At 46.8% G+C, this 57,671-nt stretch carries 49 protein-coding genes; 40 read left to right on the top strand and 9 right to left on the bottom strand.

The window, feature by feature from the left end; genetic code table 11:
• The first annotated feature begins 12 nt into the window (after positions 1-12).
• The 15 genes from BUB13_RS13435 (at position 13) to BUB13_RS13365 (ending at position 13,380) form a co-directional block, all read left to right on the top strand.
• A complete protein-coding gene (locus tag BUB13_RS13435; RefSeq protein ID WP_072909280.1) occupies positions 13-501 on the top strand; it encodes a ribosome maturation factor RimP in 489 nt (162 codons plus the stop codon).
• Between the two features lie 67 nt (positions 502-568).
• Entirely contained in the window at positions 569-1,753 is a 1,185-nt protein-coding gene (gene nusA / locus BUB13_RS13430; RefSeq protein ID WP_072909279.1) for a transcription termination factor NusA, read from the top strand.
• 8 nt (positions 1,754-1,761) lie between these two features.
• Positions 1,762-2,355 (top strand): YlxR family protein, encoded by a 594-nt coding sequence (locus BUB13_RS13425; protein WP_072909278.1) that lies wholly within the window; start codon positions 1,762-1,764, stop codon positions 2,353-2,355.
• Positions 2,355-5,096 (top strand): translation initiation factor IF-2, encoded by a 2,742-nt coding sequence (infB, locus tag BUB13_RS13420; RefSeq protein ID WP_072909277.1) that lies wholly within the window; start codon positions 2,355-2,357, stop codon positions 5,094-5,096. The genes BUB13_RS13425 and infB overlap by 1 nt, the downstream gene beginning before the upstream one ends.
• 23 nt (positions 5,097-5,119) lie before the next feature.
• A complete protein-coding gene (locus BUB13_RS13415; protein ID WP_072909276.1) occupies positions 5,120-5,422 on the top strand; it encodes a DUF503 domain-containing protein in 303 nt (100 codons plus the stop codon).
• The gene (rbfA, locus tag BUB13_RS13410; protein ID WP_072909275.1) at positions 5,419-5,799 is read left to right on the top strand and encodes a 30S ribosome-binding factor RbfA; all 381 of its coding nucleotides are present in this window, start codon (positions 5,419-5,421) and stop codon (positions 5,797-5,799) included. The genes BUB13_RS13415 and rbfA overlap by 4 nt, the downstream gene beginning before the upstream one ends.
• The gene (locus BUB13_RS13405) at positions 5,780-6,724 is read left to right on the top strand and encodes a DHH family phosphoesterase (RefSeq protein WP_072909274.1); all 945 of its coding nucleotides are present in this window, start codon (positions 5,780-5,782) and stop codon (positions 6,722-6,724) included. Before rbfA ends, BUB13_RS13405 begins: the two co-directional genes overlap by 20 nt.
• A 24-nt stretch (positions 6,725-6,748) precedes the next feature.
• Entirely contained in the window at positions 6,749-7,639 is an 891-nt protein-coding gene (gene truB, locus BUB13_RS13400) for a tRNA pseudouridine(55) synthase TruB (protein ID WP_244151878.1), read from the top strand.
• 114 nt (positions 7,640-7,753) lie between these two features.
• Positions 7,754-8,020, top strand: a complete 267-nt coding sequence (gene rpsO / locus BUB13_RS13395) for a 30S ribosomal protein S15 (protein ID WP_072909272.1) — start codon at positions 7,754-7,756, stop codon at positions 8,018-8,020.
• A 182-nt stretch (positions 8,021-8,202) separates the two neighbouring features.
• Positions 8,203-10,302: a polyribonucleotide nucleotidyltransferase gene (pnp, locus tag BUB13_RS13390; protein ID WP_072909271.1), complete on the top strand. Its 2,100-nt coding sequence runs from the start codon at positions 8,203-8,205 to the stop codon at positions 10,300-10,302.
• 11 nt (positions 10,303-10,313) lie between these two features.
• Positions 10,314-11,384, top strand: a complete 1,071-nt coding sequence (locus BUB13_RS13385) for a M16 family metallopeptidase (protein WP_244151877.1) — start codon at positions 10,314-10,316, stop codon at positions 11,382-11,384.
• Between the two features lie 199 nt (positions 11,385-11,583).
• Entirely contained in the window at positions 11,584-12,036 is a 453-nt protein-coding gene (dut, locus tag BUB13_RS13380; protein WP_072909270.1) for a dUTP diphosphatase, read from the top strand.
• Position 12,037: 1 nt separating this feature from the next.
• Complete coding sequence (locus BUB13_RS13375) at positions 12,038-12,310, top strand: YbeD family protein (RefSeq protein ID WP_072909269.1); 273 nt, start codon at positions 12,038-12,040, stop codon at positions 12,308-12,310.
• Between the two features lie 59 nt (positions 12,311-12,369).
• The gene (locus BUB13_RS13370; protein ID WP_072909268.1) at positions 12,370-12,987 is read left to right on the top strand and encodes an L-threonylcarbamoyladenylate synthase; all 618 of its coding nucleotides are present in this window, start codon (positions 12,370-12,372) and stop codon (positions 12,985-12,987) included.
• Positions 12,988-12,990: 3 nt separating this feature from the next.
• Positions 12,991-13,380: a hypothetical protein gene (locus BUB13_RS13365; RefSeq protein ID WP_072909267.1), complete on the top strand. Its 390-nt coding sequence runs from the start codon at positions 12,991-12,993 to the stop codon at positions 13,378-13,380.
• An 84-nt stretch (positions 13,381-13,464) separates the two neighbouring features.
• Here BUB13_RS13365 and BUB13_RS13360 read toward each other — a convergent pair whose 3' ends face one another.
• Together BUB13_RS13360 and BUB13_RS13355 are read right to left on the bottom strand one after the other, a co-directional pair.
• Positions 13,465-14,532, bottom strand: a complete 1,068-nt coding sequence (locus BUB13_RS13360) for a type IV pilus twitching motility protein PilT (protein ID WP_072909266.1) — start codon at positions 14,530-14,532, stop codon at positions 13,465-13,467.
• Positions 14,533-14,550: 18 nt separating this feature from the next.
• Entirely contained in the window at positions 14,551-16,272 is a 1,722-nt protein-coding gene (locus BUB13_RS13355) for a DUF4388 domain-containing protein (protein ID WP_072909265.1), read from the bottom strand.
• Positions 16,273-17,062: 790 nt separating this feature from the next.
• On the opposite strand from BUB13_RS13355, the gene BUB13_RS13350 reads away from it, so the two are divergent.
• Positions 17,063-17,722: a PEP-CTERM/exosortase system-associated acyltransferase gene (locus tag BUB13_RS13350; RefSeq protein WP_072909264.1), complete on the top strand. Its 660-nt coding sequence runs from the start codon at positions 17,063-17,065 to the stop codon at positions 17,720-17,722.
• An 85-nt stretch (positions 17,723-17,807) separates the two neighbouring features.
• Here BUB13_RS13350 and BUB13_RS13345 read toward each other — a convergent pair whose 3' ends face one another.
• The 7 genes from BUB13_RS13345 to BUB13_RS13315 all read right to left on the bottom strand — a co-directional run bounded on the left by BUB13_RS13345 (position 17,808) and on the right by BUB13_RS13315 (position 27,094).
• Positions 17,808-18,503, bottom strand: a complete 696-nt coding sequence (locus BUB13_RS13345) for a PEP-CTERM/exosortase system-associated acyltransferase (RefSeq protein ID WP_072909263.1) — start codon at positions 18,501-18,503, stop codon at positions 17,808-17,810.
• A 382-nt stretch (positions 18,504-18,885) separates the two neighbouring features.
• On the bottom strand, positions 18,886-19,779 hold the full coding sequence (locus BUB13_RS13340; protein WP_072909262.1) for a PEP-CTERM sorting domain-containing protein: 894 nt from the start codon (positions 19,777-19,779) through the stop codon (positions 18,886-18,888).
• Between the two features lie 297 nt (positions 19,780-20,076).
• The gene (locus BUB13_RS13335) at positions 20,077-21,135 is read right to left on the bottom strand and encodes a hypothetical protein (RefSeq protein WP_072909261.1); all 1,059 of its coding nucleotides are present in this window, start codon (positions 21,133-21,135) and stop codon (positions 20,077-20,079) included.
• Between the two features lie 69 nt (positions 21,136-21,204).
• Complete coding sequence (locus BUB13_RS13330) at positions 21,205-23,490, bottom strand: efflux RND transporter permease subunit (protein ID WP_072909260.1); 2,286 nt, start codon at positions 23,488-23,490, stop codon at positions 21,205-21,207.
• Between the two features lie 20 nt (positions 23,491-23,510).
• Positions 23,511-25,433: a DUF1302 family protein gene (locus tag BUB13_RS13325; protein ID WP_072909259.1), complete on the bottom strand. Its 1,923-nt coding sequence runs from the start codon at positions 25,431-25,433 to the stop codon at positions 23,511-23,513.
• A gap of 12 nt (positions 25,434-25,445) precedes the next feature.
• Positions 25,446-26,222 (bottom strand): outer membrane lipoprotein-sorting protein, encoded by a 777-nt coding sequence (locus tag BUB13_RS13320; protein WP_084092108.1) that lies wholly within the window; start codon positions 26,220-26,222, stop codon positions 25,446-25,448.
• Positions 26,219-27,094, bottom strand: coding sequence for a ThiF family adenylyltransferase (locus BUB13_RS13315; RefSeq protein WP_072909258.1), 876 nt, complete (start codon positions 27,092-27,094; stop codon positions 26,219-26,221). The genes BUB13_RS13320 and BUB13_RS13315 overlap by 4 nt, the downstream gene beginning before the upstream one ends.
• Before the next feature lie 389 nt (positions 27,095-27,483).
• On the opposite strand from BUB13_RS13315, the gene prsT reads away from it, so the two are divergent.
• From prsT to BUB13_RS13195, 24 genes are all read left to right on the top strand, one after another.
• Positions 27,484-30,117 (top strand): XrtA/PEP-CTERM system TPR-repeat protein PrsT, encoded by a 2,634-nt coding sequence (prsT, locus tag BUB13_RS13310; RefSeq protein ID WP_072909257.1) that lies wholly within the window; start codon positions 27,484-27,486, stop codon positions 30,115-30,117.
• 16 nt (positions 30,118-30,133) lie between these two features.
• Entirely contained in the window at positions 30,134-31,495 is a 1,362-nt protein-coding gene (locus tag BUB13_RS13305) for a TIGR03013 family XrtA/PEP-CTERM system glycosyltransferase (RefSeq protein WP_072909256.1), read from the top strand.
• 5 nt (positions 31,496-31,500) lie between these two features.
• Positions 31,501-32,286, top strand: coding sequence for a polysaccharide biosynthesis/export family protein (locus BUB13_RS13300; RefSeq protein ID WP_072909255.1), 786 nt, complete (start codon positions 31,501-31,503; stop codon positions 32,284-32,286).
• A gap of 13 nt (positions 32,287-32,299) precedes the next feature.
• Positions 32,300-33,838, top strand: coding sequence for an XrtA system polysaccharide chain length determinant (locus BUB13_RS13295; RefSeq protein WP_072909254.1), 1,539 nt, complete (start codon positions 32,300-32,302; stop codon positions 33,836-33,838).
• Positions 33,839-33,872: 34 nt separating this feature from the next.
• On the top strand, positions 33,873-34,721 hold the full coding sequence (locus BUB13_RS13290) for a polysaccharide biosynthesis tyrosine autokinase (RefSeq protein WP_072909253.1): 849 nt from the start codon (positions 33,873-33,875) through the stop codon (positions 34,719-34,721).
• 26 nt (positions 34,722-34,747) lie between these two features.
• A complete protein-coding gene (locus BUB13_RS13285; protein WP_072909252.1) occupies positions 34,748-35,998 on the top strand; it encodes a transporter in 1,251 nt (416 codons plus the stop codon).
• Between the two features lie 6 nt (positions 35,999-36,004).
• A complete protein-coding gene (locus BUB13_RS13280; protein WP_072909251.1) occupies positions 36,005-37,156 on the top strand; it encodes an XrtA/PEP-CTERM system-associated ATPase in 1,152 nt (383 codons plus the stop codon).
• 51 nt (positions 37,157-37,207) lie between these two features.
• Positions 37,208-38,524 carry a nucleotide sugar dehydrogenase gene (locus BUB13_RS13275; RefSeq protein WP_084092104.1) on the top strand — a complete coding sequence of 439 codons (1,317 nt, stop codon included), beginning with the start codon at positions 37,208-37,210 and terminating at the stop codon, positions 38,522-38,524.
• A 7-nt stretch (positions 38,525-38,531) separates the two neighbouring features.
• Complete coding sequence (locus tag BUB13_RS13270) at positions 38,532-39,401, top strand: XrtA system polysaccharide deacetylase (protein WP_072909250.1); 870 nt, start codon at positions 38,532-38,534, stop codon at positions 39,399-39,401.
• Positions 39,402-39,410: 9 nt separating this feature from the next.
• Positions 39,411-40,439, top strand: coding sequence for a FemAB family XrtA/PEP-CTERM system-associated protein (locus BUB13_RS13265; protein ID WP_072909249.1), 1,029 nt, complete (start codon positions 39,411-39,413; stop codon positions 40,437-40,439).
• Entirely contained in the window at positions 40,436-41,656 is a 1,221-nt protein-coding gene (locus BUB13_RS13260) for a TIGR03087 family PEP-CTERM/XrtA system glycosyltransferase (protein WP_072909248.1), read from the top strand. Before BUB13_RS13265 ends, BUB13_RS13260 begins: the two co-directional genes overlap by 4 nt.
• 216 nt (positions 41,657-41,872) lie before the next feature.
• Positions 41,873-43,075 carry a TIGR04063 family PEP-CTERM/XrtA system glycosyltransferase gene (locus tag BUB13_RS13255; protein WP_072909247.1) on the top strand — a complete coding sequence of 401 codons (1,203 nt, stop codon included), beginning with the start codon at positions 41,873-41,875 and terminating at the stop codon, positions 43,073-43,075.
• Positions 43,076-43,103: 28 nt separating this feature from the next.
• A complete protein-coding gene (locus tag BUB13_RS13250) occupies positions 43,104-45,647 on the top strand; it encodes an AMP-binding protein (protein WP_072909246.1) in 2,544 nt (847 codons plus the stop codon).
• 14 nt (positions 45,648-45,661) lie between these two features.
• Positions 45,662-47,128, top strand: a complete 1,467-nt coding sequence (locus BUB13_RS13245; protein ID WP_341860478.1) for an MBOAT family O-acyltransferase — start codon at positions 45,662-45,664, stop codon at positions 47,126-47,128.
• A gap of 34 nt (positions 47,129-47,162) precedes the next feature.
• Positions 47,163-48,695 carry an oligosaccharide flippase family protein gene (locus BUB13_RS13240; protein WP_208610175.1) on the top strand — a complete coding sequence of 511 codons (1,533 nt, stop codon included), beginning with the start codon at positions 47,163-47,165 and terminating at the stop codon, positions 48,693-48,695.
• A 3-nt stretch (positions 48,696-48,698) separates the two neighbouring features.
• The gene (locus tag BUB13_RS13235) at positions 48,699-49,250 is read left to right on the top strand and encodes an acyltransferase (protein WP_072909244.1); all 552 of its coding nucleotides are present in this window, start codon (positions 48,699-48,701) and stop codon (positions 49,248-49,250) included.
• Entirely contained in the window at positions 49,226-50,716 is a 1,491-nt protein-coding gene (locus tag BUB13_RS13230; RefSeq protein WP_244151876.1) for a hypothetical protein, read from the top strand. The genes BUB13_RS13235 and BUB13_RS13230 overlap by 25 nt, the downstream gene beginning before the upstream one ends.
• Before the next feature lie 46 nt (positions 50,717-50,762).
• Complete coding sequence (locus tag BUB13_RS13225; RefSeq protein WP_072909243.1) at positions 50,763-51,455, top strand: GDSL-type esterase/lipase family protein; 693 nt, start codon at positions 50,763-50,765, stop codon at positions 51,453-51,455.
• Positions 51,455-52,480, top strand: a complete 1,026-nt coding sequence (locus BUB13_RS13220) for an acyltransferase family protein (RefSeq protein WP_072909242.1) — start codon at positions 51,455-51,457, stop codon at positions 52,478-52,480. Before BUB13_RS13225 ends, BUB13_RS13220 begins: the two co-directional genes overlap by 1 nt.
• Positions 52,480-53,778, top strand: a complete 1,299-nt coding sequence (locus BUB13_RS13215; protein ID WP_084092102.1) for an O-antigen ligase family protein — start codon at positions 52,480-52,482, stop codon at positions 53,776-53,778. The genes BUB13_RS13220 and BUB13_RS13215 overlap by 1 nt, the downstream gene beginning before the upstream one ends.
• Positions 53,775-54,908 (top strand): glycosyltransferase, encoded by a 1,134-nt coding sequence (locus BUB13_RS13210; RefSeq protein ID WP_072909240.1) that lies wholly within the window; start codon positions 53,775-53,777, stop codon positions 54,906-54,908. Before BUB13_RS13215 ends, BUB13_RS13210 begins: the two co-directional genes overlap by 4 nt.
• A 450-nt stretch (positions 54,909-55,358) precedes the next feature.
• Entirely contained in the window at positions 55,359-55,640 is a 282-nt protein-coding gene (locus tag BUB13_RS13205) for a type II toxin-antitoxin system RelE/ParE family toxin (RefSeq protein WP_072909239.1), read from the top strand.
• Between the two features lie 21 nt (positions 55,641-55,661).
• Positions 55,662-55,961 (top strand): HigA family addiction module antitoxin, encoded by a 300-nt coding sequence (locus BUB13_RS13200; RefSeq protein ID WP_072909238.1) that lies wholly within the window; start codon positions 55,662-55,664, stop codon positions 55,959-55,961.
• 38 nt (positions 55,962-55,999) lie between these two features.
• A complete protein-coding gene (locus BUB13_RS13195; protein ID WP_072909237.1) occupies positions 56,000-57,583 on the top strand; it encodes a right-handed parallel beta-helix repeat-containing protein in 1,584 nt (527 codons plus the stop codon).
• Positions 57,584-57,671 lie beyond the last annotated feature (88 nt).

Raw genomic sequence — 57,671 nt, 5'->3', positions numbered from 1 at the left:
GTTATTACGAGGCTGAAATTGGCGCAAATTGTTGAACAGGTAGAGCTGTTGGTACAACCGATTCTGGATGATCTGGGCCTGGAATTGGTTGATCTTGAGTACCAGCGGGAAGGGCGCGGCTGGGTGCTGCGTTTTTACCTGGATAAAGAAGGTGGTATCACGCTCGATCAGTGTGCTGAGGCCAGCCGTGAGATCAGCGCTATTCTTGATGTTGAGGATGTGATCGGAACGGCGTACAACCTTGAAGTGTCCTCGCCTGGTCTCGATCGGCCTTTGAAGAAGGCAAAAGATTTTGACCGTTTCGCCGGGCAAAACGTAAAGATCAAAACCGTTGTCGCTTGTGACCCGGATGGGCGTGGGCGCAACCGTAAGTCTTTTACTGGGACTCTGGACGGAATGGCCGGGGCCGATGTTGTTGTGACATTGAAAGAAAAAAACGCTGTGCAGGTCAAGATCCCGTTGGATCAGATCGAAAGAGCGAATCTGGAATATGAGTTTTAACTGCGCTAACGGCAGTAGAGTTTAAACAAAAAACGGCTGTTACAGACAGCAAAAGGGGTATGACAAGATGGTGGGCAACCTTAATCACATCATCGATCAGGTGGTCAAGGACAAGGGGATCGATCGCGAAATTCTGGTCGAAGCTCTCGAATCCGCAGTCCTTTCCGCGGCGAACAAGAAGTTTCGCAACACGCGTGATCTTGAAGCTCACTTCAACGATGAGATCGGTGAGGTCGAGGTGTTCGAATTCGTCACCGTTGTTGAAGAAGTGGTCGACTCCTACAAGGAGATCGATATCGAGGAGGCTCGCGAGGTTGACCCGGATGTCGAGGTTGGTGACTCCCTCGGCATGATGATGGAAGCTGGCAGCTTCAGTCGGATTGCCGCTCAGACAGCCAAGCAGGTGATTATCCAGAAAGTACGCGAGGCTGAGCGTGAAGGTGTTTTCAACGAGTTCAAGGACCGTGTTGGTGAAGTTGTTAACGGTATCGTGCGCCGCTACGAGCGTGGCGACCTGATCGTCGACCTCGGTCGTGCTGAGGCCCTGTTGCCGAACCGCGAACAGGTGCCGCGGGAAAACTATCGCCAGTCTGACCGCGTTCGCGCTTACATCTCTGAAGTGAAAATGTCGGCCAAGGGGCCGCAGATCATTCTTTCGCGCACCCATCCTGGCCTGCTGATTTCGCTGTTCAAATCGGAAGTGCCGGAGATTGCTGAAGGCATCGTCGAAATCAAAAATGCTGTCCGTGAGCCGGGCAGTCGGGCGAAGATTGCTGTTGAGTCGCATGACATCGATGTCGATCCGGTTGGTGCCTGCGTTGGTATGCGTGGCTCCCGGGTACAGAATGTTGTGACCGAGTTGCGCGGAGAGCGCATCGATATTATCCCCTGGACTCCCGATCCGGCCCGTTTTGCTTGTGCGGCACTGGCTCCGGCTGAAGTGTCCCGGGTTTATATCGATGATGAAGCTGAATCGATGGAAATTATCGTGCCGGATGATCAGCTCTCGCTGGCGATCGGCAAAAAAGGCCAGAATGTCCGCCTCGCCGCCAAGCTGATCAACTGGAAGATCGACATCAAGAGCGAGACCCACGCACAGGAAGAAGAACAGCAGGCGGCTTCTGCTGAAGAAGCGCCCGAGGAGACTGTTGACGCAGCTGAGGTAGACGCTGTCGCCGAGGTTGAAGAAACTCCTGTCGTGGAAGCCGAAGAGGCTGTAGAAGATGCGACCAAGGATGACGATCAGGTTTAGGAGTAAGCTTGTCTGCTGATAAAGGCCCGCATCGCTCCTGTGTTGCTTGCCGTGAGACAAAACCACAGGGGCAACTTGTCCGCTATGTCGTTGCGCCGGACGGTGCACTTGTGGTTGACTACCGGAATCGCTTGCCGGGTCGGGGCGCTTACACCTGTATCGATCTGGAGTGTTTGCATACTGCCGTTGAGCGAAAGCAGTTTCAGCGCAGTTTCAAAGGGAAGTGTAAAAATGCCGAATTGTCAGATCTGACGAACCAGTTGACTTCGGCACTGGAACAGAAAATAGTAAGCCTGCTCGGAATGGGCAGGAAATCGGGGCAGGTGGTCTCTGGGACGAACGCCATCATGACCGGCCTGCGCCAGGCGAGTGATTTCGCCTTGGTTATTGTGACGAATGACATTTCGACTGCAATTGCCGAGAAGCTTCAGTCTTTGGCGGCACACCACAAGGTAGAATGCAGTCAGATGTTAACCAAGGATCTGCTTGGGCAGATTTTAGGTAAAGGGGAACGGAGTGCTGTTGCCGTGCAAAAAGGCACTCTGGCAGATGCAATTTTGATTGAATTGCAAAGATATAAGCAACTGGTAAGGGAGAATTGATGGGCAAGAGGGTATACGAACTGGCGAAAGAACTTGGGCTTGAAAACAAGGAGATGCTGGCCAAGCTTGCCGATGCCGGGGTTGAAGTGGCATCCCACGCCAGTTCTCTCACTGATGAAGATCTGCAGAAGCTCAAGGCGCTGGACACTCCGCAAGAAGAGAAGATCGAGGAAGCTCGCATCAAGCCGGGCCTGATCCGTCGGCGGAAAACTGTCGTGCGTAAAAAGGCTGAAGAGCCTGCTCCGACTCCCGAGCCGGAACCGGAAGTGGCCGAAGAGCCTGCTCCGACTCCCGAGCCGGAACCGGAGGTTGCCGAAGAGCCTGCTCCGACTCCTGAGCCGGAACCGGAAGTGGCCGAAGAGCCTGCTCCGACTTCTGAGCCGGAACCGGAAGTGGCCGAAGAGCCTGCTCCGACTCCCGAGCCGGAACCGGAAGTGGCCGAAGAGCCTGCTCCGACTCCCGAGCCGGAACCGGAAGTGGCCAAAGAGCCTGCCCCGACTCCTAAGCCGGAACCGGAAACCAAACCGGTTGAAGAGCCGAAGCCGAAGAAGACAGTTAAAGCGACCGCAGATAAGGCCAAGATCCTCGGTCGGGTCGAGTTGCCCAAGCCTGCACCTGCAGGACAGGATCGCCAGGACCGTTCCCGTGGTCGTAACGGGGAGCGTCCGGCACGACAGGATCGGCCGCAACGGCCGGGTGCCAGACCCGATGCAGGTGCTCCCGCACGTGGTCGCAAACGGGTTGATGTTGCTCCTGCGGCCCCCATGGAACAACCTCTGCCGGAAAAAGAAGGCCGCAATAAGAAGCGCAAGAAGGGACGTCGTAACGACCATGACAATGGTGAGGACGGACGGGTTTCCAGGCGCGGCAGAAGGGTTGAGGTGTTTGAGCCGAGCCGCATGGGCGGGAAGAAAAAGCGCGGTGGTAAGCAGGCGAAACAGACCAAGCAGACTGAAGTCACCATCAGTAAAGCGATCAAGCGGATTATCCGCATCAGTGACTCGATCACTGTTGGTGAACTCGCTAAACGGATGGGCGTCAAAGCGAACGAACTGATTGCTGAATTGATGCGCCAGGGGTCGATGGTGACTATCAACCATCCCCTCGATTACGAGTCCGCAGCGATCCTTGCGTCCGAATTCAACTACGAAGTTGAAAACGTTGCCTTCGACGAAGAGACCATTCTTGAAGTCGAAGCGAAAAAAGAGGCAGAAGATAATGCCGAGGATCTGAAGACTCGTCCGCCGGTGGTGACCATTATGGGTCACGTTGACCACGGTAAAACCAGCTTGCTCGATGCCATTCGTGAAGCCAATGTTACCGAGGGTGAGGCCGGTGGTATCACCCAGCATATCGGTGCTTACGACGTCGAATTGGACGGTCGCAAGATCACCTTCCTCGATACCCCGGGTCACGAAGCCTTTACCGCCATGCGTGCCCGTGGTGCTGGTGTGACCGATATCGTTATTCTCGTGGTTGCTGCTGATGACGGCGTCATGCCGCAGACCAAGGAAGCGATCAACCACTCCAAGGCTGCCGGTGTCCCGCTGATCGTTGCTGTCAACAAGATCGATAAACCGGAAGCCAACCCGGAGCGGGTCAAGCAGGAACTGACCGAGTTCGAACTGGTGCCGGAAGAGTGGGGTGGTGATACTATTTTTGTCGAGGTCTCTGCTAAACAGCAGACCAACCTTGATACTCTGCTGGAAATGATTCTGCTGCAGGCCGAAGTTCTCGAACTGCAGGCAAATCCGAACAAGCGTGCCAAGGGCTCCATCGTCGAGGCCCGTCTCGACAAAGGCCGCGGTCCGGTTGCTACTGTTCTGGTTCAGGACGGTACCCTCAAACAGGGTGATGCGATCGTTGCCGGTCTGCATTTCGGCCGCGTTCGTTCAATGACGACCGCAACCGGTAAACAGGTTAAGGAAGCTGGCCCATCCTTCCCGGTCGAGGTGACCGGTCTTGGTGGGGTGCCGGATGCCGGTGAGACATTCCATGCCGTTGAAAGTGAAAAAGCTGCCAAGGATGTTTCCCAGCACCGTCAGCAGAAGCAACGCGAGATCGATCTGGCCAAGAGCAGTAAGGTGTCTCTCGATCAGTTGTTCGCTAAAATGCAGGAAGGCGAAGTTGAAGAGTTGGCCGTCATTATCAAGGCCGACGTGCAGGGTTCTGTCGAAGCGGTCCGCGATACACTGGAAAAACTGTCGACAGATTCTTGCCGCCTGAATGTCATCCACACCGGTGTTGGCGGTATCTCCGAGAGTGATGTCACCCTCGCTACGGCATCGAACGCAATCGTCCTCGGTTTCAACGTACGCCCGGAAACCAAGGCGAAAACCATGGCCGAAACCGAGAAGGTCGATATCCGGCTGTACAGTGTCATCTATGATGCCGTCAACGATATCCGTGACGCGATGGAAGGCCTGCTGGCACCGACCCTGCGCGAGAAGGACTTGGGTCGTGTCGAAGTGCGCGAAACTTTCCATGTTTCCCGCATCGGAACCATCGCCGGTTGTTACGTCCTCGATGGCAAGGTTGTGCGTAATGCCCAGGTTCGCCTGGTACGTGATAATGTTGTTATCTGGGAAGGCAAGCTCAGCTCCCTCAAACGCTTCAAGGATGACGTCAAGGAAGTTGCCAGCGGTTACGAATGTGGTATCGGTCTGGAGAACTACAACGACATCAAGGTTGGCGACATTGTCGAAGCCTTCGAGATGGAAGAGATCAAAACGACGCTTTAATGGTACGGTGAAAGGCTCTGATTATGGTTGTCGGTGTATTGAGACTGGACATCCGTCTGTACGACACCCAGAGTCTGAAACAGAAGCGTTCGCAGGTTAATAAAATAACGGCGCGACTGCGTTCCCGTTATCCGGTTTCGGTTGCCGAAGTCGGCTGTCAGGATCTGTTGCAACGTGCCGTGATTGGATTAAGTATGACAGCCGGCTCCGAGTCACAATTGGAGTCGGTTTTCCATAAGGTCGAAAGCGAAATCGAAAGCTGTGGTTTCGCCGAGTTGCTCGACACCGATGTCGAGTTTCTGCATTACGGAGAAGATTTTTCTTGAGTGGTTATCGTCCAGAACGGGTCGCAGAACAGATCCATAAAGAAGTCGCCCTGTTGATGATGCATGGCATCAAGGACCCGCGCGTTGCCCCGGTCTCAATTACTGGTGTGACCGTGTCGAAAGACCTGAGCATCGCAAAGGTTTTTTTTACCGTACTCGATGAAGCGACTGAGCGTAAGGACGCAGAACGTGGTCTGAAAAGCGTTGCTCCTTATTTGCGCCGACAATTGGGACAGGTTATCCGTATGCGTTTTATCCCGGAGCTGCGTTTCGAATATGATAAGTCGATCGGTTACGGACGTAAAATCGACGACCTGCTGCGTCAGGTTCAGGACGATTTAAAGGATGATGATACGGATGATTCAGCAGATAGTTGACCTGATTGAGGCGAACACAAGTTTCCTCGTTGTTGCGCACGAAAACCCGGACGGCGACGCCATCGGCTCGACCCTTGGTTTGGCCAACGCCCTGCGCGAAATGGGTAAAGACGTGGTGGCACTCAATGTTGACGGTGTTCCGCAGATCATGCAGTTCCTGCCCGGGTTCGATCAGCTGGTCACCACTCTGCCGGAAAATAAACAGTTCGATGTTGCTTTTGTCCTCGATTCGGGTGATCTGGTACGTGCCGGAGTGCCTGTGCAGGAGTGCTGTAAAGCTCTGGTGAACATCGATCATCATCCTCATTCCGAATTCGGTGATATCTGCTATGTCGACACCACTGCCAGTGCTACGGCGGTCTTGATTGACCGGGTACTGCAGCAGTGTGATTACCGGATGAGTTTGGATGTCGCCAAGCCGCTCTACCTCGGTATTCTTTCTGATACCGGTTCGTTCCGTTATTCAAGTGCCAATCCTGAAGCCTTTAGTGTTGCCGGTCGTCTGGTCGGTATGGGTATTGACCCCTGGGAAATTGCCAGTTGCCTGTATGAAAGTCTGGCGCCGGAGCGGATGAAATTGCTCGGCTTGGTGCTGCCAACGCTGGAAATCTCTGACTGTGGTCGTTATGCATCGGTTGCCATGACCGAAGACATTCTTAAGCAGTCCGGAGCGTCTGAAGAGCACACCGATGGTTTTGTCAACTATCCTCGCGCTATCCGCGGTGTTGAGGTTGCTCTCTTCTTTCGCCAGATCGGAGCTGACGCCTATAAGATCAGCATGCGCTCGCGGGGCACCATTGATGTCGGCGCCATGGCCCGTGAACTGGGCGGTGGTGGTCATCACAATGCTGCAGGAGCCAAGGTCAACGGTTCTCTCGAAGAAGCCAGGGCGACTGTTTCCCGTCTGCTCGATCGTCTCATCTGATTTATTCACGTGCACGGACTTCTGTTGATAGATAAACCCGCCGGGTTAAGCTCGCATGACGTCGTGCGTCACGTGCGCCGCATTTGCAAGACCCGAAAAGTCGGACACGCCGGGACCCTTGATCCCCTGGCAACGGGAGTCTTGCCGGTTGCGGTCAACGATGGCACCAAGGTCCTGCAGTTCCTGTTTGCCGATAACAAGAGTTACCGGGCAACGCTGAAACTGGGGGTTGCGACCGACACCCTCGATTCGGAAGGGGAGGTGTTGGCCGTGAAAGATGTGCCGGAACTTTCCCCCGCCCAACTGGACGCCGTCTGCGAAAAATTCCGTGGTGACATCATGCAGGTGCCGCCGATGTACTCGGCACTGAAAAAAAACGGTGTGCCGCTTTACAAACTGGCTCGCGAGGGGAAAGAGGTTGAGCGTGAAGCGCGCCCGGTAACTATCAGCAAGCTGGAGATTATCGCTGTCGATTTCCCCTTTGTCACCATCGATGTCGATTGTTCGAAAGGAACATACATCCGTACCCTGATTGATGACATCGGAGCTGAGCTTGGCTGCGGGGCGCACATGACGGCGTTGCGCAGAACCCGAAGTGGTCTCTTTCATATCGATGAGTGCGTGACTCTCGATCAGCTGAAAACTGCCGAGGGTGAGCTGCCTGGACTGTTGTCGATGGACGCTGCGCTGGCCGAGCATCCCGCTGTAAATGTGCGAAACGAAGCCGTTTCGTCCTTGCGCTGCGGTGTGCCGCCGACACGTGAGCAAACGATGTGCGAAACAGAAATTACCGATGGGCAGATGGTGCGCTTGCAGATCAAGGGTAGCCTTGCGGCCATGGCCCGATTTGCACCGCAGCGCAAGAAGGAAAAACGTGGAGATTTTGAGCTGATACGGGTTTTTGTCGGTCAATAAAATCGTTCAAATATTCTTTACATATGAACCAGAGTTATGGTAGATAGCGTAGGTTCAAACGAAGAAAACAAGCCACCGCCACTGGCTTTATTTGTAAACTAAAAGGAGACCACAGTGCTGGGCACAGAACGTAAACAGGAAATTATCAACGAATTCAAGCGCCATGAAGGCGACACGGGTTCCCCGGAAGTCCAAATTGCTCTTTTGACTGAGCGGATCACTTACCTGACTGATCACTTCAAGACACACAAGAAGGATCACCATTCCCGCCGTGGATTGCTGAAGATGGTTGGTCAGCGCCGACGCTTGCTTGACTACCTGATCAAGCAGGACATCGAGCGCTACAGGACGATCATCAAAGCTCTCGGGATTCGCCGCTAAATCAAAAGGCAGCATGTCGAAAAGGGCATGCTGCCTTTTCCTTTCACACCGTTGTAGCTCTGGAGGCTGTCCGGAGAGAGTCTCTGTTCCTATGAACAGGGTTGTCTCAGGCCAACCTCCAACAGCTATTTTTTTAAGCTGATTGTTCTTCAGATGGCTGAAGAACGCAAAAAGGAGAAAATATGGCCTTTCATAAGGTAGAAGTTGAATTTAATGGTCAGCCGTTGACCATCGAAACTGGTAAAGTCGCCCGTCAGGCTGACGGCGCCGTCATTGTCACTTACGGTGACACCAAAGTCCTCTGTACTGTCGTTTCCGCAAGAAAAATGCGCGAAGGGCAGGATTTCTTCCCCCTGACAGTCAACTACGCTGAAAAATTCTACGCAGCTGGCAAGATTCCCGGTTCCTTCTTTCGCCGCGAGCGTGGTGCGACTGAGCGCGAGACCCTGATCTGCCGCCTGATCGACCGTCCGATGCGTCCGCTGTTCCCGAAGGGCTACATGTTCGAGACTCAGATCATGCCTTCGGTCATTTCCGCCGACATGGTCAACGATCCGGATACCCTGGCGATGGTTGCCGCTTCAGCATCTGTTGCAGTCTCCGACATTCCTTTCGAAGGGCCGATCGCTGCGGTGCGTGTTTGCCGCGTTGATGGCGAGTTCGTTGCCAATCCGACCAATGAGCAGATTGCCGAGAGCGACGTTGAAATTGTTATCTCCGGTTCTAAAGATGCCGTCATGATGGTTGAGGGTGAGTCCAACTTCCTCAGCGAGCAGGAGATGCTCGATGCTATCTTCTTCGGCCACGAAGCGCTGCAACCGCTGATCAAGCTGCAGGAAGAACTGGCTGCGCTGGTCGGTAAAGAAAAGCGTGAGTTCGTCGTTCCGCAGGCCGATGAAGAGTTGGTCGCTAAAGTGACCGAACTGGCTGAAGCGAAGGTTGCCGAAGCCTTCAATATCCGCGTCAAGCAGGATCGCTATGCGGCCCTGTCTGACATCCGCGCTGACGTCAAAGAGCAACTGGCCGAAACGTTTGAGGGTCGTGAAGAGGAAATCTCCGCAGCTCTCGGCAAAGTTGAAAAGACCGTTGTTCGTCGCATGGTCACCAAGGAACGCGTTCGTATTGATGGCCGCGACATGACCACCATTCGTCCGATCAGTTGCGAAGTCGGTGTCCTGCCGCGCGCTCATGGTAGCGCCCTGTTTACCCGCGGCGAGACCCAAGCGCTGGTGACCACCACTCTCGGCACCGGTACCGACGAGCAGCGTGTCGATAATGTGCAGGGGATGGAATTCAAGAAGTTCATGCTGCACTACAATTTCCCGCCGTTCTGCGTTGGTGAAACCAGCATGCGCCTTTTCCCGGGCCGCCGCGAAATCGGTCACGGTTTCCTCGCCGAGCGCAGCGCTGCCCAGATCCTGCCGCAGCACGAGGACTTTCCGTACACCATCCGTATCGTCTCCGATGTCCTCGAATCGAACGGTTCCTCCTCGATGGCTTCGGTTTGTGGCGCGTCTCTGTCGCTGATGGACGCTGGTGTGCCGGTGACCACGCCGATCGCTGGTATCGCCATGGGTCTGATCAAGGAAGGCGATGACATCGCAGTTCTGTCCGACATTCTCGGTGACGAGGATCACCTCGGCGACATGGACTTCAAAGTCACCGGTTCTGCTGATGGCATCACTGCTTTGCAGATGGACATCAAGATTACCGGTGTCACCAAGGAGATCATGCAGCAGGCGCTGGAGCAGGCAAAAGAAGGCCGTATCCACATCCTCGGCGAGATGGCCAAGGCGATCGACACGCCGCGCGCTGAACTGTCCGAGCATGCACCGCAGATCACCAGCATCAAGGTCAAGCCGGATCAGGTCCGCACCGTTATCGGTTCCGGTGGCAAGAACGTTCGTGGCATCATCGATGCGACCGGTTGTGCCATCGACATCGAAGATGACGGCACCATCAAGATTGCATCCAGCGACGGCGCTGCCGCCAAGGCTGCGATCAAGATGATCCGCGACCTGACCCAGGAAGCTGAAGTCGATAAACTTTACATGGGCAAGGTCAAGAAGATCATGGAGTTTGGTGCTTTCGTCGAGATCTTCCCCGGCACCGACGGCCTGGTTCATGTCTCCGAACTGGCCAACGAGCGTGTCCGTAACGTCACCGACGTTCTCAATGAAGGTGACGAAGTTCTGGTGAAATGCATCGGCATCGACCGTCAGGGCAAAATCAAGCTCTCCCGCAAGGCTGCCCTCGGTCAGGAATTGCCGGAAGAAGATTAATCCGGTTTGCCATGTTGCAGCAGTCGACGCTGAATAACGGCATCCGCGTCATTACCGAGCGGATGCCGGAGCTTCACTCTGCATCTATCGGTTTCTGGGTGCAGAACGGTTCGCGCCACGAAACCGAAGGCCACAACGGTATATCTCATTTTGTCGAGCATATGCTGTTTAGAGGGACGACCAATCGGTTCGCCCTCGATATTGCAAAAGAGATCGACTCGGTCGGTGGAGTGCTTAACGCCTTCACCGGCCGGGAGTTCAGCTGCTATTACGCCAAGGTCCTTGGCGATAAACTCCCCCAAGCCATAGATCTGCTCTCCGACCTTGTCCTTAACTCGATTTTTTCTGAAAAGGACATTGAGAAAGAGCGCCGCGTTATTCTGCAGGAACTCGCGATGGTCGAAGATACGCCGGACGATCAGGTGCATGATCTGTTCTGCGAGTCGATCTGGCATTTACATCCGCTCGGACGGCCAGTCCTTGGGACCCGCGACACGGTGCGACGCATTTCTCGCGAAGACCTGTTGCAGATGATGCAAAAACGTTATGTAGGTCGAAATATATTGATCGCAGTTGCTGGGGATCTTGAGCATCACCAGGTTCGTGCCCAGATTGAGCAGGCGTTTCAGGGCGTTAATTCAGGAGAGGCAAACAATCGCTGCACCTTGCCCGCTTATCGCCCGGGTTTGCAGGTCGTACATAAAGAGTTGGAACAGGTTCATTTCTGCCTCGGTTGTAAAGCGCTGCCACAGAACCATGAAGATCGTTTTGTCCAGCAACTGCTCAACAGCATCCTCGGTGGCAGCATGAGCTCTCGCCTGTTCCAGAAAGTGCGTGAAGAACACGGCCTGGCTTATTCTGTCTACAGCTACCTGAATGTGCACTCAGATGCAGGTGCTCTGGTTGTTTATGGTGGCACCAGTCGCGATGAATTGTGGGAAACCGTGCAGGTGACGCTGGAACAGTTTGCTTTGCTGAAGGCCGGGCAAGTCAGCGAAGAAGAATTGCAGATGGCAAAAGAACAACTCAAAGGAACGCTGTTGATGTCGCTGGAAAGTTCCGATAACCGGATGACACGATAGGCGAAGAACGAGATTTTCCTTGGCCGTCAGCCGGATATCGAAGAGATTGTTGCTTCTATTGATAAAGTCACGACCTCTGAAATTCAGCTTCTGGCAAACCGGATCTTGGCGGATGATTCACTGAACCTCAATATTATCGGACCGGTCAGTGATGCTGACCTTAAACTCGATAATCTCACCATTGCGTAAAGTTGTAAAAATGCAGAAACCGACTGTAGAATTTAAAAAACTGCACCCTGACGCTCAGGTGCCGCGCTACATGACCGAACTTGCTGCCGGGCTCGACATTCAGGCTCTGCCGGAGAATATGATTGAACTGGCTCCTGGTGAGCGCTGCCTGGTCCCGACCGGTTTGGCCGTTGCGATTCCGCCTGGTTTTGAGATTCAGGTGCGGCCGCGCTCTGGGCTGGCGATCAAGCATGGTATCGCCCTGGTGAATTCGCCTGGTACGATTGATGCTGATTATCGTGGTGAAATCGGTATCATTCTGATCAATCATGGGCAGGACATTTTTACAATTAATCGTGGTGATCGGATCGCCCAATTGGTTATTGCTCCGGTGTGCCAGGCTGAACTGGTTAACGTGGCAGAGTTGTCGGAAACTGAACGTGGGGCAGGGGGCTTTGGCCACACAGGTCATAAAGAGGGATAGGATGTCGGAAAAAAAGAACCCGGAAGATTTACTTGAATTTCCTTGTCACTACGAGTTCAAGGCGGTTGGTATGGCGGGCGACCTGTTCAAGCAAGCGGTTATGGCCGCGGCGGATAAGCATGTTGCTGTCTCAGCAGATGCTGTTCGTAGTAAACCGAGCGGAAAAGGAACCTACCAGTCGGTCTCGGTGCTGGTGATATTGCAGAATTATCAACAACTAACCAGTATTTACGCAGAAATGCGCAAGGTTGATGGCCTGAAAATGTTGCTTTAAAGGAACTCTTTACGTAAAATTCCTGTTTATTTCCTTATGTTATTTTTCTGGAGAAGCTGATGATACTGTCGATAAATCCTGACAATCCTCATGGTCGTCATATCAATCAAGTCGTGGACTGTTTGCGGCAGGGTGGGGTGATTATCTACCCGACCGATACCACCTACGGCATCGGTTGCGATATTTTCAACAAAAAGGGTGTGAAGAAGATCTTCCAGATCAAGCAGCGAGACAGCCGCAAGCCATTCTCTTTCATCTGCAGTGATTTGGCCGAAGTTTCCAACTATGCCCAGGTCAGTAATTTCGCGTTTAAAATCATGAAGCGCCATCTGCCCGGGCCTTACACCTTTGTTCTCGAAGCGACCAAAATTGTCCCTGATTCTTTGAGTACGAAGCAGAAAACCGTTGGTGTGCGCATCCCTGAAAATAAAATCTGCCAGGAGATCGTTCGTGAACTCGGTCATCCTCTGGTGACGACCAGCGCCAATATTTCCGGCGAAGAAACCCCTCAGGATCCCCAGGAAATCCATGATCTCATGGGGCGGATGGTCGATATGGTTGTCGACGGCGGCATTTCTCTTGGCGAAGCGTCATCCGTGATCAGTCTGGTCGATGACGAGATTGAAGTGTTACGTGAAGGTTCTGGCGATATCTCCTGGATAGAACAGGGGTCTTGATTGATGAAGCCTCTCGATGTTGTTTTCTTCAAGCGCATTCCGGTCGACAGCTGGAGATACGAAAAGTATCCGGATGTTACCGCCGCGTTGGCGCCGATGCTTGCCGCTATGAAGGCCGAGCTGGAAAAATTCGACATCGAGCTGCGTTGTGTCGACGAAGAATTTACCTCTGTGATTAAAGGCTACGGCGAACTGCTAAACAGTATGCGGATCAGTTTTCCTTCTGCCGGTGTCGGTAGCTATTGCCTCGGCCATATCATCAGCGCCAGTCAGAATCTCGATATCGTCGAAGACCTGAAGCGTGGTATCAACCGCGTTGCTTTTGCTCCTGAAACAGTGGAGCCATCGGGAAGCGATAAGGTTGTTTGTCATAATTGCGGTTGCGGTTGCTGATGTCGATATTCTTTACAATTTAAGTTCAAACGAAAAAGCCTGTCGGAATGACAGGCTTTTTCGTTTGAATCTGTTCAACAAATCTTAAGTGAAGTTCAACTTTCGCTCCAGGTCCATGGAATTGGACACCCGTTTCGCTTCCTTCATCGAGATAATCCCTTTTTTGCACAAAGCGATCAGGTGTTGGTCCATCGACTGCATCTGGTACTGGGCATTACCTTTTTCGATGTGGTTTTCGATCTCGTCCAGATTGCCTTCGCGGATACAGGCCTGAATGGTTGTTGTTGAGCGCATGATCTCGACGACCGGCAGGACGTTCTCCCCGCTTTTGTCTTCAACCAGGCGCAAGGAGATCGTTGCCACCAGGATGTCGGCTAAACGCTGCCGAACAATTTCCTGGGCATCCGGAGGGAAGTGACCGATCAGGCGGTTGATGGTCGAGGTTGCATTTTGCGTGTGCAGGGTCGAGAAAACCAGGTGTCCGGTTTCTGAGGCCTTGATACAGGCATCAATGGTTTCCAGGTCACGCATCTCACCAACCATAATGACGTCCGGATCCATCCGCAAGGCAGCTTTGAGAGCCGGGTTGAAGCCTTCTGTGTCGATACCGACTTCACGCTGGATGATGCAGCTTTTTTTCGACTGGAACAGGAACTCGATCGGGTCTTCGATGGTGATGATGTTGTAACCATACTTCTCGTTGATATGGTTGATCATCGATGCGAGGGTGGTCGATTTGCCGTTACCTGTCGGGCCGGTCACCAGAACCAACCCATTTGGAGCTTTGACGATCTCTGACAAAACGGCTGGCAGTTTCAGGTCTTGAAAGTTGCCTATCTCAGGTGGGATAACCCGCATGACGATACCGATATTGCCACGCTGGCGGAACATGCTGACACGAAAACGACCACTGTTCTCCAGTGCATAAGACGCATCAAACTCCTTAAAATCTTCCGGCAGATCACGTTTGTTCTGCTCCATGATTCGGGCAGCAATAAACTCTGTGTCCGCTGGACTCAAGGGCGGAAGCTTTGAGCGCAACAATTGCCCGTGAGCCCGAAAGAAAGGTGGGTTGTCCACCTCGAAATGAATATCCGAGACGCGTTTGGCAAAGGCAATCTCAAGAATCTGGTTCAGTGTTTTGATGTCCATATGATCCCTTTTTACAACTTAGGCCTTGGTTGTTTTCGCGGCGAGAGCTTTTTGCATAAACGGCCCAGCCTGATTAAAAAAGAATTCTACCAGATCAATCGGTACCGGGCATGCTGTTTCGTTTCCAAAATCAGCATAAGTCAGCGTGACGGTACGATTGTTGACAATCAGGGGCGCGAGGAAAAGTTTCGAATCGAGAGGAGCGCCTATTTCGTGGAATAAGTGCTCTTCGATTGTGCTGTCACGGCATGAATCAAAGAATATTTTCCCGGAGGTTCTAACTTTTTGCAGGATCGAATTCTCCACCAGCGGGACTTTGATTTTTTGCGCTGCGCAAACTCCATCAGCTTTATCTCTGGTAATGCCAATGCTGCGTTCTGAAATCAGCTCGCCCTTGCTGATAATCAACGTTTGGCTGCGTTCAAAAAAATCACCTACGAACTGCAACGCCTGTAAAGATATATCCTGCGCCTTGGAACAGTTTTTAAGTTGATAAAGGCTGTTCTGTAGGTTGATGAACTGTTGCCTGCGGGGTGCATTGCAGAACTGCTGTAAATGATTCTGAGCGGTGTTAATAAATTCTGTCAGTTCGTTGATGTAGGAGGCTGACTCGCTGTTAGCTTGCGGTTTGTAGATTGTATGCAGATGAGTCGAGTTGAAATCTATCTCACCCTGTATGTCCGCACCCTGTGATTCGGCTGACAGGGTCATCATTTGAAGAATTTCGCCATATTTTTGCTGGACTGAACTTTTCAGATCCTCTGGGATTTCGTTGCTGTCGAAAAGCAGAAGAGGTTCAATGTCTTTTTCCCAAGCCCGATCGACCAGGGGAAGAAACATATCATTGTCCGAAGCTGAGAAAAACAGGACACCATGTTTTTGGCAAACTGTCATGACAACATGCTGGGCAAAGGAATCATCGCCGAACATGACAATCGCTTGAGATCTGGACCCGGTGCTCTCTGTCTCTGCTGAGGATTTTGACAGCTCGCTCAGAAGTTCGATGATTTTAAATTTGTCAGGGTCAGACAGGTGAGAAAGTTCAGTCTCAACGATCTGGCGGTGCAACTCTGAATAATCGAAAGCGGGAAGGCTTTTAAAAACATGCGGTTTTTTTCGTTCGACCTTGTCCAGATCTGCTAGCCCGAGAATATCTTCGGAGATCTCAATATCCTCTGTGGGTTCCTCACAGGCCTCTTCTTCTTCGGCAAGGTTGATCTCGCCGGCATGAACTTTTTCATCAAAGATCCGCAGTGCATCCATCAACACCATTTGCGTATCGAGGTTTAGATCCTGTAAATGGTCTGGCAGGTAGCGATATTCGTCGAAAATATGGATCTTTTCCATCTCCAGGGAAAAAATCCCCTTGGTCCAGCCGATCATCTCAACGATGGTCATTTCGATCAGGGTCTCAAGGGCTTTAAAGGCCGTTTCCTTTGACATGCCACAGTATTCGATCAGGGTGGCGATCAAAGGTTTTTTGCTGTCGCCGGCTTCTCGCTGCATTTCCAGTGCTTTGTCGAGATCGTCCGTTGTGACAATTCCCGCTTCGCTGAGGATCTGGCCAATGCGCAACTCCTCGTTTGAGTGGGTCGCACCTACAATATAGCCTTGGTTGAACAGCAGTTGCCCTTCACCTTTGCGACTATACACATTTAGAGTGCCAGATTTTCGGGATGTGTAAATCAGCTGTATGACATCAACAATCGGCAGGTGCTCGAGTTCGCCGGTTAGAGGCATATTAGATCCCTTTCCTCAGTAAGTCACAATTAGCATTTGAAGGTTAGAGTATATTAAACTATGGAGTAATGGATATTCAAGTGGTTTGAGTTGATACTTTACTAAAAATAGACAAACGAATAATTTGATTGATATCAAACTCGAAAAATCTTCATTATATAAAAAGCATCATTAATTAATATTATTGTTATGTAAGTTGTATAAATCATTACTTTTCTAGGGTTTAGGCGTTTTCGATTAGAGAAAAGCACCTAAAATCATAAAATACCTACTGACCTCAAGCTAAGTTTATGTTAAAAAATTTCATCTTTTAAAGTTGTGAATCGATATTTTGGAAGTATGGATGGGCTAAGTGAAATGTGGTAAAAATGTATGTTTTTAGTATAAGCATGAGTGTGAAGATATAGATTTCAATTTCAAAATAAAAGCCTTTTTGCCTTAGTGGTGCTTTGAAGAATTAGTCAGAAAGGTGCTAAATTCAAAATTTTTTTGCTCTTTGATAATTTGTTTGTCTTTATTTGTTTTGATATATGCGTTTCGATTATCTTTTTAGACACTAATTTAAATAAGTTCATTTCTTAAAACAGCTAGATTATCTAGCTGTAATGGGCAGGAGATATATTTACGAAGCAAGACCTATGTTTGTTAAATGAGAAGAATTTAGATGTTTTCCATTCTATAGATGTTCTGTTTAGGGAAAAGCTTTACAAGGTATAACTTTTAAAGGTCTTCAGTGCTAAAAATTGGAGGGGGAACGCTGTTGATCATACACTTCCTAAGGGAGCCATAAATGACTAAGTGCAAATTTGAAAAAATTGAAAAAAACCATCCATTATTTACTGATGTTCTAGCATTAAGGTATCGAATTTATTGTGAGCAGAGGGGGTTTGAAAATCCTGAAGATTATCCAGATGGCTTAGAGAGGGATGTTTCTGACGAGCATGCAGTTCATTTTGCTGCCATCCATAATGAAACGAACGAGGTTCTTGGCACAATTCGTCTTATCCTCAAATCTCCTGATGGATTTCCAATTGAAAATCATTTTAAGTTTGATAAAGACACTTCTTACATAAAAAAAGACAATATCGGCGAAGTTTCAAGACTTGCCGTTAACAGTGAAGCTTGTCGTGAGTTATGGCGAAAAGTAACATCAAAACGAGATGGCATGACTCAGGCTAAAGGAAACCCTGAAGCAGATATGATCGCCGGATTGATTCGCTGTATAGTGATTGAATGCAGAGATAGAGGGATAACCCACTTGTATGCTGTTATGGCAAGAGCTCTGTTTGTAATTTTGAAACGGCGAAAGATTGTTTTTCCACGTATCGGCCCAGAGATTGATTATCATGGGATGCGCGCCCCTTATTTTGGTCTTCTTGAGAACATCATCATGGGAAATGATGATCTTTATCGGGCGTTCAGTGCTGGCAGGGCAGTTGCTGCAGCTTAATTTTTATATTAGCAATACGGATGCTTCAAGCTTTTAAGGATGAAGGGATATTGCTAAAAGCTTATCCCTTCATCCTTAAATGAAATCATAAAGAGTTTTCGTCATACGGAAAGTCAGTTTTTCCTGTATAGATGTCGAGAAAGAGTTTGCTCTTTGCTAAAATTTTCTCGATCGGACCAAAATATGGTCTGCGAAGACCGTGATAATCAATCTCAGGCCCTGCCTCCTCAAAATTTATCCCTCTTCTTTTCAATAGGACGTTTAGGCCTCTGGCCATGCCTACATACCAGTGGGTGATTCCATGAATACGACTCTCTTTGGCAATGCACTTGAATATGCCCGTAACAATATCATTTTCTTCTCTTCTTTGGTTGACTAGCTTAGGATCTTCCTTTGCCGACCCAGTAGAGTCATCACCATTTAAAGCTTTGTCGTCTCGTCTTCGAGAATAGTCTCCTCTGACACATAATCTAGAAATCTCGCAAATTTTATTTCTAGGTATATTGGAAGTATCCGCTGTTATTTCCATATTTTCTTCAATAGGAAATCCGTGGGGTGAATCAAGAACCAACCTGCTGGTTCCGATGACGCTAGGTTCTTTATTGAGGATTGCTGCAAGGTGAACAGCGTGGTCGTCATAAATATTTCGTTCAATGCCACCAGGGTGATCTTCTGGCTTTTCGAATTTCCACTCCTCTATATATACCCTATAACGGAGTTTAAATAACTCTGGGAAAAGGCTGTCTTCAGGGGTCAGTTTTCTAAAGGTAAAATAAGACATTACATGCTCCTGTGATTTATGTAGCCCCTATGGACATAAAGCTGTTTTTTAAGTGCGGATATATATGTTGCTTAATTGAAATTCGAGATCATCTATATTCTAGCTTAATTTCTATCAAATTAAACATTTCCATGGCCGGTGGGATGTTTTTTTATAATCAATTCTTGTTTCAAGGAAGACTTTATTGAGTCAGGCCCTGGCTAGGTCTTTATATGTTTGGCTTCGTTGAGTGGCCTTTTGGTAGCTTAGTAACTGCCTTTAGCTTTTGCGAAAATTTGATGAGATATCAAATGCACAAAACAAAAAACCCCGCCAACTAGCGGGGTTTTTTGTTTTGTGCAGGGCGGATCAGTTTGATTCGCCCTTTCTATATATTAATAGTTTACTTTTTTTTGCGGCGTGCATAGAAACCCAGGCCAACCAAACCACCACCCAAGAGAAGGAATGTAGAGGGTTCTGGTACAGCGCTTACGACGAGGCTGCCTTCGTTCACAACGTCAAATATAATGTTGGTGCCATCAGTCGTGAAAGAGTCCAGGTCTGCAGTTGCACCGAGGTTGAATGAGGAAAGCAGGATCTTATCCAATCCAAGTGGAAAATCTTCAAAATCAAATCCTAAATCTTTCAGCGTCCAGAAATCTGGGAGAACAGATACAAATTCAGCCGTCAGACCAAACTGACCCTCAGGGCTACCCAAAATAGGAATCGGGGATGTGCCGAAGCCTGCAGTAAGTTCAAGCTCAGCCAGTTCCAATGCGCCATCGTTTGGATTTGTGTTGTCATCAAGATATACGAAGATGTCACCAACGCCAGCATCAAAAGCTATTTTATAGCTGTCATCCAGAAGGGCCGTTCCAAAATTTGCGATGCTAGTTGCTGTACCACCATCATTATAATCAAAGATATAACCAGACAGGCCAGAAAACACAACGTACGCGTATGCATCACCGAAGGTAGCCGTCGTCGTATCGTCAATCAGCAGAGGATGGTCAGTTCCGTCAACATTAGACCCTATGATGTTCAGTGCGCCGAATTCCGTAAAGGTATCGTAATTATCTAAAATAGTGTCATCAGCTCCGCCAGTAAGAGACTGGGTAACAGTTGCGCCTCCAGAAACGGTCACGTCGTCAAAAGTTACAATGTCACCTAAGACAACATCAGTGCTGTTGCTATAAGCAGCGTAGTCAACCAAAGACATGTCCCAAGTGAAAGTCGTTGCTAGCGCAGGACTTGCGAGCAACAATAAGGCAGAAACAGTTAAAACAAATTTTTTCATTTTTTTCTCCTTTTTGATGTGAAGTTCAACTAATTGATAAATGAATTTATCTTTTATTAAACTGTAAGCAAATGCCGTGCCTATTTATAAGTCACTGATATTGTGGTTTTTTTTCAGGTCTGATTTCTTGTTTGAGGAGGTTGTTAAATTGTTCGACAAAATGTGGATTCTAGAACTCTAGAACGAATACAAGTATGCGTTAAAAATTTTAGCAATGGGAGATAGCAACCATTTAAGCAGAAAACCCTGTTAAGTAGGTTTTGTTCAGTTTCAATTGGGGGTCATGTGGTGAATACGTTAGTGATTGACAATAAAGCATTCAACAGGTTTTCTGAGAGCACGCGTCACCTCTGCCCCTTGCCCAATTCGAAACATTGAAAGGAGGGTGCTATCATTTGAGTTAGTCATTTGTTGCAAATCGTTCAGAATGGCATTGAGACGTTGAAGTTGGGAGTTGTTCAAATGATTTTTCAGTGATCCCTCTTTCACAGATTGCAGCAAAAAAGCCAGGCCGGCCACTGGATGTGCTGTTAACCCTTCTTTAGCCAGGTGCAAAAGGAATCTCTGCCATAATTGTCCGCCTTGTACATAGTCCTTTGGTTCTGAACCTGTAATGCTGAGAATGGCCACTGAGGATGCCGTATTTAAGAGTTGCCTTCCTTTGAATTCAATGATTTTAGAGAAGCCTACTTTGTTCAGCAAATTAACAAACTGCCAGTTTTTTAAAAAATTAAAGGCGTATTTATCAATCGAATTTAAGCCTAAAGTTTTGATGTCCAGACCATCTCCAGTTTTTATCGCTTCCTCATCGGTCCAACGAAGATGTTCAAAAAGGAATTGGTGCAATTCGTGGATTTCAAAAACAAGTCGCTCGTTATATGAGAGCAGCTTGGCTAGGCTTTTTCTTTCGGCTGTGGTTTGACTCAACCAAACCTCTTGGCCGTCTTGAGTTCCCAAGGTCATCAATTTTTTTCTCTGTGTGTTAGATATTTCGACAGAACTGTATGCTTCTCTGTTGGTGTGGCGTTTTGAGATGGTATCTAATAGCTCATGGTTTTTCGTTGGACATTCTGTAAGCAGTGCTGTTGCGATGAGATTTGGGTCCGTCTGGTCCGGTAATAATCTGATGTCTGCAGTTAACCCGAATGAAGGGGCACAGATTTCGATATTTTCAAGCACTGCTCCATGAGAAACTAGAGACGCACGCTGATGAAGATTATATAGTGATGTGTCTCGCTCCGGTATGTTGTACAGATTGATTTGCTTGCCCGTGACACTAAAGCGCCAGGGTTGGCAATTGTCACCCGAGGGGGCCATGATGGCATATTCAATAATTTTTATTATGCGTGAATCCATGGTGCCTCCAACATTTTAGATAGTAGTAAATATTAAAAGCTCTGAGGTTGATTGATACATGAAAGATTTTTAGTTGGCATCAAACTTCAGTAAAAGTGCAGGCAACACAAGTAAGTCACTAATGACGGCAAACAGCATAATCAAGGCACTTAAGATACCGAACTGGATGGTCGGGACAAAACTCCCAAAAAGCAAGATACCAAAACCGCCTGTCATAATGAGGGAGGTCATGATAATTGGTGTGCCTTTGGTGACGATAGCATTTTGTACAGCATTTGCAGCCATTTTTCCCTTTTGCCTATTTTGTTGATACTGACAGATAAAATGAATCGTATCGTCAACGGCAATGCCTATAGCAACAGCTGCAATAATCGCAGTAGCACTGTTCAGTGGAACGCCGAATAGGCCCATAACAGCGAAATTTAAAAGTATAGGCAGCATGTTGGGAATTGATGAAATAATTCCGAGTTTCCAGGACTTGAAAATTCTTAGCATCAATAAAAAAATCAATAGGAATGCCAGTGAAAGACTTTGTACTTGGCTGTTGACAATAAAATCGATGAGCTTGTTTGCGATCAGTGTTTTTCCTGTGACTTGGGCTTCTATTTTTTTCTCCTCTGTTGCATCTTGGAGAAATCCTGCCAACTCATCGATGTAAACAGCGACCTTACTGGAATTGTGTTCGGTTATACGGGCCGATATGCGTGTCCATTGTCTTGCATTATCTAGAAGGTAGTCGAGGTCGTCTCCATCATATAGCAGCAGATACTGAGCAGCCATTTCGCGGCTGTCGGGGAGCTTGTACCAATTTTGATTTTCATTATGGAAAGCTTTATTCATCTCCCGGAATAAATCATTGATCGACATAACATCTGTGACAATGCCTTGTTTTTCTAGATAATTTTCTATTTTCTCAACGAGTTGAAGGTTCTCGGGGAGCAGGAAGAAATCCTCTCGTTCAGCATTGAGGGAGATTTCAAACGTTTCCACACCACCAAGTTGCTGATCGATAAAATCTGATGCTTGCCGAACCGGACTGGAGTGTTTGAAATATTCAAGCAGGTTGGTTTCGACTTTGATTTGTGTTGTCAGATAGAGCGATATGACGATAAGTGCAGCGCTGCCCCAGAGGAGCTGTCTTCTATAGTTTGGAAGAGCCTGGGCGAATCTGGAGAGCCGGTTGTGAAAAAAAGATGTGTCGGTGACTGATGGTTGCTGCAGAGCGCTTTTGTTTCTCAAAAAATACAAACCGAGCGGAATGATGGTCATTGACAAGGCAAACTCTGCCATCATGCCGCCCGCTGCTGCGATACCAAAGTTGCGGATCGGCGGAACATCACTCACTGCAAGTGAGATAAAACCGATTGCCGTGGTAAAGCTAGTTAGGAAGCAAGGCATGGCAAGATTTTTTACTGTTGTCCGTATGGCATCATATATGGTGTTTTTTTGCCTGTCCTGCTTAAGAAATTCGACAAAAATATGAATACTGTCTGATACGGCCAGTGCCATCATCAATGGTGGGAGAATCGATGTGATGGGGCTCATGGCACCACCAATCATGTTCAATAAGGCCAAGGTCCAGATGAGACAGATACTGACATTAGTTATTGCAAGGATGACCGCCCAGCGATTTTTCAGGGCAAGGCTGATCAGAACAACCAGAAGGAGATAGGTCAGAGGCATGAAGACCATCATGTCTCGGGTCATTGAGCGGCTCAGGTTGACATCGGTGGCCAGCCAGCCTGCGATGTGGTGTTCATAGCCTGGCCACGGTGGTGTGGAAAATTCGAATATCTGTTCGACTTTGCTGACTAATCGTTCGTCGTATTGAGGGTCGTCTGGACGACTATCGGGGCGGATGAAAATCAGTGTTGCCGACGAGCTTGTATTAAGCAGGTTTTCGCCGATCAGCGAATTAGCGAGAGCACGCTTGCGCAGATGTTCTTTTTCTTGTCTTGTTTTCGGTATCGATTCGAGTAAGGGTTGGACAATGAAGTCACTGTCGGAACCGATAAAGTCATCCACGTTGCTCAGGCTGACAACTTCCTTGACTTCATCCAGAGTTTCCAGCTTTTCTGTCTGGGCTGAAATGAACTTGAGAATTTCTTGGTCAAAAACATCATCCGCCGGAATACCGACGACCAGGAACTCATCTTCACCAAACTGCTCTTTAAATTTTTCGTAGAAAACCAGGTCTTCATCATTTTCTATGATTAAGGACTCGACAGAGGTTTCTGTTGGAAGGGTGGCATAATAGTAGCTTGCAATCCCTGTCAAGATGAGAAGAATTGAGAGATAGACTGCCGGGTATTTAAAGATCGCTTGGCAGTTGCGTTCAACAAGCTTCTGAATCATAAACACCTAAAGTGAATAAATTAAAAAGAAATTTTCACGATACCGTATATTTGATCAGCCTTATCATAGGACCCAAGCAGTGTTTCTCCATCTCCACTGTAGACCATTACTCCAATTTCGAGTTCGGTATTGCGGAAGTATTTCAGTGTTGCTGATGGTTGCACGAAACTGCTTTTATCGGTCATGACATAATTGTATTTGGCCGATAACTCAAGGTTGCCGCGCCAGACCGGTTTGCTGATCTCACCTAGGAGAGCAACGGTATCTTTATCAAAATAGAGAATGTCATTATCGTAGCTGTGAATGTGTTGCCATGAGCCCTGAATATTGAAGTACCACTCTGATTCTGTTGTGTAGTCGACTCCCGTCACCAAATGGGTCACCTGGCTCCTTGTGGACGTCAGGGTGCTGTTAAGAAAGGTGACTTCGTCTTTGTAAGCGATTTCCCCCCGGAATCCAAATGGGTCGAGACTCGATGTCTCCCATTCAAAGCCGATGGTTTGCTGCCTTTTGTATGTCGCCTCGATTCGGTTGGTCACTGGTGGGAATGGTGTAATTGAAGCAACCGTTTCTGTCAGGTCACTGTCAGGATCGCCGTTGTAGTTGATCCCACCGACCGAGAACTGTTCGATTGTCGGCAGCGTCTCCCAGCCGTAGTGATAGCTGACAGCAAAATCTGTCTGTTCTGTCTGCAGTTTCAATCTGAGTCCGGCTGATATGTTTTCTAGGTTTTTTGTCGGTTTGTTGTCATCGACATAAAGGGTTGATGCATAATTCTGCAACAATGGGTTTATAGATGGGTTGTCATTGATCGCTTGACGCAGGTTGCGGAAAAGGGCCCAGTCAGAATCAAAATAGTCTATTTCCGATTGTTCAAACCATGGCTGGACAACCGTCTCAAGCCCAAATGAATCCCCATGCCAACGTGAGCGCAGCATCCAGCTAGGAATCGCTCTTTCTTCCAGATCGACAGCCAGAGATTGCCGGAAGTCTTGCGGGTTGATGGTGTCGACTGGTGAGAGTTGATCGCTTTTGCCCCAGCGAACCCGCTGTTTACCGAACGATATATCCCAGTTTCGTCCGTTTAGCTGGAGGTAGGCTTCGTGTAGCTTGAATTCCGTTTCGTCATCGGCTTCGTTGGCATCATAAAATAATCTGTCAACATCGATCGAGCCTTTAGCCAGGAGGGTCTGATCGTTTGAAAGAGACCTTTGCCAGTCCGCCCCAAGTCTTCCTCGTGCTCTTGAGAGGTGATGATCTTCGGCATCATCTTCATTTGTGTCTTGAGCAGCAAAAAACTTAACCCAGCCCCAGATGTCAGGTTTGTTGCTTTTCAGCGACTCGTCTCCAGCAAAAAAGAAAACGGGCTCTTCTTCACTATCTGCAGCAAGATTGGGCAATGTGGTAGGGGCTTCAATTTCACTGTCATTCGGTTCCTGAGCTGGAACCGAATGATTTGCAGGGATGTCTTGTGCTTCGCTGTTTTCAGTCGATTCAAGGAGCTTTTCTGAGGTCGCCTCTAGTGGAGATGAGAAACTGACCTTGATTGTGAATGGTTCCTCGGAGGTTGTGACCGTGCAAGGGTGCGGTTGCTTGAGATCGAAAACAATGCGCAATTTTGTTGCGTGATCTCCGGTTCTAATCCTTTCGACATGTTGACTGGAAATCGTTGGTGTCGATTGCAGAGACGGGCTTCTGCTTGTGCTGAACAAGTCGATGTAGCAGCGATCGGGATAACGACCTTTGGCTGCAAGTGTGTGCTGTGTGAAGCGAACGTTTTCATCGAGGATGAGAATTATTTCAGTCGTTGTAGGGTCTGTTTCAAGCTTTATATCTTCAAGCTGTGCTGCATGGCAAACCCCTGGCAGGAAAAATAGCGAAAAAACCAAGTAACCAAAAAGGACTCTGAAGTGTCGATAAACTTTTATTAAATTAAATTTCATTTTCACAACCAGTTATTTTTCCATGGCTCTTTTAGTAAAGAGTGAATCATCCAAGCCTGAATTGTAAACTATTTTTTGCGTTGTGAGACGGGTTTGGTGGCTTGACTGAAGATCCGTCATAAGCACGTTCGTTTCCGTGGCGATCCCATCGACAATCTCAAACGTGTTGACCCTGTAGTTTTTTGACTGGCGGTTTTTGTCATCCCAGAAAAGCGTTTTCAGCACAATCAGGTGCTCTTTGTCGATCCATGAAGTGACCTTGCTGTACTGGGTGTCCGTCTCTGGTTTCGGGATGCTGGTCAGAATATAGCAGGTCCGCCCCAAGATGTTCTCTTCCCCCTCGATCTGGTAGGTCCAGTCATCCACCGGGTGGCGCTGCATGTCTTCATAGGTGAAATCAGAGTTGACGAAGCTGCGTCCTTGCTGGCTGGCGACGATGCGGCGTGTTCTTTTCAGCGCTGGAAGGTAGAGGTGCTGCTCTGTCTTGCTGCTGCCTTCTTGCTCGATCGTCAGGAAAGCAGTCCCTCTGATGTCTGCGGGAGAGGTAAAGCGGATCAGTTGCATCCTTTCTTCGCCCTTGTCTTTGCGTGCAGAAATGAAATCACGGCTACGGAAATGCCCCTTTTTGCTGATGAGCTCCATCGTGCCTTTCACCTGCATGTCATCACCAACGTAGCGATCATAAACCTTTTGAGCGAGCTGCTCAGGAGTGATCGTGGCAGAGCCGTAGCCGTTGGGAATGAAGAACAGGAAGATCAGTAAGGCTGATAAAGGTCTGAGCATATTCATTTGCCCTTCATGCTTTCTTTAAGCTTTTCATAAATAAGATAGGTTTTTAACATCTGTATCGGGTTTTTACCGCCGAACAGAAGAAAACCTTTTTTGAGTTTGCGGCGGTACATATCTATCTGGATGTAGTGTGGTACTGGATAGATTGGTTGGCTACCGGTGATGATTTTAACAGCTTCAGTTGTTAGTAGTGACGCCGCCAGGGTACAGGCCGGAGCAACGGCAGGGCCTTTCTGTGCTGCCATGTCGACCTTGGAAAGGTCGAGATATTTAAGATGATAAGGGTAGGGGGCTAAGCCAGAAGCGAATGCTGCCAGTTTTTTCTCGTCAGGGTCGTTTTCCCTGATGCCGAAATAGGTATCGAAATCCATCCCTTGCGGTGAAAAAACCTGCAGAGTGCTGCCAAAGCCGAGAGGAGCACAGGTGATTGCGTAAATTCCTTTTTCTCTCGCTCGTATAAAGAGCTTACGTCTCATCTCAAACTGGAAAAAATCAATTCCATCAACCAGGGCCGTTGAGCCATCGAGGAATTCATCAAGGTTGTCGTCAGTGACGCCTTCAGTGTAAGCCCTGATCTCTGCCTGTGGATTGATGTCACGTACCATTTCAGCCAAGACTTCAGCCTTGTTTTTTCCGTAGCTTCGTTTCGAGGCACCAAATTGGCGACTGACATTGGCAGCCTCAAAGGTGTCCGGATCTGCTATATGAAATTTGCCGACTCCGAGACGGGCAAGAGTGAGAATGTGAAGGCCACCAACACCACCGGCGCCGACAGCAGACACTTGAGAAGAAAGAAGTTTTTTTTGTTCTTCCTCGCTGAGCAAGCCAATGTTGCGTGAAAACTCGTCATCAATCAGATCTTGATAATTCATTTATAGAGTCCTGCTTTCAATGTCCAGAGAGGAAATCTTTTACCTTGGCATAAAAGATTTGAAACTCTGTGTCTTTAAGGATTTCCTCACAATTTTTTAAGCTTAAGGTTAGCATATCATAAGTATTGTTTCATCTGGTAAAGAGAGCTCTTTTTGCTAATACAGATTAAATAATAATCGAATATTCTTATCTTTCCTCTTTTTAGGATCTTGATTTCGGCACTGTACATTCGAATATGACAAAATCTAGCGCTTGCAATTTACTCTGTTTTCGTCAATACTTCTATTCACATTTTCTGATGAGCGTTTGGGGGACAAGCAGTTTTCTAGCCATATCTCTTTAAAAAATATAGAAATTTTCAGTAGGCCGTAATGATTTGGGGGTAATTGTGCGCGTAATTTTTTTATTCATCTGTTTTTTGTTGGTCGCTTGTAGCAGTCAGACGAAAGAAGAGTTGTTGCAAGAGGGTAATCGGCTTCGGGATCAGGGCAATTTCCGCGGGGCCATCGTTTTGTACAAAAGCTCGTTGGAAAAAGATGCAAATTATGTTGACGCACGTTTTGAATTGGCTGATGCCTATTTGAATAGTGGCAACTTTTCACGTGCCGAAAAAGAGTTTCAAAAAGTTCTACACCAAAACCCCTCCAATACAGGTGCACAGCTTAAATTGGCGACTGTTTATATTCAGCAGCGACAGCCTGAAAAAGCTCTCCTTGAACTTGATAAATATCACACTGCTAATTCAGAAACCGCTGAGTCCGCAGTTCTTTATGGATTGGCGCATGGCGCTTCAGGCGATCTTGGCTCGGCCAAATCATTTTTCAGTAAAGCGCTACAGCTGGATGGAAAATCAACTGATGCCCGTATAAATCTTGCCAAGGTTGCTTTGCAGGAAAAGGATCTCGATAGGGCTCGTAGCTATCTTCAGGAGGTCCTTTCTATCGACAGCGGAAACATTGCAGCTTATTACCTGCTGGCGAATATTGAAAACAGGGCTGGCCAGCGTGAGGAAGCTCTCAAAGTTTATCAGGACTTGTTGACTGTCGATGGCAAGCAGCTTGAGGCTCTATATATGAGCGGTATTCTGCAGATGGATCTTGGTGACATGGTAGCTGCAGAAGCGACTGTCGGAAAACTTGCCACATCATTTCCCAAGCAGGCAGCGTCCAACCGTCTGAAGGGGATGTTGCTTTATCGACAAAGCAAATTTGAAGAAGCTGTTATTCCTCTGCAGGAAGCGTTAAAGACCGAACAGCATCCACTCAGCTTTTTTTTCCTCGGTATGGCCTATTTCTCTTTAGAGCAGTATGAGCAAGCTCTCAGCCAATTCCAGAAATCCCTTGATATCAGTGCTGATTTTGATCGCGCCCGCTTGCTGGTTGCAATGACACTGCTCAAGCAGAAGCGTATCGACGATGCCATCATCGAAGTCAAACGGGTTCTCGACAAAGACCCTGAGAATGCCTATGCGCGCAACATTCTTGGCAGCGCTTATCTGGCTACCGGCCAGTATGACCAGGGCATGGAGGAGCTTGAGGCTGCCACAGAGCTCGACCCCTCTATGGCTGACGCTCACTTGAAGCAGGGTCTTTTTCATCTCGCGAAAGGTGAGGGGGAACTTGGAGAGGCCGGTTTGGTCAATGCGGTTAACGCCGCACCCGAGGTACTGAACAGCCGCTTGATGCTGGTTACACACTATTTGCGGCAGAAAAATTACTCTTCTGCTATCGAAACTCTCCAGACCGGGTTGAATGGCTCTGCGACGGATGCATTACTGAACAACTATCTCGCTGCTGCATATTTTTCTCAGAAAAAACCGAATGAGGCGATCGCAGCTTTAAATAAGGCCAAAGAGGTGAAGCCGGACTATCTCACGCCTTACTTCAACTTGGCTTCTTACTATGTTTCACAGGCGGAATATCCAAAAGCTGAAACTGAATATAATCAAATCTTAGAACAGCAGAACGATAATCTTAAAGCGTATCTCGGATTGGCATCCCTATATGCTGTGCAGGGGCAGAGCGACAAGGTTGATCAGGTTTTTGGCCGGATCGAGGCTGTCGGTGATGAACAATCTTCTCTCGCAGCAGCCCAATATAAAGTAAAGAAGCGTGATTTCAATGGTGCTCTGGAAACGGTTGATAATGCCCTCCAGCAGCATACTGCTTCGGCTCCCTTGCTGGCGCTGAAAGGAGCACTGCACAAGCAGGAGAAAAACGTTGAGGCGGCAGAGTCGGCTTTTATTTCATTGTCGGGCTTATCACCGGAGCAGGGCACTGCTCAACTTGTAGCCCTCTATCTGGCCAATAATCAGTTGGCTAAAGCGGAGAGCCTGGTCGCCGAAAGTTTGCAGAAATCTCCTGAGCTTGAGTATCCCTACCTGCTTTCATCAACTGTCAGTCTGTCGAAAAAGGATGGGAAGGGCGCTGTCGAGACTTTGCAGGAAGGAATCTCCAAAGCGAAGAACCCATTACGCTTGTTGATGCGTCTTGCACAGATTTTCGATGCAGCAGGTCGTATACAGCAGGCGGAGCAGATTTATCAGGGGATTATCGACAAAGCGCCGCGCTTCCCAGATGCGTATGCTTCTCTTGCGACTATCAAGGAAAGAGTTGGCGATAAAGGGGAGGCTTTGGAGTTGTATCGCAAGACTCTGAGGTATGATCGGAATAATGCTCTGGCTTTGAATAATCTTGCCTATCTTCTGGTTACAAACTTTGGTGAGCCAAAAGAGGCACTGACTCATGCAATGGCAGTTTACCGTTTACAGCCTGGCGATCCGCGGGTCATGGATACTCTCGGCTATGTTCTTCTGAAAAACGAACGTTACAAGGACGCGGCAAATCTGCTGACAAAAGCACATGAGCTTTTGCCGCAGGTTTCGACGATCACTCTTCATCTGGCAATGGCTAAGCAGGCATTGGGAGAAAAGGCTGAGGCGAAAGAACTGCTGCAACAGATCGTTGATGCTGAAAACAAAGACGATGCTGCACAAGCGAAGCAGTTGTTAAAGGCGCTGTAGGCCGCGGGGTTTACGAATGAATATTCGACCCAAATATCTGATTATTACTGCAGATATCGTCATTGCCTACTTAGCTTTGTTTTCAGCTTATGCTATTCGCTTCAGCGGCAACGGCTACGACTTGCTTTGGGATGAAGGTGGCTGGCGAATTGCCAGTTATGTGACCCTTTGTACTTTCGCAGCATATTTTTTCGAGTTGCAGGAGGTTCGGTCATTTAAGGACCCTGTGATTATTGTACGCCGGGTTATTGCGGCACTCCTTGTCGCCTTTGTTTCTCTGTCTGCGTACTATTTTCTGTTTCCATCTCAGCAGCTTGGCCGAGGATTGCTTTTTCTGTCCTTGTTCTTTTTCGGCATCGGGCTAGTCCTGTTAAGGCTTATTATCCGTCGTTTTTCCGGCAACGCGCGTTTTGCCAGCAGGGTGTTAATCCTTGGTACAGGCGAGTACGCTGAGAAAATTGCGAATATCATTCCGTCCGATGTCAATCCGCATAGTTATGTTCGCTTTGTCCGCTGCGGCAAAGATGAAAGCTCTGTTTCCGAAGATAAAATTATCGGTCACGTCGATGAGCTTTCCGACCTTATTTATGATTATCGTCCACACAAGATCATTGTTTCGTTGACAGACAGACGAGGAGCGCTTCCTCTGAAAGATATTATGCACTGCAAACTGCGTGGTGTGGAAGTGCTTGACGCAGCTACGTTCTACGAACAGGAGACCGGTTGCCTGTTGATCGAAAACGTTCAGCCGAGCGCTTTCATCTACACCCATGGCTTTCGCATGACCAACCTGATGCGTAGCTATAAACGCATCTTTGATATCATCTTTTCCGTCATTGGTTTATCGATCACCCTGCCGTTTTTTCCTATTGTCGCTTTAATCATCAAGCTCGATTCACCTGGCCCTGTTTTTTACAAGCAACTTCGGGTCGGTGAGCGCGAAGTTGAGTTTTTTGTTTATAAGTTTCGCACGATGGGGCAGGACGCAGAGAAGGAAACTGGCGCTGTCTGGGCGCAAAAGGATGATCCGCGGGTGACAAAAGTTGGAGCCTTTATGCGGAAAACTCGGATTGATGAGATACCGCAGTTGTTCAATGTCCTGAAGGGGGACATGAGTTTCGTCGGCCCACGTCCTGAGCGACTGGCTTTTGTCGAACGCTTGAAGCTGAACATCCCCTTTTATTCAACGCGCCACTTTGTTAAACCGGGTGTGACTGGGTGGGCTCAAGTCTGTTATCCATACGGGGCTTCTGAAGAAGATGCGCTGGAGAAACTCCGCTATGACCTGTTCTACATCAAGAACTACTCAATCTTTCTCGATTTTAAAATTATCATGGATACGGTCCGGGTCGTTTTATCCGGTTTTGGTGGGAGATAAAGTTTATGAAATGGTTGTTGGCTTTTCTCGCAAGTTTACTTTTTGTCGTTCCGGTTCTGGCCGAAGATTATCAGATCGGACGAGGTGATTCTCTTGAAATTGCTGTTTGGGGCGTGCCGGAAATGAGTCGTGCCGTCGTTGTCCGTCCTGACGGCAAGATAACCCTGCCTGCGATCGGTGATGTCAAGGCCGATCAGGTCTCTCCTGAAGAGTTAAGCAAGATTCTTACAGAGAAAATGGCCGAATACATTAAGCAGCCGATTGTCACTGTTTCCGTTTCAGGCATCCAGAATAGCCGGGTTTATCTGACCGGCGGGGGAAAATCTCAAGTTTTCAACCTGTCGAAAAAGACCACCTTGATGAAGATGATGAGTGAGTTGGGTGATTTCGCTGAAACCGATCTGCGTCGGGCTTATGTCTCTCGTGATGGCAAGAAAATAGACACTGATTTCTATGCTCTTTATTACGAAGGGGATATGTCTCAGGATGTCGAGTTGAAGGCTGAAGATATTGTCTTTATCCCGAGTAACAAGCGTAATCTGGTTTATGTTCTTGGAGCGGTGGGAACACCGCAACAGCTTCAGCATTATGAGGGTATGACCATTTTGGATGCTATTCTTGCCGCGGGCAACTTTACTGAATTTGCCAAAGAGAGTTCTGTTTTTGTTATCGATAAAAACAAAAAGAAAAAGAAAATTGATTTGAAAAAGGTCAAGCAGGGAAAAGACCTTACTGGAAATGTTCAGCTCAATCCAGGTGACTATGTCATCGTTGAAGAGAGCCTTTTTTAGGGAAGTCTGCTAAATGAACCAGAATTTAAAAGAAGTCTATCGTTATCTCCAGGCGCTAATCCGTTATCGCTATCTGGCAACGATTCTCGCATTGCTGGTGATGACTGTCGTTGGTGTTTACGGTTTTACCCGGCCCAAGATGTATCAGGCTGATAGTACTGTTTTTATTGAGCAGAGTGTTATTGATAGTCTTGTAAAGGGAATTGCTGTCACTCCCAATATTAATAGCCGCATCAGAGTTTTACAGTTTGCTTTGTCCAGCCGTGATTTAATTGTAAAGACTCTAGAAGAAATTGAGTCAGATATTTTCATTAAGTCGAACGCTGAACAGCAAAATTATATTGCAGGACTTAAAGAACAAACACAAATTCGTGTGCGAGGAAACGACCTTTTTACTGTTTCTCTAACTGGTAAAGACCCATCTTTTATCGCTAAGTATATTAATACGTTGGTTGGAAAATATGTGGAAGAGAACATCTCATCAAAGCGTGAAGAGGCTTATGGTGCTAACCGCTTTCTGGACGAACAAATTGAACTGTTTAAAGGAAAATTAGAAAAAGCGGAAGATGACATAATCGAGTTTCGAAAAAAGCAGGGACTTTATTTTAATGTCGATGAGAGATCGACTGTCGAAGAAATAAAAAGCTACATGGGGGAAATTGAAAAAATAGAGCTCGCTCTGGAAACATTAAAAGCTCAGAAAAAGCAACTTCAGACCCAGCTCTCAACAATGAGCCCCAAAATGGAAAGTTTTTTCGGTGACGATTTTGCTTTCGATTCCGTTGAAAGCGATCCACAACTTGCCGCCATGGAGAAAAAATTAAGCGACCTGCGTTTGAGATACACCGATAACTATCCAGAAATTGTCCGTTTGAAATTCGAAATTGAAAATTTGCGCAAGCGTTTAGAAGAAGAGCCAGTCGATCAACAGGTTCCTTTGCCAGAAATTGAAGGCTCGGAGATGGCCTCGATGAACCCTCTCTACCTGGATGTTCAGCAGAGGCTTCTGGCTATAGAGAGTGATATGACATCTGCACAGTCTCAAAAACAGAATCTGCAGCGGTTAATCGCAAAGCGTGAGAAGGCTCTTCACGAAGTGCCAGAAAAACGTAAGGCGTTAAAAGTGCTTATTGAAGAGCGGGATTCCTATCAGAAAGTTTATCAGGATTTGCTTTCTCGCATGGGACAGTCAGAAGTTTCCAAGCAGATGGAGATCGGTAACAAAACAGCAACTTTCAGGGTTGTCGACCCTGCCGTTTATCCAGAAGTGCCGATCTCGCCTAATATGATGAAGTTTTTCCTGATGGCGGTTGTTGGCGGTTTGGCTAGCGTTGCAGCCTTAGTATTTCTTTTGGAAAACCTGGACAGTAAGGTCAGAAACACTGATGTGTTTAAAGATCTAGGTATAGAAGTCTTAGCGGTTGTTCCCAATATTGCAGAGCCAGATGTGAAGCAAAAAAGACGAAAGAAAGACTTTATCTTTTTTGGTGTGACAAGTTGCTATTGGCTTTGCTTTGTCGGGCTTTTTGCGTATGAGATATTCCTTCGCTAAATTTTTGTAGCGAGATTAGAGTCAGGTTGTCGATATGAGTCGTATTGAAGAAGCATTAAAAAAAGCAGCAAGCCAGAGAAGCACCCCCTCTGGAGAAGAAGAGGGAAATGCCACCTCCTCTGCTTTGAAAAAGGTAGATTCGAAAATTTCTCCATCACCAGATGCTGGCGAAGGGTTCAGCAGTCTGCTGGAAGTGCCTCCAATCAAGGTCGATAATTTATTATTGGCAACTGCCTACGATGCCAAGTCGGATGTCGTCGAGGAGTACAACAAACTGCGTTCAACGGTCATCGCCTTGACCAAGGGCGAGAAGTTTTCCAATACGCTGCTGGTGACCAGCACCATCAGCGAAGAGGGAAAATCGATGACTGCCTTGAACTTGGCCATTTCATTGGCAAAAGAGCATGATCACACTGTGCTGCTGGTAGATACCGATCTTCGAAGACCTTCTGTTCATCGTTTCCTTGGCTTGAAACCAGACGTCGGTTTGGTTCATTGTCTGCGCGATGGCCTGCCAATCGAAAAAGCCTTGATAAAAACAGGTATAGGGAAATTGGTTGTTCTCCCGGCTGGCGAGGCAATCAAAGACCCGTTAGATATGCTGTCTTCAAATCGAATGAAAGAAATCATTCTCGAGTTGAAGCAGCGCTATGCTGAACGCTATGTCATTTTTGATACGCCTCCTTCAATGCCTTTTGCTGATGCCAGCGTTCTTGCTGCAAACATAGATGCTACACTTTTTGTCGCGAGGGAAGGTCGGGCAAGGAAGCAGGACCTGCTTAGTACCATTGAGGAATTCAAGAAACATAATCTCCTTGGTGTTATTTATAACGATGCTCATGCGTTTACAAAAAAGAACAACTACTATTATTACTATCGCTAAGTAGTCTTTTAAAAGGGGACTCTAAAATGAAATTGCGTTTTTCTTTAATCCTATTACTTTGTTTTTCTTTTTGTACTGTGGCTACTTACGATGCTCAAGCTAAAATAAAATTATCACCAAAGATCACTTTTGAAGAGGAGTATACAGATAATCTTTTTCTTGATCATGAAGATGAAAAAGATGAGTGGATAACAACTGTTTCTCCTGGAGTTGCAATTAAAGTAGAGAGTCGATGGATCGATTTGTCTCTCGATTATTCGTTCCGCTACGAACACTATTTGATTCACGATGAGTTGACCGATTTTGATTTTGAGGGTGGGCAGCGCGCTGATCTCGGTACCACTCTTTTTGAGGGGCGTCCTTTTTCTGTAGGAATAAATGGCACTATCCGCCGTGAAACTCTCGACGAGAGTGAAAATAACAGTGATGCGAACGAATTGATCAACAAGTCAACAGTTTACGATCTCACTGTGTACCCGAGGTATCGTATCCGCCTCGGTGGGCAATCCTCGCTGGTGTTCGGATATCTTTATGATCAGACCTACCACGAAGATTCACGGGGAGATGATTACCAAGGGCACAGCGGGCGCGTTTCTCTTATCAAAGAGCTATCGACAAATACTGAGCTCTCGGCAAATTACACCTACAAAATTAACAAGTCTGACGACGAAGATGATTATGATCGGCAATCCACCAGCTTGGGTATCAAACAGCAGCTTGGTCCTCGCACAACCGTAGAGCTTGAAGGCGGCTATAGCACGATTGAGTATTCGGATATCGATTATGAAACTGAGGGTGTGACCTGGAATGCAGATATTACGTACCGTCTTTCAGCTTCGTTAACTCTTGAACTGATGTTCTCTCAGGATTTTGACGACTCTTCTACAAACGGTTTGACCGAATCCCGCGATGCCTCATTTGCCGTTGATTACGTCAAGGATTCTTTTGGAGCAAGCCTGCAAGCATACTGGGAGGACACGGATTATGTTCGCTTAAACCGTGAAGATGAATCGTACGGTGGGTTGTTTAGCCTTTCTATTCCCCTCTACAGTAACTTGAAAACTGGCTTGACTGCGGAATATGAGACTTCTGAATATCGCGGTGATATCGATAAGACGGTTGATGAGTATGTTCTCGGTGTTTCCTTCGATTATGAGATCAGCAGGTTCCTGACGTCACTTGAATACAAACATCGAGTCAATGATTCAGATATTGAAACAGATGTAGATGATTATACTGAAAACACAGTAACTCTGAGCGTCAGAGTAAGGTTTTAGGACATTATGTACACAGAGTTTTTCGGCCTCAGTGCCAAGCCGTTCGAATTGCTTCCGAACCCCAAGTTTCTCTACTTGAGTAAAGGACACCGCAAGGCATTAAGTTACCTGCAATACGGTGTTCAGGAACATGCCGGTTTTACTTTGATGACGGGCGAGGTTGGTTCCGGCAAGACAACCTTGGTGCGTGACATCATCAACCGGATCAGTTCCGATACAACTCTTGCCATGGTGTTCAACACTCGGGTCGACTCACATCAGCTTGTGAGCATGATTAACGAAGATTTCGGCTTGGATGTTGTCGGCAAAGACAAGGTGCAGCTGCTGCGTGAGCTGAATGATTTTCTGCTCGATGAGTGCAGCGAAGGTCGCCAGCCGATTATCATCGTCGATGAAGCGCAGAACCTTTCGGCCGACTCTCTCGAGGAAATTCGTTTGCTCTCCAACCTGGAGGCGGATAGCTTTAAACTGGTGCAGATTATCCTCGTTGGTCAACCCGAGTTAAAGCAGATCATTGCCAAGCCATCTCTGCGCCAGCTGCGCCAGCGCATTAGCATCAGCTGTCACCTCAACCCGCTAAATCGGGAAGAAACCGAAGAATACATTTTCCATCGAATCGGAACCGTCGGTAGCCGGGATTGCGTTTCTTTCAAAGAGGGCGTGTTCGACATGATTTACCGCTTCAGTGGCGGCATTCCCAGATTGATCAATTTGATCTGTGATTTTCTGCTGTTGTCTGCATTTGTCGAAGAAACTAAGGAGATCGACGTTGAGCTGGTAAAAGATGCTGTCAACGAACTCTCCTTTGAGGATGTTCAGCTGCCCTTGGATATCGGCAATGAAAGGGTGCGCGGTGATCGGCCAGTTGTTTCTGGAACAGTTGATGATCGTTTGGCGCAGATTGAAGAAAACTATGCCAAGCTGAATGCGCAGCGTTCTGAAAAAGAGGCGATTTTAGAGCGGCTGTCGAGCCAGGGCAGTATCCTTGAGTATCTCATCAATCAGCAACAAAACCAGTTTAACCAGTTCGAAGACCAGTTGAAGAAAATTTCATCACAGATAGATCGTTTGCGGCAGATGCTGCTTGTCGATGGCAAAAGAGTTGAGCATCAGGAACCTTTGCTGCTTGAAGGCAGAGCCAAAAACGGTCGGTTCTAATTTGTCCAGCCCAGCATTTGCTGAAAGTTCATAGAAAATCAGGAGAATATTTTGGTCACAGTTGAAAAAATCCTTTCGAAAGAAGCACGTATTGCAGTTGTGGGGTTGGGTTATGTCGGATTGCCCCTTGCCGCAGCTTTCGGCCGCAAGGTCGACGTGCTTGGTTTTGATATCCACGCTGAAAAAGTTGAGCAACTCAAGGGTGGTTTTGACGCAACTGGCGAGTTGACCTCAGAAGAGCTTGCATCAACAGAGATTGCCTACACAACTAATCCAGAAGAACTCAAAACGGGTGATTTTATTATTGTCACCGTTCCGACGCCGATTGATGAAAACAACAATCCCGATCTCTACCCGATGGAAGCTGCATCGAAAACCATCGGCCAGAATTTGAAAAAAGGCGCCATCGTTGTTTATGAGTCGACCGTATACCCTGGCGTAACAGAGGATATCTGCGTACCGATTCTGGAAGAAGAGTCCGGCTTGAAGTGTGGTGTTGATTTTAAAGTTGGATACTCTCCGGAACGGATCAATCCCGGCGATAAGGTGCATACCGTCGATAAAATCGTCAAAGTGGTTTCCGGCCAGGATGACGAAACACTTGAGACCGTTGCCAAAGTTTATGAACTGGTCGTCACTGCAGGCGTACACCGTGCCTCCAGCATCAAAGTTGCTGAAGCTGCTAAAGTTATCGAGAACACCCAGCGTGACCTGAATATTGCCCTGATCAACGAACTGGCACTGATTTTCAACAAGCTCGATATCCCGACGATGGATGTCCTCGCCGCTGCTGGCACCAAGTGGAATTTCTTGAAATTTACCCCCGGTCTGGTTGGTGGCCACTGTATCGGTGTTGATCCCTACTACCTGACCCATAAAGCAGAACAGATCGGTTATCTGCCGCAGGTCATCCTTGCCGGTCGTCGCATCAATGATGGCATGGGCAAGTATGTCGCGGAAAATACCGTCAAGCAGATGATCAAGGCGGGCAAGGTCATCAAAGGCTCCAAGGTCCTGATGCTCGGTTTGACGTTCAAGGAGGATGTGCCGGATATCCGTAACACCAAGGTTGTCGACATTGTTTCTGAACTGGAAGATTACGGTGTTGAGGTGCTGATCCACGACCCTCTGGCAGATGCTAATGAAACCAAACATGAATACGGTTTGGAGCTGACAGCTTTAGCCCAGGTTGGAAAAGTTGACGCGGTTATTCTTGCCGTCGGCCACAAAGAATTTGCCGATATGACTCCTGCCACTCTGAAGGAGATTTGTGGTAATGGCAACGGTTCCGGTGTTGTCATAGACGTTAAGTGTCTTTTGAATAAGAGTGAGGTTGAGACGGCCGGGCTCGGTTACTGGTCACTCTGATCGACTTATGCAGATCAAAAACTACCTCACAATCGATGTTGAAGACTACTTCCACGTCTCCGCATTCGAGAAGATCTCGCCACCATCAACCTGGTCTGAGCGACAAAGTCGGGTGGAACGAAACACCGAGGTGGTTTTAACCCTGCTCGAAGAGGCCTCAGTAAAAGCGACTTTCTTTGTCCTCGGTTGGGTGGCAGAGAAATACCCGCAGCTGGTGCCGCGAATCGCTGCCGCCGGTCACGAAATCGCCAGTCACGGCTTTTTGCACCAACGGGTAGCGCTGCAGGATCGGGATACCTATCGAGAGGATATCCGCCGCAGCAAGCAACTGCTGGAAGATCAGAGTGGTGAGGCCGTTGCAGGTTACCGGGCCCCAAGCTATTCGATTACTCGTGAGACCGATTGGGCGTTTGAAGAACTGCTGGAGGCTGGTTACCAGTATGACTCCAGCATCTTCCCCATGCAGCACGATTTTTACGGCATTCCTGATTGGCCGCGGTTTTCCGGTTATGCCGTTAAAAATGGACAAAGCTGGCAGGACAGAGAACAACCGGAAGAAGGTCAGCTGGCGATCAAAGAACTACCGATCACCACTCTTCGTTTGGGAAACAGAAATCTGCCGATCGCTGGTGGTGGATACTTTCGCTTGCTGCCGTATTCCGTCACCCGTTGGGGCTTAAAACGAATCAACTGTAAAGAAAAGCAGCCGTTCGTGTTTTACCTCCATCCGTGGGAATTTGATCCTGAACAGCCACGCATGGAAGGTTGCAGCGCTAAAAGTCGCTTTCGTCATTATCTTAATTTGAGCAGAACCGAGGCACGGTTCAAACAATTGATCAGAGATTTTGACTTTGGCCCGATTGCTGGCGAGGCTTGATTTCTTCAAATGCAGATACGTATCGCGACAACTGCAGATCAGCCTGCATGGGATGAATATGTTCAAAATCATTCGGAGGGGATTGCCTATCAATTGTTTGCCTGGGGACAGGCGGTCAAGCAAGCCTACGGATTAAATAGCAAAAATCTGCTGGCGGAATCTTCCGGAGCTATTTGCGGCGTTTTGCCATTAGTCGAGTTTGCTGTGCCACTTCGCGGAAAAAGCCTGATCTCGTTGCCTTACTGCGATGCCGGCGGCGTTCTTGCGGATTCGCCCGAAGTCGCAAATGATTTAGTGGGTTTTGCTGTTGCAGAGGCTGCGGGAGCAAACTGTGAAATCCGCTCGTCGGTTGAATTAAGTTCGGGACCAAGCAATCAAACCGACAAGGTCCGCATGCTGCTTGAACTTCCGGTCGGCTCGGAACAGTTGCTGGCGGGGTTGAAATCGAAACTGCGCAGCCAGGTGAAAAAACCGATTCGTGACGGTTTGACGGTCAAAATGGGAGGGGAAGAGCTTGTCGAGATATTTTACCGGGTTTTCGCTGCCAATATGCGTGATCTCGGCTCGCCGGTGCACAGCCTCCTCTGGATAAAGTCAGTTGTCGCTTGTTACGCTGAAAATTGTCGGGTCGCCGTTGTTTATACCCCAGAGGGAGAGCCCGCCGCCGCTGGAATCATCCTGCTGCATCGGCAGACTGTTTCCATTCCCTGGGCTTCGGCACTGAGGGAGTTTAACCGTTTGAACCCGAATATGCTGCTTTACTGGACCTTTCTCCAGTTCGCTGCAGATAACGGCTATCGCGCATTCGACTTCGGTCGTTCGACACCGGGAGAAGGGACCTATAAATTCAAGCAGCAATGGGGCGCACAACCCAAGCCGCTTTTCTGGTACCAGTGGCCGGATGATGGTGTGGTGGCCGAAGCCGGCAAAACTCAGAAATCAAGTAAGCGCGAACTGATTGCCGGGATCTGGCAAAAGCTTCCCGTTCCGCTGGCGACAGCTGTTGGTTCGCAGGTCAGGAAATATATTTCACTATGAAAAAAGAACTGCTCATCATTGCTCATCGTATTCCTTACCCACCCGATAAAGGGGATAAGATCCGTACCTATAATATGGTGCGCTATCTTGCCGAACGCTACCGGATAACTGTTGCCTGCATGATTGATGATGCAGATGATCTAAAATATGTGCCGGAACTGGAAAAGATCGTCGCTAAAGTTCACTACCATTTCCGCTCTTCCAAAGCGATGAAGCTGCATGCTCTCTTGTCACTTTGTACCGGTCGCTCATTCACCCAGCAATGTTTTTATTCTCAGGCACTGCAGAAGCAGATCGATGATTACCTGGGGCAGCATCAAGAAGCGGCTGTACTGTGTTTCTGCTCGTCCTCGGCTGAATACCTTTATCGTTCCAGGCATAAAATGGCAGATCTGAAAAATCGCATTCTGCTCAACGATCTGATCGATGTCGATTCAGAAAAATGGGGCCAGTACGCAGAGCAAAAAACCGGTTTCATGAAGTGGATTTACCAGCGTGAAGCGCATTTGCTGCTGCCGTATGAGTTGAGGATTGCTGCCGATTTTGACTGTTCCTTCCTGGTCACCGAGGAGGAGAAAAAGGTTCTCGCTGCCCATGGTGAGGTCGGGAAGGTTGAGGCTTTATCCAACGGGGTCGACCTGGAGTATTTCTCGCCCGACAAGGTCGATAAAGAGAAGCATCCCACCGCACTGCATAAACTGGTTTTTTCCGGGGCGATGGATTACTGGCCGAACGTCGAAGGCGCCGTTTGGTTTGCGGAAAAAATCTTCCCGCTGGTTAAAGTGTCATGTCCCGATGCCGTTTTCTGTATCGCCGGTCGCAACCCGACCGATGAGGTGCTGGCGCTGAAAAAGATATCCGGGGTCGAAGTGACCGGAACGGTTCCCGATATGCGCGACCACCTGGCAACCGCAACCATCTGCGTCGTCCCTCTGCTGATTGCCCGGGGGATACAGAACAAAGTCCTTGAGGCGATGGCGATGGAAAAGCCGGTGATCGCAACAACCGGAGCAGCCACCGGCACCAAAGCAATTGACGGTAAAGAACTCATCATTGCCGACAAAGAACAGCAGATGGCAAACGAGATTGTCGCGCTGCTGACAGATCCCGAACGGCAACGAGAGATGGGACGCATGGCCAGAGCTTATGTCGAACGGGAGCACTCCTGGGAATCGCATTTGCAGCGATTGGTGGAAATAATAGAAAAGCAGAATTAGCCACGGACACACACAGACGTACACGGACAAAGGCCAAAGGCTTTTTTAGCCACCGACAAACCAGACAAGGTCAGAAGAAGATCTTTGGGGTTAACCATAATGACTTCAGGTCCTGTCCGCCTTTTTCTGAAGTGTCTGTGGCGATTGAATTGATTTTTCTTTTGTCCAGTACTTGTCCGTGTGTGTCTGTGGCCATTATAGATTTTGGGTATTTACATGAAGATCCTCCACATCCTCGATCACAGTCTGCCGCTGCACAGCGGCTACACCTTTCGCAGCCAGAACCTGTTTCGCTCGCAGCGGAAAATGGGTTTTGAGCCGGTTGTCCTGACATCCCCAAAGCATGAAGAAAACTGGGATGGTGACTGGGCTCCAAAAGAAGAAATCAATGGTTTCACTTATTATCGCACCGGGGCCACCAAAAACTTGCCCGGGCCAATGACCAGCGAACTCTGGCTGATGCATGTTCTGTCACGGCGAATTCTAGAAGTGGCTGAAATAGAAAAGCCGGACATCATCCATGCGCACTCTCCTGTGTTGAATGGTATCCCCGCCATCTGGGCGGCGCGTAAATTCGGTGTGCCGGTTGTTTATGAGATTCGCGCCTTTTGGGAAGATGCCGCTGTCGATCATGGCACCACCACTGAAGGTTCGCTGCGCTACAATCTGACCAAATGGCTTGAAACCCAAGTCTGTAAAAGGGTGGATCATGTTGGCATCCTCTGCAACGGGCTGAAAAAGGATCTGGTCAGTCGCGGTATTCCTGCAGATAAAATCACCCCGATTTTCAACGGCGTCAATCCCGATGATTTCAAGCCCTGCCAACCAGATGAAGAATATCTGCGTGCATGGAACCTGGAAGGCAAGCAGGTGATCGGTTTTATCGGTTCCTTCTACCGTTACGAAGGGCTCGACCTGCTGGTCAAATCCTTCGCCCGGATCGCCGATGAAAACCCGGATGCTGTGCTGCTGCTGGTCGGGGGCGGTGAGATGGAAGCGGAACTTAAAGAGTTGATCGCAGCGCGTAACTTGTCTGATCGCGTCGTTATGCCCGGCCGCGTTCCCCATGAGCGGGTTCCCGGTGTCTATGCCATGGTCGATATCCTCGCTTATCCACGCTATTCGATGCGTTTGACCGAGTTGGTGACTCCGCTCAAGCCGATGGAAGCGATGGCCATGGGCAAGGTGCTGGTTGCCAGTGATGTCGGTGGGCATAAAGAGCTGATTACTGACGGTGAAACCGGGGTGCTTTTCAAGGCCGATGATGAAAACGATCTTGCTAGGGTGGTCAATGAGCTTTTAGGCGACTCTGAAAAGAGAAAAGCTTTAGAAGTTCGTGGGATGCGCTGGGTACGAGAAAACCATACCTGGGAGCGGACGACCACGGTTTATTCTCAGATCTATGAGTGCTCTAAATAAATGCTCTTATTAGATACGGATTGTTGTAATGAGCGATGAAATAAATGTTGTGGGCATTGTCGCTCACAATTCTAAAAATTACATACATGAGGTATTCAGCGCCTACAGAAATAATGAGGTCGTTGTTCCGTTGAAGGATTCTAGCCTGGACAGTGAAGGCAACTTCGATGGCCTTGATTTTGTTCGTATCGTCGAACCGGGTTCTGAAGGAGGGTGGCTAGATAGCGCGGATGTGTTTGATGGTGGAGAGGGGATTGCCCAAATATCATTTACATCCGGGACTACGGGTAAACCTAAAGGAATAGTCCTGACACACGCAAATTTACGTGATGTAGTAGATAGATTGAAAAATGTGATGGGCCTTGACGAGAGAATCTCCGAGTATATTGGCGTGCCAGTCTATCACTCTTTTGGTTTTGGACGTGTAAGGTCTTGTTTGGCGGTAGGAGGAAGAGCATATATCCCCCATAAGGGCTTTGATCTCTTGGAAATTGCGAATCTTTTAGGGGCAGATAAGATAAATGCAATTTCTATGGTCCCAACATTGTGCCGGCTCGTTTTAGACCAAGACAAATTAATAGGAACTTTGGGAGAAAAGGTTCTTTGGATAGAAATTGGCAGCCAATATATGTCACGTTCGGAAAAAGAGCGGATGAAGGTACTTTTTCCGAACGCCAAAATTGTTCAGCATTATGGTTTGACTGAGGCATCTAGGAGTTCATTTCTGGATATCTCTGAGACCAGCGGAGAGGCATTAGAATCCGTCGGAATGGCTTTGGGCTCTGTTGAAATAGGAATAAGTACAGAGGGTAATATCAAGATCAAAGGAGCCCATGTCGCTAGGCAAAAACTCACTGACAGGGGGCTGGTCTCTCTCGTTGATGAAGAGGGTTGGCTTACAACTAACGACAGAGGATACCTAAAGGATGGGTATCTCTACTTTCAAGGACGATCTGATGATGTTATCAACTGCGGTGGGATCAAAATCTTTCCAGAATATGTAGAACGAGAGATTCGTAAGAGAACAAGTATCAATAAAGGGATTGCTGTTGCGAAGGTAAAAGACCAATTACGGGGTGAAGGGATCCTTGTCGCTATTGAATCCCATTTGGGAGAGCATGTCCTAGACGTTAAGAACCAAGTCAAAGATGTCTTGAATAACATTAACGTTCAGGCTGGGACTGCTCTGCATTTCGAAATTGTCGACCATCTTCCGTCAACAGATACTGGCAAAATAAAGAGAAAGATCCTATCGGAAAACTTTGAGAATAGACAAATTTTCAATGATCCTATTTCTGCGAATGAAAATGACGCAAGTGAAAATCTTGTTGAAATCATTAAAGGTGTGTTTAACACAGATGATGTTAGGCCTTCAGATAGTTTTATAAGTCTAGGTGGAGACTCCCTGTCGTATGTTGTAGCATCGGTTGCTATTGAAAAATTCTTGGGTTTCCTGCCAGAAAATTGGGAGTCTTTGACGTTTTCTGAAATTGAGAAAATTAAATTTCAGGGTAGTGATGATGGCAGTCAAGAAGGGGTTAAAAAAAAGGTCGTTCTCTTTATAGCCCTTACAGTTCTTTTTCTTATTTGCGGAGAACTTTTTTTGCAATTAAGAAGCCAAATTAAACATGGAAGAAGTGTCTTTAACCGTGCTTTCAGCGAAAGCACAGTTGTTTACAATGAAAACGTAGGGGCCAAGACTTATCGCCCTTTGCTGGAAAGGTATGATGACACGGGAAATATCGTTTTTTCTACAAATTCTCTTGGTTTGAGAAGCCCAGAAATTGATTCGATATTGAGGAATGATGAATTGAGAATTGCGATTGTTGGATCTTCCACCGTAGCTTTTTCGTCTAACAATGAAAGTATGCTTTCTCAGTTGCTTCAAGATAGGTTATATCAAGTGCATCATGGAACAGTTAGCGTAATTAATGGTGGCATTGAGGGCCTCGACTTAAAAAGCATTGGGAAGATAACGCGGGGGCTAATCTTCCCTCAGAATCCATCTGCAATCGTAATTTATACCGGCATGAATAATATATCTAAATTATGTCGTGATAACTTAAGCACTGCATCGCAGCGAAGCGCTTTGCCTTCTTTGGGCTTGCCTGACTGGGCATTGACCAGAGAAATGATTCGGAAAAATACGACTTTTTTGACGGAACAGAAGACCAGAAATCCTGGTTTATTAAATCCTTCCAGTATTGATTTGAGTGAGTATGGCTTAGAATATGAGAGGCTTGTTCAGGATATTGTGGCAGAAGGTATAGAGCCGGTATTAATGACAAATGCGCGTGTATATAGCAATGTTTCTGACAACGTTCAATCATCGTATTTGAAGGACGCATTGTACTACTACTATTGTTTTGATGGTGATGATCTCATTGCCGTAGGCGATGAATTTAACGATCAAATCAGGCGGATTGCCCAAAAGTATGACCTGACTTTGATTGACTTAGCAAAAGAAATGCCAGGCGGAAAGAAGTTTTTTGAAAGTGGAAGTCACTTCAATGAAAATGGCAGACATTATGTCGCAGATAAAATTTTTACTGCTTTAAAGTTCATGAATTGAGTTCACGATAGCAGATTTATACTAAAAAGCTACTTTTTGCACTGTGGGATCTGGTTGCTTTTATGTCATTGACATCATTTCCATTTTTTATTTTTTATCTCGTCATTTTCTTCGTATGTCTTCTAGTAGAAGATAGGAATGAACAGAAGAAAACGGTCCTCATATTAGCCAGTTACTATTTTTATATGACGATCGACTGGAGGTTTTCCTTCTTGCTGTTGTCGCTGACTGCTATAAATTATTTTTGTGGTTCAGTGATACTCAGGTCAAACAGTCAGAGGATAAAGAAAATAGCGGTTTCGGCGGCATTGCTTCTAAGTTTGTCGATTCTTTTCTATTTTAAATACGCGAACTTTTTTATCGATTCAGTTTTGCAGTTATTAAGTTTTAGTTTTTTCGAGCGTGACCAGCTCATAATACAGGTCGTTCTCCCGGTTGGAATTTCCTTCATGACGTTCCAAGCCATCACGTATCCCCTCGATATCTATGCTGAAAGAATAAAAAGCAGTTCGTCAATTAAAGATTTTGTACTGTTTATGTCTTTCTTTCCTCAGTTGTTGTCAGGCCCAATAGTTAGGGCATCATACTTTTTGCCACAACTCAAGCAGACAGCAAAGGCCAACAATAAGAACCTGTCTGAAGGCTTGGTATTGGTTGTCAGCGGCCTGGTTAAGAAAATCATAATTGCAGATATTCTCGCCGTTCAAATCGTTGATCCTGCTTTCAATACACCCCATGAATACTCCTCTGCTTTTTTGGTTTTTTCACTTGTTGCTTTTAGTTTTCAGATTTACATGGATTTGTCCGGGTACACAGATATTGCTTTGGGAACAGGCAAAATGCTTGGGTATGATTTGCCCATTAACTTCAATCGTCCGTACATTGCCACAAGTGTTGCCAATTACTGGCAACGTTGGCACATCTCCATGTCTTCATTTTTTAGAGATTATCTGTATGGGGCTATAGCCGATTGGAGTTGGTGCAATCTATATATAAAGGTATTGATCGTTTTTGTTGCCGTGGGCCTTTGGCATGGGGCTGGTTGGAATTTTGTTGTTTATGGTCTTATTCATGGCAGCTTTGTTGGACTGGAGCATTTCTTTAAAAATCGTAGATTGCAAGCCAATAAGCCTCCGTATGTGTACCGGGGATTCTTATTGGGCCTGCGTGTCTTCCAAGTTTTTTCTATTGTGTCCTTAACGCGAATACTCTTCAGGTGTGATGATGTTGCCAGTGCGTTCGATTATGTCGTGTCGATGTTTACTTCGTCGGTAGAGGCCTTCCCAGTGACTGCACTTTCTGCGTGTGTGTTAGCTCTGTCGGTGGTTACGCATTTTGTGCCTGTTAAATGGAAAGATTTGTTGCTAGCTGGTTTTATAAGGCTCCCGGTTGCCGTCAGCGCGGGAGTGGCTACTTTAATTATTTATCTGATGATAGCTTTAGATACGAATAAATCCGCTTTTTTGTATTTTCAATTTTGACGAAATCTGTGTTGGATAGAGGTTTTGAATATATATGAGTGCCCGTACTCACTTACGAAATCTTGCCTTTAACTGGGGAGGTCATGCTGCGACTTTGCTGGTTATGTTTTTTTTGTCGCCATACATAGTTGGTAAACTTGATGCGATTTCTTACGGGATATGGAGTCTTTTGAATGTTCTGACTGGTTACATGGGGATCTTTGATCTTGGTGTGCGCGCCAGTGTTGGGCGCTATGTTGCGCTTTATCTCGGTAAAAACGATCTTGTTGGGGTGGACGAAACCATTCGGGCAGGCTTCGGCTTTTTCAGCCTCGCGGGCGTTCTGATTTTGCTGGTTGGTATAGGGCTCGGTTGGTTGTTCCCTGCAATGTTTGAGGGAGTTCCTCCCGAGCACTATGATACGGTTAGCATTCTTCTTCCTTTAATGGTTGTTAATGTATGGTTGGCTGCTATCGCTGCAATCTATTCAAGTGTTTTAGCAGCTCACGATCGTTTCGACCTGGCTCGTGGCGTTGACTTAGTTGTGCTATTGGTGCGGACGGTCGGGACTATCTATGCACTTGAGGTCGGCTGGGGACTTTGGGGATTGGTGCTTGCGATTATTGCAGGAAATATTTGTGCAGTTTTTGGGAATCGAATCTTTGCTGGAATAATTCAGCAAGATTTGAGAACCTTTCCTTTTCTTTTTTCCCAAGAACGCATAAAGGAATTGCTGGGGTACGGACTCGCCTCATTTTTTACCAATGCCGCTGTTAAAATAATAGGTCAGAGCGACCTTGTTATCGTTGGTATTTTTTTAGCAGTTGCAGATGTTCGCGAATACAATGTTGGGGCGATGCTGGTCTACTATTCAGCGACTTTTATCGTTATAATCGGGAACACATTTTTTCCGGCAATCCAGCGTGCGGCAGCCGGCGGTACAGAGGGGGAAGTGCGGCATCTCTTTTACCGGCAATTGCGCGTTACTCTCTGCTTTGGATTGTTAGTTTATGTTGGTTTTGTGTTCTACTCAAAATCTTTTATCGATCTGTGGATGTTTCAGGATGGGTTCGGGAAAGAATCTGTTTTTGCAGCAGCAGAAATAATGGCACTTTTGGCTCTGTCGAAATTTCCTACATTAATTATACAGCCCTGCGTTAATGTTTTATCTGCATTGGGGTATGTTGCTTACACAGCAAAAGTAACCGTGGTAGAGGCTTTTGTTAATCTTTTGTTGTCGATACTTTTTGTAACAGTTTTAGATATGGGAATAGCAGGTGTTGCGGGAGGTACTCTTGTTGCTAGATTGTTGGTTCCCAGTGTGGCGATGCCTTGGTATCTGTTTAAAAAATTAAGGCTTTCATTTAGTGGGTTTGTAAAATCAGCTGTGCTGCCGTCTATCGTCTCAAGTGGTCTGTTTTCGACTTTCTGCTGGTTAGGTGTAACCTATTTTCCTCCTGAGAAGTGGTCAACTTTCAGCTTGCAAGTTTTGTTAGCTGTATTGATATGGTTTGTTCTCGGTTTGTTCTTGTTGGTCCCAGTCGATTTACGCATCCGTTTTTTTGCAAAGTTTAGTTTCAGAGGTTGAGCCATGCGGAATGATTTTTTTAAAACAATGCTAGCCTTTGGGTTTAGAATCCGTGATTTAATCAACACTGGACCTGCGTGGACCTTCTATCAACTTTTTTGGTGGTGCTATCCTGCGACTGTTTTGCGCAATAAGGCTGCACACAATCCTTACGCAAATTTAAGAGCGCATTTGCTCCGTTTGTCTGGAATTCCTGTTGGTAAAGATACTTGCATTGGTTACGGAGCATTGGTGCTTGGTCTGGCGAAAGAACCACCTGCGGTGACTTTCGGAGAACGGGTTGCTGTCGCCCCATATGTGACGTTTGTTTCCAGCAGTTATCCGGATTTGTCGAGGCTCAATGAGCATCCTGAGGTCAAGCCGATGATTCGTAAATTGGGACCTATCATCGTTGAGGATGATTGTTGGATTGGGGCTGGAGCAATTATCTTTCCTGATGTTGTTTTAGGCAAGGGCAGCATAATTGGTTCCGGGGCCGTCGTTCGACAGAATGTTGAGCCCTATTCAATTATTGCAGGAAACCCGGGTAAATGTTTACGTCAACTGGCTTGCTAGAGCGTGTTTTTTCTATGACTACGATTAATTATGTTTTGCAGAAAAACTGGCCCAAGTTAGCTTGGGTGTGTGTTGTTAATCGTTCTGCACAATGTGCTGATTTATTTCATGGACCATTGGTTGAAATTGCTGAAAATTGGGCTGTTGAGGCTGTTTGGGACGGAGGTTTTGAGTGCGGAGATTTCGATAAGGCTGATTTGATTTTTGGGTCGGGAGTTCGAAGAAGAGGAGAACAGCTGATATTTGTAAGCTCTGCAACAGGTATTGATAGGCTTTGGTACTGTGAAATAGATGGGCATATATATATTAGCAATTCCCTCCCAGGCCTTTTGAAGGTTGCAGATCTTAGTCTGGATGAAAATTATCCAAATTATGTTTCAGATTTATTCACTGTTGAATCAAGAGGCTTGAACTCTTATAAAGAATCGATCCCCTCGTCCGGGACAGATATCAATATTGTATATTTCAAAAATATTGTATGGAATGAAGGGCAGTTGGTACTGGTTGATAAACCAGATTTATTCCCTTCTGTAAAAAGCTATAAAGACTATGAAACTTATTTATTGGAAGCGGCTGAACGCATGGGGGCCAATGCTAGGTCTGCCAAACGTAGTCACGGCATTGAAATGATTGCAGGACTTTCTTCCGGATATGATTCAGTTGCGGCAACTGTTGTTGCACAAGCTGCAGGCTGTACAAAAACTTTTTCTATTGTCAACTCATCAAGCCTGTGGAGGGGGTCTGACTCTGGTGAAAAGATAGCTACTTATTTAAATGTCCAATGTCAAACCTACCGGCAAGAACCTAAGGCGTATAGAAATGAGGTCACTGTTTGGGCTGGCTCTGGAGGGTCAGGAGGAAGAAATCTTTCGATATTTGAATATCCGCAACCACTTAGTTTGTTTTTCAGTGGAGGGTATGGTGACACCGTCTGGGAAAGAAAGCAGCAAGGGCTAGCTGAGGCTGTGGGAGATTTTGAAGAAATGATGTGTGAATTTCGCCTGGTAACCGGTTTATTTATGACGCTTGTTCCTTGGTGGGGAATCAGACATGCCGCAGAAATACAAAAGATCAGCCTACTTGAGGAAATGAAGCCATGGACTTTGAACACCGATTATGACCGACCGATAGCTCGGCGCTTGGGAGAAAGGGCGGGTGTGCCTCGTGAGCTGTTTGGGGTTAGGAAAAAAGATACAGCTTCAAATACGCCTTTCTGGTGGCCTTCAACGAGCGAGGCTCACGAGAGCTTCAATCTTTTTCTAAAGAACTTGGGTATGAAGCCATATTCGAAGTTCAAGGTCTTTCTCCTCAAGGAATTCAATAAGTTTCTTAAGTTGTTTAACAGTAATGTTTTGTTTTTTATGTCAAACAACAAAAAATGGAGACCCTGGTTAACGTCACCGGTGCGACCATTGTTATTTATCTGGGCGAATACCCATCTGAAAGATAGGTACTATAATGATTGATCCGTTACTTGAATGTAGCAATTAATCTATTTTTTAGAGGTTTGATTTGCCCTTAAAGAAGATATTTATCGTTTTTGCTGCTGTCGGATGGTGCCTTTTGTTTTCATTTCTCATCAAACATTTGCTTGATGAGAAGCCTCCAAATAGAGACCTTTATTATCAAGCTAGGGTTGGGCATTTCTCTCAGTTGCAACCTGATCCTAATGGGTTATATATGATTGGTGATAGCCATATTGATCGTGCTGAATGGCAAGAGCTTATCGGTAGTAAAGGAGTCTACAATCGCGGTATTGGTAGAGACACTGTCAGTGGGGTGAGGGCACGTTTAGAGTCTTCTATTGGAGTTTCACCTAAAATCATTTTTATTATGATTGGTTTTAATGATCTGGCTAGAGGTTTTAAAGCTGTTGATATTATAAGGGAATATTCAAAATTGCTTTCTGATGTCAAAGCTAAGTTCCCTGAGTCTGAAGTAGTTGTAGCCTCTTTACTGCCAATAGGTGCTTTGCGAGATATTAAATTGAAAAATTCTGATATTTTTGAATTTAACAGTCAGTTGAATGCGCTATCGATCAAAAAAAATGTACATAATATGAAAACTCCTTCCTTTGTTTATGGTCAGGACAAAATGCTTTCGCCTAATTTTACGAATGACGGTATTCATTTGAATGGTAGTGGGTATAAGTTGTTTGGAGAAGAGGTCCAGAGGCTTTTAGAGAGTATAGGTTGGAATAAATAATGAGGATTCCGTCTTTAGATGGTATTAGGTGCATTGCAGTTGTTTTTGTTTTACTGTCGCACACTAGAGGAACTGTTGGATTTTATTATCCTCAATTCATAGCACCTTTGTTTGGACTTGGAAACCTTGGTGTCAGAATATTTTTTGTTCTTTCAGGCTATTTAATTACAACATTACTTCTCTTAGAGCGCGAGAAGTATGGTCAAATATCTTTGAAAAAATTCTATATGAGGAGAACTATAAGAATTTTTCCTGCTTTGTACTTTTATGTATTCTGCATTTTTATTGCTGACTATTTAGGTTGGCTTGACTTGACTGCTCTTGATTTTATTTATTCCATCACTTATACGGTTAACTATTATTTCGATAGTAGTTGGCAGGTTGGTCATTTGTGGTCACTGGCCGTAGAGGAACAGTTTTATTTACTATGGCCGTTAACTTTGCTTTTATTGGGGAATAAAAGAGGTTTGTTGTTTGCTTGCGGTGTAATTCTTGTAGTCCCAGTTATTAGGGTTTTGACGTGGCAGTTTATGCCATCTCAGTTCCCAGGGATCGGGGCTACTTTTCATACGGTGTGTGACGCATTAGCAACTGGTTGCGTCTTGGCTGGAATTAGATATTACTGGGGAACTCCTAGTTTATGGGGTAGGAGTGTTGGAGGGTGGCTGGTTCCTTTGTTAGTTATATTGGTTTTCTTTTTGAACTATTTTCGGGGATCTATATCTCTTAGCTATCCAATAGGTTATACCTTGCTGAATATTTGTATAGCTTTATTGATTGAGTGGGCAACGAGACTGAAAAATGGAATATCGTATTCTATATTGAACTCAAAAATTTTCGTTTATATTGGGACTTTGAGCTACTCTTTATATCTTTGGCAGCAACCTTTTTTAAATAGGAAATCTGATTTAATTTATAACAGCTTCCCGCTGAATATTCTGTTGGTTTTTGTAGCGGCATTGGTTTCGTACTATTTAGTTGAAAAGCCCATTTTGAGCTTGAGAAGTAGATACAGTAGGCTGTGATGTCTTTAAAGGGATACTTCTTCATAGCTTGTTTTTTTATTTTTTCTGCTGGTTCTTTACTGTTTCCGCACCTAGGGATTTACGGGTACCTTGCGGATTATTGCATAAATCCTGCTGATCAATGGTATGGCAGACCTTTTGCGAGAATGGGATTTCGTTTTTCTTTTACCTTGGCAGTAGCAACTTTGATTGGAATTATTCTTCAGCGCAAGAAGTTGAAATTTGGTGAAGCGCTTCTTTACAGGCAAGAATGGTATCTCCTTTTTTTCTTGCTGGCATTATGGCTGACTCACTTTATTTCTCCTGAAACTGTTGGTCGCTATGGGGCAACTGATCACCCAACGGTTAAATTCACCAAGATTGTTATTTTCACCCTGATGATGACCCACGTCATCACTGACTATAAGAAACTCAGTGGGTTGTTCTGGGTGTTGGCGGGAGCGGCTACAATTCTCGGGATGAAAGCCTACAGCATACCTTTCGGTGCCTTTTCCAGAGGACGTTTGGAGGGGATCGGTGGCGCTGATTTTGCCGAGGCAAATTTCTTTGCCGCCTTCATGGCGGCGATGTTACCCATTATTGCCATTCAGTTTTTAAGAAGCCCCTGGTATGGCAAGATAATTTGCTTAGTTTCGGGCGCCTTTACTGTCAATGCTGTTATCCTTTGCCGCAGTCGTGGGGCATTTGTTGGATTGGTCGCCGGCGCTATAATATCCTGCATTTTTGCTCCACAGAAACACAGAAAAAAAATTGTTCTTTTGCTGATTGTCGGCATGATTGGTGTTGTCTCTGTCACTGACCAAACTTTTATCGACCGTATATTAACAATCAGTGTTGATCAAACAGAGATGGATGAATCTGCAGGGAGTCGCTTCCGTTTGTGGGAGGCTGGCACACAGATGTTCATCAACAATCCTTTAGGTATTGGCCCCGGTAACTGGTATCAGAATATAGGCTCTTATATTCCCGAGTATGAAGGGAAGGATTCTCACAGCACTTACGTGAAATGTCTGGCGGAGACCGGTATTCTCGGTTTCTCACTTTTTGCTTGGCTGGTATGGCTATCGTACTCGAATTTACGGCGAACTTACAAAGATGCTGTAGCTATTGGTAAAGATGAGCTTGATGATTTTATGCACTTTTATTTTGCCATCACTGTTTCTTGCGTGATCCTGTTTACCTGCGCATTGACCATTACCATGATTTACACGGAGATTCTTTGGCTTTTGCTTATGCTGCCGGTTTGTTTGCGGCGTGCCTTTGATAATTATTTGGCGGATACGAAACTGTCGTTATGAATTCGAGAGGTGACAGAAAAGCTTTACGGGTTGCCCTCGTACTGTCCGAACTCCGTCCTGGCGGCATGGAGCGTTTAGTGGTTCATCTCGCGACAGAACTTCACAATCGAAAAATCCCTGTCCAGGTTATTTGTTTACAGGGTCTTGGTGAACTTGCTTATCTTTTGGCTGAAAAGAATGTTCCTGTCCTTTCGCTCGAAAGTCACGGCAGCAAAGATTTTTCTGCAATTTTACGTCTGCGAAAAGAACTGAAAAAGTTTCAACCCTCAGTTATTAACATGCATGATTATGCCAGCCTGCCATATGTCTCTTTGGGTAACCTGCTCAGCGGTCGCTCGCCGTTACTCTTTACGGCCCATGGTTTGTTGTACGAAGGGTTTGCTTCTTTGCAGAAGCGCAATCGTTTTTTTTCTTTCTTTTTAAAAGGTCTTTCCGCTGTGTCGGAAAAGGTCTCAGTTCGTCATCGCGAGTATTTAGACTGGAAAAAACCGATCCAAGTTATTGCCAATGGCGTCCCCGAAGTAGCTGTGAGTGCTGAGAAGAGAAAGTTTGTTCGGGATGAATTGGATTGTACAGATTCGACACACTTGTTCCTAGCTGTCGGCAATCCTCGCCCGGAAAAAGGTTTTGAAGATCTACTGGCCGCCGCTTCAAAGCTGCGTGACAAAGGGCTCGACTTTCTGGTCGCAATTGCCGGAACGTTGACAGAAAACGACTACTGCCGAAACCTGCAGCAACAATTGGTCGATCTAAAACTTGAGCAGCACTGTCGCTTCCTCGGTTTTCGTGATGATACGGCAGCGCTTTATTCCGCAGCAGATAGCTTTGTTCTGTCCAGCCGCAGTGAAGGGTTGCCGATGGTGATCCTAGAAGCCATGACTGCTGGTTTGCCCGTCGTTGCAACAGCAGTCGGAGGTATTCCCGATGCCGTTGGTGATCATGTCTTGCTGGTTGATGCTGAAAAGCCTGATGATCTTGCCGACGCGATGCAAAGGATAGCCGAAGACGAAATCATGCGGAAAGACTTGGCAGAAAAAGGTAAGTTTTTTGTGAAGCAGAACTTCGGGGTTGAGCGGATGGTGGATCAGTATCTTGAGTGGTATAAGGCAGTGCTGAGTGCTGAGTGCTGAGTGCTGAGTGCTGAGTGCTGAGTGCTGAGTGCTGAGTGCTGAGTGCTGAGTGCTGAGTGCTGAGTGCTGAGTTTAGCCACCGACAAATCAGACAAAGGCTGACAAGGCCTTTAAAAAATGATGGGATGAGAATCTGATAAATTCTGATGAAGTCAGGCTCAAATCAAGGAAGGTTTTGGGTGCAAGATTTAAATATCAGACTTAATCCTGTTGATCCTGTCGAGAACAGTTTTGGGAATTGGTTCTTTTCAGCGTTTTCCGCGCTTTCCGTGGACAGCTTTTGACTTTAGCCACCGACAAATTCAGACAAAGACAGATTAAAAGCTAAGCCCTCAGCACTAAGGAACTCGGTACTTAGAGTTTTATTTTGTCCGCCTTTGTCTGTGGCTAACATCTGAGCTCACAGATTTTCTTTTTGAAGTATTCCCAAAAACAGTATAAAGTGTTTGCATGATAAGATCATTTCGCTGTAAAGATACGGAAAAGTTATTTGATGATTTTTCCGTGCGTCGTTTTAAGGCTATTGAACGGGTTGCTCGACGCAAATTGCTCATGTTGCATAGAGCCAGCGAATTGAATGATTTGAGAGTGCCCCCAGGAAATCGACTGGAAACGCTTAAAGGTGATCGAGCAGGGCAGTACAGTATTCGTATCAATTCTCAATGGCGGATCTGCTTCTTCTGGAATGAGGGAGAAGTGACGAGTGTTGAGATTGTCGATTATCATTCCTAGGTCATCAGGAAGGAGCGAGATATGAGTAAGCAACTCGAACTTATTTATCCCGGAGAAATTCTTCTGGAAGAATTTATGAAGCCACTGGGTGTCAGTCAGAACAAGCTTTCCAGGGATATCAATGTTCCGGTGGGGAGGATAAACGATATCGTTCATGGGCGTCGTGCTATTACTGCGAACACAGCTTTGCGGCTGGGTAAATTTTTTGGCACCACCCCCGATTTCTGGTTGGGTCTGCAGATGGAATACGATCTGCGTCAAGCAAAGCGTGATTTCTGGCCGGAAGAGCAGGATAAGGTTCGTTCATTACCGGCTGCCTGATGCTGGATTGTGGCTATTGAAAAGGGGGAAGGGGTTTGATGTTCCGTTTGTCCTGTCGTTTTACCATCCTGCTGCTTGTCTGTGCTCTCTCTCTTCCAGTTTCTGCTGCAGCAAACAGCTATTTTTCTATCGACCGTGACGGCGACGGTTACGGGGTCGGTGAAGTTGGTCTCAAAGGGCCGGATGCCGATGATAGCGATCCGACAGTCAATACCCCGGCTTCAGTTAAGGTTAAATACCTGGATCTCTCCCTGTTCCTTGCCAAGAAGAATTATCATCCGGATCGAATAATCGTTGTTTGTGCTGAAGAGAGCGTATTCGAGGGCAACTGTTCTACTTGGAGTGATGCGAAAAAGACCATCCGGCCAGGAGACCTGGTGCTATTTCGGGAAGGCACCTATCACCATCAAATTAAGCTGAAAAATGTGATTGCCACTAAAAGTCACCCGATCGTACTGATGGCGTATCCAGGCGAACGGGTTCTGTTCGATAACTGCGGTAGCGGCAGAAATTCAGCCTGTTTCGACTTCAAAGGTGTTCAGGGGATCGTTGTTGATGGTATCTGGTTTGACAATGCTGGTAATAATGGTGTGGCCAACGGGATTTATGCCAATGGCTCCACTCATTACGATTGGGGGCCGGTAAACGGGTTGGTTATTCGCAATGTTCTGGCGAAAAACCTGAAAACTGGCTTTCGCGGCATGCAGAATGTTCACGGTGTTCGCATTGAAAACTCTGTTGTTCACGATACCTTGTCTCATGCAGTCTATTTTGGAACAAGGCACGATCAGCCGAGCAATACAGATATCAGTATAGAAAATTCAATTTTTTACCGGGCCGCACAGAAAATTGATGGCCGTTTTTGTGTTCAACACAATGGTATGGTGGACCTTTTGCGCATCGAAAAGAATATTTGTCACTCGAATTTTACCGGAGGGGGCATTTCGATTGTCAATGGCGCAACAGAAGCGACCTTGAAGAACAACCTGATTTTCAATAACGCCAAGCAGGGCATCGTTTTTTATGCCTATAAGGGGAAAAGCTCTTCGGCTAAAAAAAGAGATTTTCTCAATAACCGAATCATTAATAATACGATCTGGGTTGGGAAAAATAGCGTCAATGGTGATGAAAAGCCATTGCATCATCCCGGTATCCATTTCAACGATTCAACCGGCAAGATCGATATCCTTTATACCGAGATACGCAATAACATTATTGCAACGCAATCAGGAACTCCCATCGAGTTTCTCCAGGAGAAAGCTCTGCCTTCGACGGTGATAAAAAACAATCTCTTTTTCAATACCAGGGAAGATACGCTTGCGCAGCTTTTGTCTTTCAAAGCTGAGGATGCCGTTGCAGTCGGCAAAACGAAATACAATGTTGATGAGATTGAGGAGATGAGCGACCTGATCAGCAATAACAGTTATGCTGCCCCTGGTTTCAGAAACGCATCGATTGATCTTTTCAAGCAACCTGCAAAGTTTGATTTTCGGCTCAGCGCAGATTCTCCGGCGAGGGATTTCAGCCAGCCGTTGCCACACATTAATCTTGGTGATGACCTGTTTGGGAATTTGCGCAATGATGGCCGAATAGATGCCGGGTGCTATGAATATGGTGAATAAACTTGAGATTTGCCACAGCCCCACACGGACGGGCACAGACAAGTTCTTTTTTAGCCACCGACAATTCAGAAAAAGGCGAACATAACTT

This window comes from Malonomonas rubra DSM 5091, from assembly GCF_900142125.1.
GTDB lineage: Bacteria > Desulfobacterota > Desulfuromonadia > Desulfuromonadales > Geopsychrobacteraceae > Malonomonas > Malonomonas rubra.
Note: the sequence above shows the minus strand (reverse complement) of the source record. Positions and strands in the feature narration are given on the sequence as shown.

Excerpts from the sequence above, each read along its gene's own strand:
- BUB13_RS13240 (WP_208610175.1), top strand. The coding sequence starts at position 47,163 with ATGAGTGCCCGTACTCACTTACGAAATCTTGCCTTTAACTGGGGAGGT.
- BUB13_RS13285 (WP_072909252.1), top strand. The coding sequence starts at position 34,748 with ATGAAATTGCGTTTTTCTTTAATCCTATTACTTTGTTTTTCTTTTTGT.
- BUB13_RS13365 (WP_072909267.1), top strand. The coding sequence starts at position 12,991 with ATGAAGCCTCTCGATGTTGTTTTCTTCAAGCGCATTCCGGTCGACAGC.
- BUB13_RS13195 (WP_072909237.1), top strand. The coding sequence starts at position 56,000 with ATGTTCCGTTTGTCCTGTCGTTTTACCATCCTGCTGCTTGTCTGTGCT.
- BUB13_RS13215 (WP_084092102.1), top strand. The coding sequence starts at position 52,480 with ATGTCTTTAAAGGGATACTTCTTCATAGCTTGTTTTTTTATTTTTTCT.
- BUB13_RS13325 (WP_072909259.1), bottom strand. The coding sequence starts at position 25,433 with ATGAAATTTAATTTAATAAAAGTTTATCGACACTTCAGAGTCCTTTTT.
- BUB13_RS13290 (WP_072909253.1), top strand. The coding sequence starts at position 33,873 with ATGAGTCGTATTGAAGAAGCATTAAAAAAAGCAGCAAGCCAGAGAAGC.
- infB (WP_072909277.1), top strand. The coding sequence starts at position 2,355 with ATGGGCAAGAGGGTATACGAACTGGCGAAAGAACTTGGGCTTGAAAAC.
- BUB13_RS13350 (WP_072909264.1), top strand. The coding sequence starts at position 17,063 with ATGACTAAGTGCAAATTTGAAAAAATTGAAAAAAACCATCCATTATTT.
- dut (WP_072909270.1), top strand. The coding sequence starts at position 11,584 with ATGCAGAAACCGACTGTAGAATTTAAAAAACTGCACCCTGACGCTCAG.
- BUB13_RS13360 (WP_072909266.1), bottom strand. The coding sequence starts at position 14,532 with ATGGACATCAAAACACTGAACCAGATTCTTGAGATTGCCTTTGCCAAA.
- BUB13_RS13345 (WP_072909263.1), bottom strand. The coding sequence starts at position 18,503 with ATGTCTTATTTTACCTTTAGAAAACTGACCCCTGAAGACAGCCTTTTC.
- BUB13_RS13235 (WP_072909244.1), top strand. The coding sequence starts at position 48,699 with ATGCGGAATGATTTTTTTAAAACAATGCTAGCCTTTGGGTTTAGAATC.
- BUB13_RS13205 (WP_072909239.1), top strand. The coding sequence starts at position 55,359 with ATGATAAGATCATTTCGCTGTAAAGATACGGAAAAGTTATTTGATGAT.
- BUB13_RS13295 (WP_072909254.1), top strand. The coding sequence starts at position 32,300 with ATGAACCAGAATTTAAAAGAAGTCTATCGTTATCTCCAGGCGCTAATC.
- BUB13_RS13370 (WP_072909268.1), top strand. The coding sequence starts at position 12,370 with ATGATACTGTCGATAAATCCTGACAATCCTCATGGTCGTCATATCAAT.
- BUB13_RS13210 (WP_072909240.1), top strand. The coding sequence starts at position 53,775 with ATGAATTCGAGAGGTGACAGAAAAGCTTTACGGGTTGCCCTCGTACTG.
- BUB13_RS13265 (WP_072909249.1), top strand. The coding sequence starts at position 39,411 with ATGCAGATACGTATCGCGACAACTGCAGATCAGCCTGCATGGGATGAA.
- BUB13_RS13220 (WP_072909242.1), top strand. The coding sequence starts at position 51,455 with ATGAGGATTCCGTCTTTAGATGGTATTAGGTGCATTGCAGTTGTTTTT.
- BUB13_RS13305 (WP_072909256.1), top strand. The coding sequence starts at position 30,134 with ATGAATATTCGACCCAAATATCTGATTATTACTGCAGATATCGTCATT.
- pnp (WP_072909271.1), top strand. The coding sequence starts at position 8,203 with ATGGCCTTTCATAAGGTAGAAGTTGAATTTAATGGTCAGCCGTTGACC.
- BUB13_RS13250 (WP_072909246.1), top strand. The coding sequence starts at position 43,104 with ATGAGCGATGAAATAAATGTTGTGGGCATTGTCGCTCACAATTCTAAA.
- BUB13_RS13340 (WP_072909262.1), bottom strand. The coding sequence starts at position 19,779 with ATGAAAAAATTTGTTTTAACTGTTTCTGCCTTATTGTTGCTCGCAAGT.
- BUB13_RS13270 (WP_072909250.1), top strand. The coding sequence starts at position 38,532 with ATGCAGATCAAAAACTACCTCACAATCGATGTTGAAGACTACTTCCAC.
- BUB13_RS13375 (WP_072909269.1), top strand. The coding sequence starts at position 12,038 with ATGTCGGAAAAAAAGAACCCGGAAGATTTACTTGAATTTCCTTGTCAC.
- BUB13_RS13200 (WP_072909238.1), top strand. The coding sequence starts at position 55,662 with ATGAGTAAGCAACTCGAACTTATTTATCCCGGAGAAATTCTTCTGGAA.
- BUB13_RS13405 (WP_072909274.1), top strand. The coding sequence starts at position 5,780 with ATGATTCAGCAGATAGTTGACCTGATTGAGGCGAACACAAGTTTCCTC.
- BUB13_RS13335 (WP_072909261.1), bottom strand. The coding sequence starts at position 21,135 with ATGGATTCACGCATAATAAAAATTATTGAATATGCCATCATGGCCCCC.
- BUB13_RS13415 (WP_072909276.1), top strand. The coding sequence starts at position 5,120 with ATGGTTGTCGGTGTATTGAGACTGGACATCCGTCTGTACGACACCCAG.
- BUB13_RS13315 (WP_072909258.1), bottom strand. The coding sequence starts at position 27,094 with ATGAATTATCAAGATCTGATTGATGACGAGTTTTCACGCAACATTGGC.
- nusA (WP_072909279.1), top strand. The coding sequence starts at position 569 with ATGGTGGGCAACCTTAATCACATCATCGATCAGGTGGTCAAGGACAAG.
- BUB13_RS13320 (WP_084092108.1), bottom strand. The coding sequence starts at position 26,222 with ATGAATATGCTCAGACCTTTATCAGCCTTACTGATCTTCCTGTTCTTC.
- BUB13_RS13385 (WP_244151877.1), top strand. The coding sequence starts at position 10,314 with ATGTTGCAGCAGTCGACGCTGAATAACGGCATCCGCGTCATTACCGAG.
- BUB13_RS13355 (WP_072909265.1), bottom strand. The coding sequence starts at position 16,272 with ATGCCTCTAACCGGCGAACTCGAGCACCTGCCGATTGTTGATGTCATA.
- BUB13_RS13255 (WP_072909247.1), top strand. The coding sequence starts at position 41,873 with ATGAAGATCCTCCACATCCTCGATCACAGTCTGCCGCTGCACAGCGGC.
- BUB13_RS13300 (WP_072909255.1), top strand. The coding sequence starts at position 31,501 with ATGAAATGGTTGTTGGCTTTTCTCGCAAGTTTACTTTTTGTCGTTCCG.
- BUB13_RS13330 (WP_072909260.1), bottom strand. The coding sequence starts at position 23,490 with ATGATTCAGAAGCTTGTTGAACGCAACTGCCAAGCGATCTTTAAATAC.
- BUB13_RS13230 (WP_244151876.1), top strand. The coding sequence starts at position 49,226 with ATGTTTACGTCAACTGGCTTGCTAGAGCGTGTTTTTTCTATGACTACG.
- BUB13_RS13280 (WP_072909251.1), top strand. The coding sequence starts at position 36,005 with ATGTACACAGAGTTTTTCGGCCTCAGTGCCAAGCCGTTCGAATTGCTT.
- BUB13_RS13260 (WP_072909248.1), top strand. The coding sequence starts at position 40,436 with ATGAAAAAAGAACTGCTCATCATTGCTCATCGTATTCCTTACCCACCC.